50 protein-coding genes (2 of these 50 cut by a window edge) are annotated in these 57671 nt (G+C 64.0%); 24 read left to right on the forward strand and 26 right to left on the reverse strand.

Annotated elements, in window-relative coordinates; all coding sequences use genetic code 11:
- A protein-coding gene (gene gyrB / locus L0V05_RS17755) for a DNA topoisomerase (ATP-hydrolyzing) subunit B (RefSeq protein ID WP_234872822.1) crosses the window boundary here: on the forward strand, positions 1–2052 show its 3' portion. It extends 366 nt beyond the left edge of the window; only the last 2052 of its 2418 coding nucleotides appear in the window; its start codon lies beyond the left edge, outside the window; it ends in the stop codon at positions 2050–2052.
- Positions 2053–2317: 265 nt separating this feature from the next.
- Here gyrB and L0V05_RS17760 read toward each other — a convergent pair whose 3' ends face one another.
- From L0V05_RS17760 to L0V05_RS17775, 4 genes are all read right to left on the reverse strand, one after another.
- The gene (locus L0V05_RS17760; RefSeq protein ID WP_234872823.1) at positions 2318–3577 is read right to left on the reverse strand and encodes an HlyD family type I secretion periplasmic adaptor subunit; all 1260 of its coding nucleotides are present in this window, start codon (positions 3575–3577) and stop codon (positions 2318–2320) included.
- Positions 3578–3618: 41 nt separating this feature from the next.
- Positions 3619–5340, reverse strand: a complete 1722-nt coding sequence (locus tag L0V05_RS17765; RefSeq protein WP_234872824.1) for a type I secretion system permease/ATPase — start codon at positions 5338–5340, stop codon at positions 3619–3621.
- Between the two features lie 188 nt (positions 5341–5528).
- Entirely contained in the window at positions 5529–8795 is a 3267-nt protein-coding gene (locus L0V05_RS17770; RefSeq protein WP_234872825.1) for a beta strand repeat-containing protein, read from the reverse strand.
- A 772-nt stretch (positions 8796–9567) separates the two neighbouring features.
- Positions 9568–10107, reverse strand: coding sequence for a DUF2478 domain-containing protein (locus L0V05_RS17775; RefSeq protein WP_234872826.1), 540 nt, complete (start codon positions 10105–10107; stop codon positions 9568–9570).
- Between the two features lie 414 nt (positions 10108–10521).
- Here L0V05_RS17775 and L0V05_RS17780 point away from each other — a divergent pair, with 414 nt between their 5' ends.
- The gene (locus L0V05_RS17780) at positions 10522–11346 is read left to right on the forward strand and encodes a cobalamin B12-binding domain-containing protein (protein WP_234872827.1); all 825 of its coding nucleotides are present in this window, start codon (positions 10522–10524) and stop codon (positions 11344–11346) included.
- Positions 11347–11381: 35 nt separating this feature from the next.
- On the opposite strand, the gene L0V05_RS17785 is transcribed toward L0V05_RS17780, so the two are convergent.
- From L0V05_RS17785 to crtA, 5 genes are read right to left on the reverse strand one after another with little or no spacing between them, the layout of a single operon-like run.
- Positions 11382–12356, reverse strand: coding sequence for an NAD(P)H-binding protein (locus L0V05_RS17785; protein WP_234872828.1), 975 nt, complete (start codon positions 12354–12356; stop codon positions 11382–11384).
- Positions 12356–13294, reverse strand: a complete 939-nt coding sequence (gene bchO / locus L0V05_RS17790) for an alpha/beta fold hydrolase BchO (protein WP_319937962.1) — start codon at positions 13292–13294, stop codon at positions 12356–12358. The genes L0V05_RS17785 and bchO overlap by 1 nt, the downstream gene beginning before the upstream one ends.
- Positions 13227–14891, reverse strand: coding sequence for a magnesium chelatase subunit D (locus L0V05_RS17795; RefSeq protein ID WP_234872830.1), 1665 nt, complete (start codon positions 14889–14891; stop codon positions 13227–13229). Before L0V05_RS17795 ends, bchO begins: the two co-directional genes overlap by 68 nt.
- Entirely contained in the window at positions 14888–15892 is a 1005-nt protein-coding gene (gene bchI, locus L0V05_RS17800; RefSeq protein WP_234872831.1) for a magnesium chelatase ATPase subunit I, read from the reverse strand. Before bchI ends, L0V05_RS17795 begins: the two co-directional genes overlap by 4 nt.
- Positions 15889–16608 carry a spheroidene monooxygenase gene (crtA, locus tag L0V05_RS17805; RefSeq protein WP_255683830.1) on the reverse strand — a complete coding sequence of 240 codons (720 nt, stop codon included), beginning with the start codon at positions 16606–16608 and terminating at the stop codon, positions 15889–15891. The genes bchI and crtA overlap by 4 nt, the downstream gene beginning before the upstream one ends.
- A 115-nt stretch (positions 16609–16723) precedes the next feature.
- Here crtA and L0V05_RS17810 point away from each other — a divergent pair, with 115 nt between their 5' ends.
- From L0V05_RS17810 to tspO, 3 genes are read left to right on the forward strand one after another with little or no spacing between them, the layout of a single operon-like run.
- Complete coding sequence (locus L0V05_RS17810; protein WP_234872832.1) at positions 16724–18286, forward strand: phytoene desaturase; 1563 nt, start codon at positions 16724–16726, stop codon at positions 18284–18286.
- Entirely contained in the window at positions 18283–19308 is a 1026-nt protein-coding gene (gene crtB, locus L0V05_RS17815; protein WP_234872833.1) for a 15-cis-phytoene synthase, read from the forward strand. The genes L0V05_RS17810 and crtB overlap by 4 nt, the downstream gene beginning before the upstream one ends.
- A 33-nt stretch (positions 19309–19341) precedes the next feature.
- On the forward strand, positions 19342–19800 hold the full coding sequence (gene tspO / locus L0V05_RS17820) for a tryptophan-rich sensory protein TspO (protein WP_234872834.1): 459 nt from the start codon (positions 19342–19344) through the stop codon (positions 19798–19800).
- Here tspO and crtC read toward each other — a convergent pair.
- Positions 19797–20633 (reverse strand): carotenoid 1,2-hydratase, encoded by an 837-nt coding sequence (gene crtC / locus L0V05_RS17825; protein ID WP_234872835.1) that lies wholly within the window; start codon positions 20631–20633, stop codon positions 19797–19799. The genes tspO and crtC overlap by 4 nt on opposite strands.
- Entirely contained in the window at positions 20630–22189 is a 1560-nt protein-coding gene (gene crtD, locus L0V05_RS17830) for a 1-hydroxycarotenoid 3,4-desaturase CrtD (protein ID WP_234872935.1), read from the reverse strand. The genes crtC and crtD overlap by 4 nt, the downstream gene beginning before the upstream one ends.
- 112 nt (positions 22190–22301) lie before the next feature.
- Here crtD and L0V05_RS17835 point away from each other — a divergent pair, with 112 nt between their 5' ends.
- From L0V05_RS17835 to dxs, 13 genes are all read left to right on the forward strand, one after another.
- The gene (locus tag L0V05_RS17835) at positions 22302–23180 is read left to right on the forward strand and encodes a polyprenyl synthetase family protein (protein ID WP_406565990.1); all 879 of its coding nucleotides are present in this window, start codon (positions 22302–22304) and stop codon (positions 23178–23180) included.
- Positions 23181–23190: 10 nt separating this feature from the next.
- On the forward strand, positions 23191–24306 hold the full coding sequence (locus tag L0V05_RS17840) for an acetylserotonin O-methyltransferase (protein ID WP_234872936.1): 1116 nt from the start codon (positions 23191–23193) through the stop codon (positions 24304–24306).
- A gap of 126 nt (positions 24307–24432) precedes the next feature.
- A complete protein-coding gene (gene bchC, locus L0V05_RS17845; protein WP_234872837.1) occupies positions 24433–25389 on the forward strand; it encodes a chlorophyll synthesis pathway protein BchC in 957 nt (318 codons plus the stop codon).
- A complete protein-coding gene (locus tag L0V05_RS17850) occupies positions 25386–26390 on the forward strand; it encodes a chlorophyllide a reductase iron protein subunit X (RefSeq protein ID WP_234872838.1) in 1005 nt (334 codons plus the stop codon). The genes bchC and L0V05_RS17850 overlap by 4 nt, the downstream gene beginning before the upstream one ends.
- 63 nt (positions 26391–26453) lie before the next feature.
- On the forward strand, positions 26454–28022 hold the full coding sequence (gene bchY / locus L0V05_RS17855; RefSeq protein ID WP_234872839.1) for a chlorophyllide a reductase subunit Y: 1569 nt from the start codon (positions 26454–26456) through the stop codon (positions 28020–28022).
- Between the two features lie 43 nt (positions 28023–28065).
- The gene (gene bchZ, locus L0V05_RS17860) at positions 28066–29547 is read left to right on the forward strand and encodes a chlorophyllide a reductase subunit Z (RefSeq protein ID WP_234872840.1); all 1482 of its coding nucleotides are present in this window, start codon (positions 28066–28068) and stop codon (positions 29545–29547) included.
- The gene (pufQ, locus tag L0V05_RS17865) at positions 29540–29761 is read left to right on the forward strand and encodes a cytochrome PufQ (RefSeq protein ID WP_234872841.1); all 222 of its coding nucleotides are present in this window, start codon (positions 29540–29542) and stop codon (positions 29759–29761) included. Before bchZ ends, pufQ begins: the two co-directional genes overlap by 8 nt.
- Positions 29762–29877: 116 nt before the next feature.
- Positions 29878–30027 carry a light-harvesting antenna LH1, beta subunit gene (pufB, locus tag L0V05_RS17870; protein WP_234872842.1) on the forward strand — a complete coding sequence of 50 codons (150 nt, stop codon included), beginning with the start codon at positions 29878–29880 and terminating at the stop codon, positions 30025–30027.
- 13 nt (positions 30028–30040) lie between these two features.
- Positions 30041–30226, forward strand: coding sequence for a light-harvesting antenna LH1, alpha subunit (pufA, locus tag L0V05_RS17875; RefSeq protein WP_234872843.1), 186 nt, complete (start codon positions 30041–30043; stop codon positions 30224–30226).
- A gap of 136 nt (positions 30227–30362) precedes the next feature.
- Positions 30363–31211 (forward strand): photosynthetic reaction center subunit L, encoded by an 849-nt coding sequence (pufL, locus tag L0V05_RS17880; RefSeq protein WP_234872844.1) that lies wholly within the window; start codon positions 30363–30365, stop codon positions 31209–31211.
- Positions 31204–32127, forward strand: coding sequence for a photosynthetic reaction center subunit M (pufM, locus tag L0V05_RS17885; protein WP_234872845.1), 924 nt, complete (start codon positions 31204–31206; stop codon positions 32125–32127). The genes pufL and pufM overlap by 8 nt, the downstream gene beginning before the upstream one ends.
- Positions 32128–32156: 29 nt before the next feature.
- Positions 32157–32384, forward strand: coding sequence for an RC-LH1 core complex protein PufX (gene pufX / locus L0V05_RS17890; RefSeq protein ID WP_234872846.1), 228 nt, complete (start codon positions 32157–32159; stop codon positions 32382–32384).
- Between the two features lie 168 nt (positions 32385–32552).
- On the forward strand, positions 32553–34478 hold the full coding sequence (gene dxs / locus L0V05_RS17895; protein ID WP_234872937.1) for a 1-deoxy-D-xylulose-5-phosphate synthase: 1926 nt from the start codon (positions 32553–32555) through the stop codon (positions 34476–34478).
- Between the two features lie 88 nt (positions 34479–34566).
- On the opposite strand, the gene L0V05_RS17900 is transcribed toward dxs, so the two are convergent.
- The 15 genes from L0V05_RS17900 to bchF form a co-directional block, all read right to left on the reverse strand.
- Positions 34567–35040: a c-type cytochrome gene (locus tag L0V05_RS17900; protein ID WP_234872847.1), complete on the reverse strand. Its 474-nt coding sequence runs from the start codon at positions 35038–35040 to the stop codon at positions 34567–34569.
- 71 nt (positions 35041–35111) lie between these two features.
- Positions 35112–36323 carry a 5-aminolevulinate synthase gene (gene hemA, locus L0V05_RS17905; protein WP_234872848.1) on the reverse strand — a complete coding sequence of 404 codons (1212 nt, stop codon included), beginning with the start codon at positions 36321–36323 and terminating at the stop codon, positions 35112–35114.
- Positions 36313–37122, reverse strand: a complete 810-nt coding sequence (gene puhE / locus L0V05_RS17910; protein ID WP_234872849.1) for a putative photosynthetic complex assembly protein PuhE — start codon at positions 37120–37122, stop codon at positions 36313–36315. The genes hemA and puhE overlap by 11 nt, the downstream gene beginning before the upstream one ends.
- Positions 37123–37174: 52 nt before the next feature.
- Positions 37175–38272 (reverse strand): magnesium-protoporphyrin IX monomethyl ester (oxidative) cyclase, encoded by a 1098-nt coding sequence (acsF, locus tag L0V05_RS17915; protein WP_406565984.1) that lies wholly within the window; start codon positions 38270–38272, stop codon positions 37175–37177.
- The gene (locus tag L0V05_RS17920; protein WP_234872850.1) at positions 38269–38565 is read right to left on the reverse strand and encodes a hypothetical protein; all 297 of its coding nucleotides are present in this window, start codon (positions 38563–38565) and stop codon (positions 38269–38271) included. Before L0V05_RS17920 ends, acsF begins: the two co-directional genes overlap by 4 nt.
- Positions 38566–38600: 35 nt before the next feature.
- Entirely contained in the window at positions 38601–39059 is a 459-nt protein-coding gene (gene puhC, locus L0V05_RS17925; RefSeq protein WP_234872851.1) for a photosynthetic complex assembly protein PuhC, read from the reverse strand.
- A gap of 10 nt (positions 39060–39069) precedes the next feature.
- On the reverse strand, positions 39070–39702 hold the full coding sequence (puhB, locus tag L0V05_RS17930; RefSeq protein WP_234872852.1) for a photosynthetic complex putative assembly protein PuhB: 633 nt from the start codon (positions 39700–39702) through the stop codon (positions 39070–39072).
- On the reverse strand, positions 39699–40472 hold the full coding sequence (gene puhA / locus L0V05_RS17935) for a photosynthetic reaction center subunit H (protein ID WP_234872853.1): 774 nt from the start codon (positions 40470–40472) through the stop codon (positions 39699–39701). Before puhA ends, puhB begins: the two co-directional genes overlap by 4 nt.
- A 17-nt stretch (positions 40473–40489) precedes the next feature.
- A complete protein-coding gene (locus L0V05_RS17940; RefSeq protein WP_234872939.1) occupies positions 40490–41929 on the reverse strand; it encodes a PucC family protein in 1440 nt (479 codons plus the stop codon).
- Positions 41929–42594 (reverse strand): magnesium protoporphyrin IX methyltransferase, encoded by a 666-nt coding sequence (gene bchM, locus L0V05_RS17945; RefSeq protein WP_234872854.1) that lies wholly within the window; start codon positions 42592–42594, stop codon positions 41929–41931. Before bchM ends, L0V05_RS17940 begins: the two co-directional genes overlap by 1 nt.
- Positions 42594–43496 (reverse strand): ferredoxin:protochlorophyllide reductase (ATP-dependent) iron-sulfur ATP-binding protein, encoded by a 903-nt coding sequence (gene bchL / locus L0V05_RS17950; protein ID WP_234872855.1) that lies wholly within the window; start codon positions 43494–43496, stop codon positions 42594–42596. The genes bchM and bchL overlap by 1 nt, the downstream gene beginning before the upstream one ends.
- Positions 43497–43554: 58 nt before the next feature.
- Entirely contained in the window at positions 43555–47115 is a 3561-nt protein-coding gene (locus tag L0V05_RS17955; RefSeq protein ID WP_234872856.1) for a magnesium chelatase subunit H, read from the reverse strand.
- A complete protein-coding gene (bchB, locus tag L0V05_RS17960; RefSeq protein ID WP_234872857.1) occupies positions 47105–48673 on the reverse strand; it encodes a ferredoxin:protochlorophyllide reductase (ATP-dependent) subunit B in 1569 nt (522 codons plus the stop codon). The genes L0V05_RS17955 and bchB overlap by 11 nt, the downstream gene beginning before the upstream one ends.
- A gap of 16 nt (positions 48674–48689) precedes the next feature.
- Positions 48690–49982, reverse strand: a complete 1293-nt coding sequence (locus tag L0V05_RS17965; protein WP_234872858.1) for a ferredoxin:protochlorophyllide reductase (ATP-dependent) subunit N — start codon at positions 49980–49982, stop codon at positions 48690–48692.
- Positions 49979–50470, reverse strand: a complete 492-nt coding sequence (gene bchF, locus L0V05_RS17970) for a 2-vinyl bacteriochlorophyllide hydratase (protein WP_234872859.1) — start codon at positions 50468–50470, stop codon at positions 49979–49981. Before bchF ends, L0V05_RS17965 begins: the two co-directional genes overlap by 4 nt.
- A 320-nt stretch (positions 50471–50790) precedes the next feature.
- Between bchF and L0V05_RS17975 the strand changes: the two genes are divergently transcribed.
- The 6 genes from L0V05_RS17975 to L0V05_RS18000 form a co-directional block, all read left to right on the forward strand.
- Positions 50791–51582, forward strand: a complete 792-nt coding sequence (locus L0V05_RS17975) for a cobalamin B12-binding domain-containing protein (protein ID WP_234872860.1) — start codon at positions 50791–50793, stop codon at positions 51580–51582.
- 51 nt (positions 51583–51633) lie between these two features.
- Entirely contained in the window at positions 51634–53049 is a 1416-nt protein-coding gene (ppsR, locus tag L0V05_RS17980) for a transcriptional regulator PpsR (RefSeq protein WP_319937963.1), read from the forward strand.
- A 150-nt stretch (positions 53050–53199) separates the two neighbouring features.
- Positions 53200–54873, forward strand: coding sequence for a magnesium-protoporphyrin IX monomethyl ester anaerobic oxidative cyclase (gene bchE, locus L0V05_RS17985; protein WP_234872861.1), 1674 nt, complete (start codon positions 53200–53202; stop codon positions 54871–54873).
- Positions 54873–55472 (forward strand): bacteriochlorophyll 4-vinyl reductase, encoded by a 600-nt coding sequence (bchJ, locus tag L0V05_RS17990; RefSeq protein WP_234872862.1) that lies wholly within the window; start codon positions 54873–54875, stop codon positions 55470–55472. The genes bchE and bchJ overlap by 1 nt, the downstream gene beginning before the upstream one ends.
- 37 nt (positions 55473–55509) lie before the next feature.
- The gene (gene chlG / locus L0V05_RS17995) at positions 55510–56418 is read left to right on the forward strand and encodes a chlorophyll synthase ChlG (protein ID WP_234872863.1); all 909 of its coding nucleotides are present in this window, start codon (positions 55510–55512) and stop codon (positions 56416–56418) included.
- Positions 56415–57671: the 5' portion of a BCD family MFS transporter gene (locus L0V05_RS18000; RefSeq protein ID WP_234872864.1), read on the forward strand. 42 nt of this gene lie beyond the right edge of the window; the window shows 1257 of its 1299 coding nt (coding positions 1–1257); the start codon lies at positions 56415–56417; its stop codon lies off the right edge, out of view. The genes chlG and L0V05_RS18000 overlap by 4 nt, the downstream gene beginning before the upstream one ends.

Raw genomic sequence — 57671 nt, forward strand, 5'->3', positions numbered from 1 at the left:
GGCGTCGGCGTCTCGGTGGTCAACGCCCTGTCCGACTGGCTGGAACTGCGGGTCTGGCGGAACGGCAAGGAGCATTTCGCCAAGTTCGAACACGGCGACACGGTCGAGTCGCTGCGGGTCGTGGGCGATGCCCATGGGCAGAAAGGGACAGAGGTGCGGTTCCTGGCCTCGACCCAGACCTTCTCTAACCTCGACTATGTCTACAAGACGCTCGAGAACCGCCTGCGGGAACTCGCGTTCCTGAACTCGGGCGTGCGTATCGTCCTTGAGGATGAACGTCCGGCCGAACCCTTGCACACCGAACTGTTCTACGAGGGCGGCGTCCGGGAATTCGTCAAGTATCTCGACCGCTCGAAGACGCCGGTCATGCCGGAGCCGATCTATATTTCCGGCGAGCGCGGCGGCATCAACGTCGAGATCGCGATGTGGTGGAACGACAGCTACCACGAAACCGTCCTTCCGTTCACAAACAACATTCCGCAGCGCGACGGGGGCACGCACCTGGCCGGTTTCCGCGGCGCGTTGACCCGCACGATCAACGCCTATGCGCAATCCTCGGGGATTGCGAAGAAGGAAAAGATCGACTTCACCGGCGACGACGCCCGCGAAGGGCTGACCTGTGTGCTATCGGTCAAGGTGCCCGACCCTAAATTCTCCAGCCAGACCAAGGACAAGCTCGTGTCCTCCGAAGTCCGGCCGGCTGTCGAGAACCTGGTGAACGAAAAACTGGCCGAGTGGTTCGAGGAGAATCCCGGTCCGGCCAAGCAGATCGTCGGCAAGATCATTGAGGCGGCTCTGGCGCGCGAGGCTGCGCGCAAGGCGCGTGAACTGACCCGCCGCAAGACTGCGCTCGACGTGGCTTCGCTGCCAGGCAAGCTGGCCGACTGCCAGGAAAAGGATCCGTCCAAGTCGGAACTGTTCCTTGTCGAGGGCGACAGTGCAGGCGGCTCGGCCAAGCAGGGCCGCGCCCGCAGCAATCAGGCGGTGCTTCCCCTGCGTGGGAAGATTCTGAACGTCGAACGCGCCCGCTTTGATCGGATGCTGTCTTCCGAGACGGTCGGTACGCTCATTACCGCGCTTGGCACCGGGATCGGCCGCGATGAGTTCGACATCGGAAAGCTGCGCTACCACAAGATAGTCATCATGACCGATGCCGACGTGGACGGCGCGCATATCCGAACTCTTCTGCTGACGTTCTTCTTCCGGCAGATGCCCGAGATCATCGAAGGCGGCTTTCTCTACATCGCTCAGCCGCCACTTTACAAAGTCGCGCGCGGGAAATCCGAGGTCTATCTGAAGGATCAGGCCGCTCTGGATGACTACCTTGTCCAGCAAGGGATTGAAGGCACCGTCCTGAGGCTGGGCACGGGCGAAGAAATCTCGGGCGCCGACCTTGCCCGCGTCGTCGATGAGGCGCGCGTCGTCCGCCGAATTCTCGCAGCCTTCCCGACGCACTATCCGGCCCACATTCTGGAGCAGGCCGCCATCGCTGGTGCCTTGGTGCCCGGACGGATCGATGCCGACGCTCAGGGCGTCGCCGACAAGGTTGCCAGGCGGCTGGACCAGATCGCACTGGAATATGAACGCGGCTGGACCGGCCGTCCGACCCAGGATCATGGCCTGAGGTTCTCACGGTTCCTGAGGGGTGTCGAAGAGGTTCGTACGCTCGATGGAGCGGTGCTACGGTCTGGCGAAGCACGGCGGCTTGGTTCTCACACCGACAGCCTGGCAGAGACCTATGGCCTTCCAGCCCTGCTGCTTCGCAAGGATCGCGAACAGCAGATTCACGGCCCCCTTGACCTGCTGAAGGCGATCCTTTCCGAAGGCGAGAAGGGCCTGTCGCTCCAGCGTTACAAGGGGCTCGGCGAAATGAACCCGGAGCAGCTTTGGGAGACTACGCTCGACCCAGAAGCGCGGACACTCCTGCAGGTCAAGATCGACGACCTGGCAGAGGCCGATGACATCTTCACCAAGCTCATGGGTGACGTGGTAGAACCCCGCAGGGAGTTCATCCAGCAGAATGCGCTGAGCGTGGAGAACCTCGACGCCTGAGGCCCCTGTCGCGTAGCTCAAAGCGCGCTTTGCGTCCCGCCAAGCCTAGCGTGCGCGGGGCTATGCTTTTCGGATTGTCACGCAAGCCCGGATTGTTCCAAGGGACATTGCGCGTCAGTTCCTGGTCAGGTGTCTGCCGCCCCACGTTTCGGTCAGCGGGTTTAATTGGTCAGTCTCTGTCGTCTGAGATGCGACCTTATCCTGCGGCCGGTGCAAGGAGTTCGGCTTGAGGGCGGGCCCCCGAATACAGCGGCCTGCGAAGAGTTCAACTCTCGCGGAAAGCCCTGTCGAAGTATTCCCGGAACGGACCGATCAGGTAGGCAAAGGGCGTGCGGTCCTCCGTGCGGATAAAGGCCTCGACCGGCATTCCTGGAACCAGAGACTTGCCCGGCAGAAGATCCATTTGCCCGGGGTTAAGCGCGATTTCGACCCGATAGAAGGTTGCTCCCGTCTTCTCGTCGCGCATTGCGTCGGCCGAGACAACTGTGACCTTTCCCTCAAGGTCAGGCGTGGTGCGCGACGAAAAGGCAGAAAAACGCAAGCGAACGTCCTGCCCAACGCGAACTTCATCGATATGGATGGTCGGTATGTTCGCAGCAATAATCAGAGGACGATCCTGCGGGACGATGTAAAGAATGGGATCAGCCGCTCGGATCACTGATCGCGGCGTGGTCGTCCGAAGATCGAGTACGAGCCCGGAAACCGGCGCGCGGACATCAAGCCGATCGATCCGCTCGATGAGCGATCGCCGCTGCTCGGCCAGGTCCAGTTCGCGAAAAGCGACATCACGCAATTCGGTGTTTGCATCCTCCCGTCGCTGAGACTGGAGTTTCAGGCGCTCGATCTTGATTTCGGTGATGCGACCTTCGGCTTGGGCGCGATCGGCTGTCAATCCGCCGATCTCGCCTTTCAGCCGCGCGGCTTCGCGCTGGAGTTCCATCACCCGCGCAGCTTGGGTCAGGCCCTTGTCGAGTAGGCTCTTCTGGTTGGAAAGCTCTGCATCAAGGAAGCCGACCTGATCATCAAGCGCCGCGATCTGCGCTTCTATTCCCTGGATCTGGCTTTCGATCTGGAGAGCTTGCTTGTCGAGTTGGTCGACCTGCTGCGCCATCGTTTCGCGCCTTGCATCGAAGAGGCGGGTTTGGCCATCGATGATATCAGTGATGTCCGGATCCGTAGACGCTGCCTTCAAAAGATCGGGTGGGAACGTGATTGCGCTGTCATCATTACGCTCTGCTTCTAGCCGGGCGCGTCGTGCGTTGAGTTCAAAGAGCTGGTTTTCGATAATCGCCAGTTCGGATTTCAGCATGTTTCCGTCAAGCCGGAGAAGAAGATCACCAGCCTTGACCTTCGATCCTTCCTCAACAGCAATCAGTTCGACGACGCCGCCGTCCGGGTGCTGGACGACCTGGCGGTTCTGCTCGACCTCAAGCTGACCATTGGCCACGATTGCACCAGAGATGCGTGTGATCACGGCCCAACCGCCCAAACCTGCGACAACCAGCGCGAGTGTCGCAAAGCCCATGAACAGATGACGACGGGCCGACAGAAGATGTCTGGATCCGCTCACGAACTGCTCCCGGCTGATGGCTGCTTGAGCACTTCAGTGTGATTGCGAACCACCTCGCGCAGAACCTGGTCCCGAGGCCCGAAGGCGCGACGCGCGCCGTCCTCGATCACGAGCAGAAGATCGCACTCCTGAATGGCCGCAGGGCGATGGGCCATGATAAGCACGCATTTTCCGGTCGCCTTGAGGCTCCGGATTGCGGAATTGAGTGCCTGAGTTCCGTCATTGTCGAGGTTTGAGTTCGGCTCGTCGAGGATCAGCAGAACGGGATCGCCATAAAGAGCCCGAGCAAGTCCGATTCTCTGGATTTGCCCCCCGGACAGACGACCGCCCGCCGTCGACACACGGGTGTCATATCCCGCCGGAAGCTTGACGATCATGTCATGGGCGGCCGCCATTTTTGCGGCTTCGACAATCCGCGCGCTATCGGGGGCGGTGTCGAGGCGCGCAATGTTCTCGGCAATGGTCCCATCGAACAGGGTGACCCGCTGCGGCAGGTATCCGATCAGCCGACCAAGCACATCTGGATCATACTGATCAAGGGTTGCCCCATCGAGCCGGACGACCCCGCTGGCCGGCCGCCATACTCCGGTCAGCGCCCGAGCAAGGCAGGTCTTGCCCGCACCCGACGGGCCAATGACACCCAGAGCCTGCCCCGGTTCCATCTGGAAACTCACCGACTTGAGTGCGAGTGCCGTTTCGCCCGGAGGAGCGACGGACAGTCGATCGACCACCAAACGAGCCGCGGGCCGAGGAAGTGCCGTCCTGGGGGGCTCAACCGGCGTCTGTTCAAGCAGGCTTGCGAGGCGCGACCATGCCTCCGCCCCCCGCTGCACCACGGACCATTGCCCGATGGCCGTCTCGATCGGGGCAAGGGCGCGACCCATCAGGATTGACCCGGCGATCATTGCACCGCCCGTCATTTCGCCGCGCAGGACGAGCCAGGCGCCCACACCCAGGATGGCAGACTGCAGAAACATCCGGAACGTTCTGGAGAGGGTCCCGAAGGCGCCCCCGACACCTGCTGCCCGAATGCCCTCGAGAAGGGCCTGCTGGCGTGCATTCTGCCAGCGGTCGAAGCCCACCTGCGACATGCCAAGGGCGCGAAGAAGCTCTGCTTCAGCCTTGAGCTGGTCCGACATCCGCTCGGATGCCATGCCCGCAATCGATGCCGTTCGCAGCGGTTCCTTTGTGGTCCACTGGTTGATGAGCGTGATCGCGACCAGGATAGCGCCGCCGGCAAGCGCAACCCAACCAAGGACTGGGCTGAAAACGAAGATCGCTGCGACAAAGATCGGGGTCCAGGGGATGTCGAACAGGGCAATCAAGGCCTGGGACGCGAAGAGGCGCTGAATGGCCTCGAGATCTCGTTGGGCGGCCTGGGCGGAAAGATCCGACGGAGCAACCGCCGAACGCCCAATCGCCGCCGAAAAGACTCGTCGATCAAGCCGGTCGAGAAACCTTGCACCGACGATCGCGAGCACACGGGCCCGACTGTGGTCAAGGATGCCGTATGCAAGGAAAAGCCCAGCCACAAGAAGCGACAGCGCGACCAGCGTCTCCTCCGACCGGCTGCCCAGGACGCGGTCATAGACCTGAAGCATGTAAAGCGGGCCGGTAAGAAGCAGAAGGTTGAGTACGATGCTGAACAGGAACGCCGCCAGCAATAGCCCGCCGCTCTCACGGCGGGCTCTGCGCAACTCCTCGAGTCCCTTTTTCATGTCCCCATCTTCCCGGGGCGCCCTGCCCTCCATGGACCTTTGGCCGACATCAAGCGTCTCAGCAATCGGTTACCTTTGTCTGACAAATGCTCCCTGATCTGCCGCCCTGCAATGCCATCATGGCTGTCGACACGCGGTCGAGTATTCCGGGCGCCGAGGGTCTGGCTCCTTTGAGTGCTGCTCTCCAATCAAATGATGTCGAAGCTGTCCGCAGAAATCGTTCCGATGGGCGAAATCAGCGTCGCGAACTGGACTGGCCCAGTGCCCCCGACTCCGTCAGCATCATAGAGCACCGCCCCGGTGGTCGAGTCATACAGGATACGGTGATCCGCGGTCGTTGCGGCGGCTCCAACTGCAAAGGCGGCATCATCCAGTACGCCGGTCGACGTGATACCTGAAAAGACAGCGTTCTCAAGCTGGATGTGGTCATGACCGACATCGAAGGCTTGGATCTTGTCGATGTTTGTAGGCCCAAGCGCAGTATTGAACACGAAGGTATCGTCGTCATCGCCGCCGAACAGGAAATCGGTCCCTGCTCCACCTGAAAGGCTGTCGTTTCCAGCCCCGCCGTTCAGCGTGTCGTTGCCAGCCCCGCCGTTCAGCCGGTTTGCATCGGCATTGCCGGTCAGAGTATCGTTGTAGCTTGAGCCATTCAGGTTCTCGATGTTCAGGAGAGTATCCGAGCCGGAGGCCCCAGTCGCTTGAGCCGTGGTGATCGCGAGGTTCACCTTAACCGCGCCAGATGCCGTGGCGTAGGAGGCTGTATCCGAGCCGGAATCGCCGTTCAGCACGTTGTTTCCGACGCCAGCGAACAACGTATTGTCGAGCGCGTTGCCGGTGAGGTTCGCCGAACCCACCGACAGGATTCGCCCCTCTTCGACATTGGCACCAAGCGTGTACCCCGCCAGCAGCGAGTTCACCCGGTCAATCCCGCCGGTGACCGCATCGGCATTCGTCTCCGACACAACATCTCCCGCGCTGTCGACCGTGTAGAGGTCGTTGCCGTCCCCCCCTGTCATCGTGTCGTTGCCAGCACCGCCGTTCAGCGCATCATTGCCAGCCCCACCACTCAGCCGGTTTGCGCCGGCGTTGCCGGTCAACGTGTCGCTGAAGGATGACCCTGCGAGATGCTCGATGTTCAAGAGCGTGTCCGAACCGGAGGCCCCAGTCGCCTGCGCCGTGGTGATCGCGAGGTTTACCTTCACCGCGCCCGATGCGGTCTCGTAAGAGACGGTGTCAGACCCCGCCAAGCCGTTCAGCACGTTGTTGCCGGCGCCTGCGATCAGCGTGTTGGCCAGGCCGTTGCCGGTCAGGTTAGCCGCCCCGTTCGCCAGAATCTGCCCCTCTTCGACATTGGCCCCGAGCGTGTAGGCCGCCAGAAGCGAGTTCACCCGGTCAATCCCGCCGGTCACGGCCGCTGCGTTGCTCTCTGACACGACGTCACCAACGCTGTCGACGGTATAGAGATCGCTACCGTCACCTCCCACCATCGTGTCGTTGCCGCCGCCTCCAATCAGCGTGTCATTGCCAGCGCCACCACCAAGCCGGTTCGCACCGGTGTTTCCGGTCAGCACGTCATTGTAGGCCGAGCCCATCAGGTTCTCGATGTTCAACAGCGTGTCGGAGCCGGAGTTCCCGGTCGCCTGCGCCCCGACAGACGCCAGCGACACCGTCACCGCTCCGCCCGCAAAAGAGTAGGAAGCCGTATCTGCACCCACACCGCCGTCGAGCACGTTGTTGCCGGCCCCGGCGAACAGGGTGTTGGCCAGAGTGTTGCCAGTCACATTGGCTGCACCGGCAGAAAGGATCCGTCCCTCTTCGATATTGGCCCCGAGCGTGTAGGCCGCCAGAAGCGAGTTCACCCGGTCAATCCCGCCGGTCGCGGCCACTGCGTTGGTTTCGCTCACAACGTCGCCCGCACTGTCGACGGTGTAGACATCGTTGCCGTCGCCACCCGTCATCGTGTCATCGCCGGCGCCGCCATCAAGCGTGTCGTTTCCAGCATTACCGGTCAGCTTGTTGGCACCACCGTCACCGGTCAGTACGTCATTGTAGGCCGAGCCTGTCAGGTTCTCGATGCTGACCAACGTTTCCGAACCAGAGCCCCCGGTCGCCTGCGCGCCAGCCACCGCCAACGACACGGCTACTCCAGTGCCGGCATAGATATAGGAAGCGGTGTCCGAACCGCCGCCACCGTCCAGCACGTTGTTGCCGGCACCGGCGAAGAGCGTGTTGGCCAGCGTGTTGCCGGTCAGGTCAGCCCCCCCGGCGCTGAGAATCCGCCCGTCCTCGACATTGGAGGTCAGCGCATAGGTCGCCAGCAGCGAGTTCACGCGATCGGTCCCGCCCGTGGCGAGCGACGCGTTGGTCTCGCTTACCACGTCGCCAACGCTGTCGACGGTATAAAGATCACTGCCGTCGCCCCCGGTCAGTGTGTCATCGCCCGCACCGCCATCAAGCGTGTCGTTTCCAGCATTGCCGGTCAGCTTGTTGGCGCCACCGTTGCCTGTAAGAGTATCGTTGAAAGATGAGCCGGCCAGATTCTCGATACTGACCAGGCGATCCGAGCCGGAGGCCCCGGTCGCCTGGGCTGCGGCGATTGCGAGGCTCACCCTCACTGCGCCGGAGGCCGTGGAATAGGAGGCGGTATCAGAACCGGCGCCACCATTCAGCACGTTGTTGCCGGCCCCGGCGATAAGCGTGTTGTCGAGGGCATTGCCGGTGAGGTTCGCGACCGCACCAGACAGGATCCGCCCCTCTTCGATGTTTGCGCCAAGAGTGTACGCCGCAAGGGTGAAGTTCACGCGGTCAACCCCACCGGTAACAGCATCGGCATTCGTCTCCGAGACAACATCTCCGGTACTGTCGACCGTGTAGACATCGTTGCCGTCGCCGCCCGTCATGGAGTCATTGCCGGCCCCACCGTCGATCAGGTCTTTGCCCAGCCCGCCAAGCAAGACATCATTGCCAGCTGCGCCGTAGAGCGTGTCGTCGCCTTCGTATCCGTACAGAAAGTCGTTTCCGCCGAACCCGTTCCATCGGTCATCGTAGTTGGAAAGATAGACAGCGTCGTTTCCTGACAGCGCGGCTGCCATCATATTGTAGTCATCTGCACTACTTGCGGTCAGAAGAGCAGCATAGAGGGTGGGAGCGGGTATGGAGACGCCTTGCGCAAGCCAGATCGCATCCCCGCCCCAGAAATACTCTGTGACGACATTTACAGTGCCGCCCGTAACGGCGCCACTGGAGTTGAACGTAATATTGGAACCGCCAAAGGTCAGGCCCAGATCAACCGGATCATCATAACCATTTATGTCCACGATATCCTGGTAGGGGACATCAAAGATTGTCAGATATTGATTATCGTAAAAGAAATCATCATAGTAGTTTCTGATATAGAAATTCAGGTCAAGATTCTGGATATCTACCTTGTAGTATGCGTCGATAATCGCCATGACGGCCCTCTTAGAACTTCACGCGTTTTAAGAAGAAATCGAGCCCGACCGATCGCCGCAACCAAGGACGCTTGCGCTTACCTTGACTGGCCTACTGCGCAGGTCTCATTTTCCTCTCACTCCCCTGAACGCGATCTTACACTTTCAATGAACTTCCACAACTGCCACTCGATCTATGGCAGTTCACAATTTCAGTTTCTTGCTTCGTGACAGTTGTGAAGAACTTGGCGTACTGTCAAAGAGATTCAGACATGCGGCAAGCCAACATCGCCCATCACCGTTTCTCGAGCAAATACTGTTGGAGAATCACGGCGTCTTTGGATCAGGGATTTTAGTGCTTTCAACTGCCCTCAGATTTTCTCCGATTCCCACATGCCTGAGATCAGAAGACGGATTGCACTACGTGTAAGCGCGGGTCGAATGCTCCAAAGCGCCGAAAAAACCGAACTTCACCGACGCATCGAACGATATTGCGAAGCTGCAACTCACGACCCGCGCATCTGGCCCCGGATTCCGGCGCAAAATCCTGCATGAAATGCGCATAGGCCTGCATGTCGCGGGCGGGCCAAACTTCAGCCCTATCCAGGTTGTCTTGTTTCTCGCGACAGCACCGAGGCGCTTGCTCGAAACGCTCCTTATCTGACGCCCAGGTCGACTGACAGGGATCGAAAATCCGTCGGAAGCGCTCATCGGCATATATGTGAGCCTACCGACGCCAGACCAGGTGCATCTGTGGGCCGGCAGCGGTCAACACGCCGGGCACGATTCCGCATCAGTTCCTTGTAGTCGCGGTTGTTCGCTCTGCGACCGCGTCAGAGGCCCAGGCCATGACCGCATCCGGCTCGGCGGCAAGTTCTTCCAGCCAATCGCCGGCAAAATCGCGAAGCGACTGGAGGTTCGGCCCGTTCACACCGATCAGGACCGGCAGTCCGATTTCCAGTGCTTCGGCGATGATCGGCACCAGTCCCTTCCCTTCGCACTCGCGCTTGCCGAACTTGTTGACGACAAGCAGATCTGCGCCCCCGAGCCGGCGCCCGACTTCGAACACTGCCTCTTCCAGGACCCCGGCGTCCAGCCGGCACCCCCGGGCAAGATCGCCGCGATCCTCGCTGATCCGTAGCGTCGGTCCGTCGGGCAACACCCGGATGTCCATGTCGCACAAGCGTCTGCCGATCCGTTCCGGGTTCGACTGGATCGTCCCCGCCAGCCGCATCCCTGCAGCCTCGAGCGCAACGGCGACCTCGGAAAGCAAAGCGTCCGTCGCGCCCCTTCCTGCAACACTGACACAGGCGAGTTTCTTCTGGAACGGCATGGCGGATCACAGCTCTTGCTGGCGCGAATCCCGCCTTCTTGCCCGGCGAAGCCGTCATTGACAATGTCGCTGTAGGACACGGCCAGATTGCGCCATCGGAGGCCTTGTTCGCGGACATATCGGGCGATCGATGCTGTCTGCGGGTGTAAAGTTCGTGCTTCAGCCCGAGTCATAGCGAGAGTGGTTCTTGCGAGGGACGGCCATCGACACAGCAAATTGGGGAAGTGTCCCTACAGGCGCGCAACATTGGGTATGGTCCGAATGCGTCGGGTTTTCCTGACGGTCTGAGTGTCAACACAGCGCGTCGAGTCGGCTTGTCAGCTTCGGCGAGTCACATATACTTGATTGCAAAGGGCACCGGGATCGGAGTCACTCGGTAGCCACTCCTATAAGTTGACTCTGGGGGAGGCCAACATGTCCAGCGCCCAGTCCTTCGATAGGCATGCGCTGTATTTTGCGTTTTCCGAAGTCGAACGCGTTCGACAGACCCTCCCCGCCTCGGCGATCTCCGCACTGGCCGAAGAGGTCGTCCAGCGGGTCGCGACCCAGCTGTCACCTGTGCTTCCTGACGATATCCAGCCCGATGCGGGCGAGGTCGAGGCCCTGTGCGCTGCACTGCTGTCGGAAGATCCCAACGCAGCGGCTAATCTGATCGAGAGTTTCCGGACAAGGGGCGCGCGCTACGACGTTCTCTGCCTGTCCTACCTCGCCGCGGCGTCCCGCCGCCTTGGGGACTACTGGGACAACGACAAGGTTTCTTTCTATCGGGTTACGATCGCGGCCGGCCGCGTTTATGCGGCCCTTCGCGTGCTTCGCATGGGTCGGAAGAACCCGTCTACGGATCTGCACCGATCAGCGATCTTTGCGAGCGTTCCGGGCGAGCAGCATACTCTTGGCATCACCATGGCGACCGATCTGGCGCGGGACATGGGCTGGGACATCGAGTTGCTGCTTAGGCTCGATCATGACGAGCTGATCGCCACGGCGCAGCAAAGGAAGGCGAGTCTCATCGCCCTTTCTGCCAGTGGGAAACGGTCCCTTCCCGCGCTGATGAAGCTGATAGTCGCGCTGCGCATCAGCAACCCGGACGCCTATCTGCTGGTGTGCGGACAGATTGTGTCCAGCCCTGTTCCTCTGGTCGGAATGACCGGTGCGGACGGAGCGGCTACCGATTTTCCAGCCGCGATGGCCCTGATGGAAGACTGGACACGGCAGCACCCCGCCATGCCAACATCCTGATCGCTGCGCGAAGCCCAAGCATCCTGTGACGCGGCTCAAAAGACCGCGTGATCGCCTCGTTCGTTTGAAATATCGCCGCGGATCAGGCGCTTATAGTGGTCGGCAAGCAGGTCCTGGCCTGTCGACGGGGTCGCCTGCGCATCATAGCGACCCGTTCTGGCGTCAAGGACCAGCATCGATTCACTCGCATAATACCGCCCGATCCGCGCCATCTCTGCCTTGTCTCGCATCCGCCTCGAAACCCTGGACGCCAGGTCGAGGAAATGGATTATGCCGTCAAGCAAACCAAGTGGCACATGGCGGAACCGGGCCGGGCGATCAAGCAGTTGGAATAGCAGCTCTCCTTGTTCGCGCGGTGTTATCGCCGCGCCGGGGCCGCCGATCGGAAGGATGCGGTCCTGGCGGGCCGGATCGTCAAGGCAGCCCGCAAGATACTCGGCGACATCGCGGTCGCTGATCGGTTTGCAGGAGGTCAGTTCACCATCGCCGAAAAGGAGATAGGGCTTGCCCCGCCGCAAACGGTCCAGCTGCCCCGACAGCGACTTGAAGAAGGCAGTCGGTCGGACAATGGAGTATATCAGGCCAGAGGCGATCAACTCCCGCTCAAAGGCAAGCTTGGCCTGCTGAAAGGCAAGGAGCGGTTTCTGCACGCAGATCGCTGAAAGAAGGACCATCTGGCCGACGCCCGCCTGTTGCGCCTCCTTCAGCACATGCGAATGGACGCCATAGTCAACGGCCCAGGCGCTTGCGCTCGTGCCTGTTCGGGACGCAAGGCAGGAGACGATCGCATCAAGGCGCTCACGTTCGAAAAGCCCCGCGAGCGCAGCCCGGTCGGTTACATCGCAGTCACGCAAGTCGGCGGCTTCGGGCAAGCTGCGCCACCGGTCGCCGCCCTTCGCACGCACAGGGCAGACGACGTCATATCCATGCGCCAACAGAGCGTCGACCGTTGCGCGACCGATCGTACCTGTCGCACCAAGCATGAGGATGCGCTGCTGCACCCCCGACATCAGCCAGTGTCCTTCGTGTGCTGCGAAAGGAAGTCGAGGATCAATGCCGCAACTTTGTCTGCCGCCTCCTCATGCACAAGATGGCCGTATCGAGGCAGATCGACCCAGATCGCTTCCGGCATCGTCTTGGCGGCCTGCTCGGATGTAGAGGCGGGCACGGCCGTGTCGGCCGATCCGGTGATAAGCAGGCAAGGGACATGTATCTGTCCTAGCCGGTCGATCAGCTCATCGAGGTTCCACTGCGCCATCATCGCCAGTGTCGCAGCGACATGCGATGGTCGGCGCACGAGGGCGAGGTACTGTGCTTCGCCCTCAGCGTCGATGCGTGAACCTGTCGAGGCCAGCAGGCGATGCACCTGCTGCGGAGTGCCGGCAATCCGGCTGAAAATCTCGGGCACCAATGGCAGGACCGAGAGCAGCTGCGCCATGCGGGGGAAGAGCCAACCTGCAAGCCCCTCGAACTGACCGAGCGCGGCATTGATGCCGATGACGGCCTGAACCGGGCGCAGCTCTGCCAGCCGCAGGGCGACCGCCGCACCCGCAGAATGACCGATGAAGGCGAAGGGGGACCATCCCTCTTGCACGATCAGGTCGGCAAGGTCGCTTGCGATGTCGTCAAGCCCGCAGCGGTTGCGCGCGCCGAGAGAGGTGAACCCCTGCCCCGGCAGATCGACAGCGATCACGCGATAACTTCGCTGAAGCAGGGGCACCAGATGGCGAAAACTGTGTGTAGAGGCGCCTGCTCCGTGCAAAAGCAGCAGCTCTGGCCCCGCTCCAAGTTCCTGAACATGCCAGCGATGTGTACCGCATCTGACAAATCGGGACACATCCCGAAATGGCCAGTTGGCCGGGATCTCGTCCGGCGCCATGTCAGGTGTCCAGCGCGCTCTGAAGGACGGCGGTAAGACGCTGTGCGTCGGCCCTGGGCAGGGGCACATATCCAGCGCCAAGGCTGCGGGCGAGTTGCTGCAGCGCGGGCTGGGGTCTGTTGGCGATATCCAGCACGAGCGACGGGATCGAGGCGGCCGAGATCGTCCGGGCAACGCGAAGTGCATCTGTCTCCGCGGCCGCGCGATTGGCGCTGCCGTCCAGAGCCACATTGCCGCGACCGTCGGTCAAGAGGGCGATCGTCGGCGTCATGCCGCGCCGCCGGGTCTGGAGCCCAAGATCGAAGGCCATTCGCAAACCCGAGGCGAGGGGCGTGCCGCCGCCACCGGGCAAGCCGGCAAGTCGGCGTTTGGTCTGGACCAGCGACCGCGTCGGCGGCAGGAGCAGTTCCGCTCCGGTCCCGCGAAAGGCGATCAGGGCAACATGGTCGCGGCGCGCATAGGCCTGAGCCAGCAATAGCTCGACCGCCCCCTTGGCCTCCGCGAGCCGCGCGAACGCCGAGGAACCGGAGGCATCGACGGCGAAGACCAGCACGCGGTCCGAGCATTCTTCAAACCGCTTGAGCCGCAGGTCCGATGGCCTGATTTCCAGCCGCAGGGATGGTCCTGCGGGGGCGCGGCGCCTCAGGGGCTGCCAGGGCGCAGCCGCGCGGAGGGTGGCCACAAGGTCGATGCGTTTGCCCGATCCCGGCATGCCCGGACGGGATGGCAGCGGCCGGCCTCGGTGGTTGCCCTTGCGCGCTGCGCCTGTGCCACCCCCCCCCCTTGCCGCGCGCAGGGCCTTACCGGCAGCAAGCTGGGCGAGGACACCATCAGGCAATGCGGCCTGGACGGCCTCCAGCAGGACCTCTTCCGGAATTTTCTGTTCGGCCCCTAGCGACTGGTCACTGGGTGTTTCGTCAGGCTCTGGCGGGGGCGGTGGTTCTTCCGGCTCATCCGCCGCCGGCGAAAGGACACCGCGATGCGCGAGGGTCAGTTCTGCGGCATGGCGAAGCGTCTCTTCGCTGACGCTTGCCTCCCCGCGCCATGCGGCCAATGCCACGGCGGCCTTGAGTGCGAGGAGCGGCGCGCGCAGGCTTGCCACCCCAAGGGCGAGGCTCAGACGAGCGATGGCATCGGTCGCCTCGGACGGCAGCGCCGTTCCTGACAATCTCGCCCGCGCTTCGGCGATCTTCGCCGGGTCCGGTCGAAGCGGAGTTGTTTCGGAAAAGACCATCCCTTCAAGGTCGATGAACAGTCCCAGCCGGTCGCTGAGCGCAGATGGAAGCCCCTCGTCCTGCTCGGCACTTTCGTCGAGGGCGACGAGACAGGTACCGTCGCCGTCGAGCCAACGACCAAGCCGCACGGCAAGTCCCGGCGGGCAACGCTCGGCCATCGTCAGCGTGATCGGAACTGTCTCGGTGAGAAGGCCGGCCGACGTCTGCACATGCCCCGATGCCAGGGTTGCCGCAAGGTCGACTCCACCAAAAAGCGAAGTGTCGTCGATGCCCGGATGAATGCGACGGGTCGCAAGCAAAGCCTCGGCAATCCGGTCACGCAGCGGACCGGACCGGGCGCGCAGCCAGAGCCCCTTCACCCCGGCAGGGTCGACTGCCAGAACCGCCAGTGCCGCCTCGGCCCGGTCCAGCGGAGACAGGGGCGCGGTCACGGCAAGGTCTCTTCCACAAGCCGCGCGACGCGCGCCGACGATCCCGCCTCGTCCAAGGGATCGCGCCGCAGCCGATGGCCAAGGGCGCTGACCGCCACCGCCTTGAGCTGACGCCGTCCGACCGCATCCGCCCCTTCGAACGCCGCCTGCGCCCGTGCCGCGCGCAAAAGCGTCAGTTCGCCCCGCAGTCCGTCCGATCCCAAGGCGATGCACAAGGCGGCGCAGTCGTGCAGCACCGTATTGGGTGTCTTCAGGTTGGGCAGCGCAGCGCGGGCCGCAAGGATGGACTTGCGCAAGGCGCTGTCCTTTGCCCGCCACTTCTTCATGAAGGCGGCATAATCATTCTCATAGGCGTCCCGCCGGCGCATCACCTCGACGCGGGTGGCGACATCGCGCGGAGACGTGACTTCGACCGAAAGACCGAAGCGGTCGAGCAATTGCGGGCGCAGTTCGCCCTCCTCGGGGTTTCCGGAACCGACCAGCACGAAACGGGCGGGGTGGCGGATCGACAGCCCCTCCCGCTCGACCACGTTCTCGCCAGACTGCGCCACGTCGAGAAGTAGATCGACCAGATGGTCTTCGAGCAGGTTGACCTCATCGATATAGAGATACCCACGGTTGGCCCGGGCCAGCAGACCCGGCTCGAAGGCCTTCTCGCCGCGTGTCAGCGCACGCTCTATGTCAAGCGCGCCCACGACCCGGTCCTCGGTCGCTCCGAGCGGCAGGTCAACAACGGGCGTGGGCCGCTTGACCATGCGGCCGGATTTGGGTCCTGCCCAGGCCGGTACATCCTCGATCCGGGCAGAGTTCACCGGACAATCCTCTACGACCGTGATTTCCGGCAGCAACGCCGCAAGAGCGCGCACAGCGGTCGATTTGCCGGTGCCCCTGTCGCCGAACACCAGAACCCCACCGATGCCCGGATCGATGGCCGTCAGCACCATCGCCTGCTTCATCGCCTCCTGACCGACGATCGCGGAAAAAGGGAACGGCTGGGTCATGCGGCGGCCCTCGCCGCAAGCGGGCGGCGACCATCCCAGCTGCCCCAGTCATCGATGATGCGGAACCGCGCGTAAAGCTCCTCGGCAAACCAGTTTTCGGCCCGCACCGCCCGGATGGCCCGCCCATGCGGGCCGTCGCCACGCGCGAATTGTGCCATGCTGACAGCGTCGGGCCAGATCGAAAAGGTAACCTGATGCAGTAGCGGCACCTCGCCGATTCCGATCTTGAAGATCACGTTCGGGTCCTCACCGATCACCTGAGAGATATCCGGAACGCGCCGCCAGAACCGGAGGAAGGTCGACGCCCGCATGGTTGCGCGGGTCAGCGCAACGATGGGTCCGCCGTCATTGGCAACGCCACCTGGATGGAATGGATTCTTGCCAGACCACCTCCCGCGTGACGAGGTAGGCTCAAGCAGGATGGTCCAGCTTTCGGCCGCGTGGGATCGCCACCGGCCAAAGACGGAGGCCGAGCCGATCAGTCGTCGAGCTGTCTCGGGATCCGGCCAGGTGGCCAGGATAGCCCAGACAGCCGTGTTGGGTCGGGGTGTGAATCCCTCGCCAGTGCCCGAGCCGCACAGCTTCCAGAAGCCGATTTCGGGGATTCTGGCCAGCGACAGACGAGCTGCGCCCATCTGCCCAAAGACCCATAGGCGGGCGGAGAGCGAGGTGAAACGAAACAGGCTGAGACTCACGGTGTTTATGGCGAACCTCATCGGACTCTGTCAGATCAATCTGACAGTCTTTGCAGAGACTGAAAAGTGAAATGGCGCAATCTGTCGCGGATATGCGCACTATTGTAAATCAGACTGGACAGTATATCGTAATCCCATGCTGACAGGATCGGACTCGCATCATCAGGCGGGACCTCGGAGTACCGGGGCGGAAGCCGTTGTCATCGGGGCGGGCCTTGGGGGTCTTGCCGCGGCGATGCGACTGGGGGCTAAAGGCTACCGTGTCACCGTGATCGACCGGCTGGACATGCCGGGAGGGCGGGGCAGTTCGATCACGATGGGCGGGCATCGCTTCGATCTCGGGCCAACCATCGTCACCGTGCCGCAGGGCCTGCGCGAACTTTGGGCAGCCTGTGGCCGGGATTTTGACCGCGATGTCGACCTGCGCGTCCTTGATCCCTTCTACGAAATCCGCTGGCAGGACGGCTCCAATTTCACGGCACGTCAATCGACCGACGCCATGCGCGCCGAGGTGGTGCGGCTGTCGCCGGGCGATCTTGCGGGCTACGACCGCTTCGTTGCCGACAGCGAGCGGCGCTACTGGTTCGGGTTCGAGGACCTGGGCCGCCGGTCGATGCACCGCTTTGGCGACCTGCTCAAGGTGCTCCCGACCTTCGCATGGCTGCGCGCCGACAAGTCGGTCCATGCACATGCCGCCTCTCGGGTGAAGGATGACCGGTTGCGCTTCGCACTGTCATTCCACCCGCTGTTCATCGGCGGCGACCCCTTCCACGTGACCTCGATGTACATCCTTGTCAGTCACCTGGAAAAGGAGTTCGGCGTTCATTACGCCATGGGCGGTGTCGGGGCGATTGCGCTGGCCATGGCAAAGGTGATCGCGCTTCAGGGCGGCCGGCTGATGTTGGACAGCGAGGTGGATGAAATCCTGATCCAGAACGGTCAAGCCATGGGCGTACGTCTTGCCGATGGCACCTCGATCCCTTCGGATGTTGTCGTCTCGAATGCCGATGCCGGGCACACCTACGACCGCCTGCTGCGCAACCAGCCCCGCAAGCGCTGGACGACGCGAAAGCTTGGCCGCAAGCGGTGGTCCATGGGGTTGTTCGTCTGGTACTTCGGCACGAAGGGGACGCGCCTGAAATGGCCCGATGTCGGCCATCACACCATCGTCGTCGGACCCCGCTACAAAGAGCATATCCGCGACATCTTCATCCGCGGGCGGCTGGCCGAGGACATGAGCCTTTACGTCCACCGCCCCTCCGTGACCGATTCCACCTCTGCGCCGCCAGGCGATGACACCTTCTATGCCCTGTCCCCCGTCCCGCATCTTGGCATCGGCAAGACGGACTGGGCGGTGGAGGCTGAGCCTTACCGCCAGAAGATCCAGCGCATGCTCGAAGAGCGGCTCTTGCCCGGCCTTGGCGAGCATTTGTCAGAACAACTGGTCTTTACCCCGGACACGTTCCAAAGCCGGTATCTTGCACCCTATGGCAGCGGCTTTTCGATCGAGCCGCGCATCCTTCAGTCGGCCTGGTTCCGTCCGCACAATGTCTCGGAAGAGGCAAAGGGCCTTTACCTCGTCGGCGCCGGCACGCATCCCGGCGCGGGTCTGCCGGGCGTGATCGCCAGCGCCGAAGTTCTGGGAAAACTTGTGCCGGATGCCCCGCGCGACGGCTCGTTCCGGATGGCTGCGGAATGATTGCGCCGGAGGACATGGCGCGCTGCCGCGAGGCGATCCGGACGGGATCGCTTTCGTTCCATGCCGCGTCGCGCCTCTTGCCGGCGCGGGTGCGCGATCCGGCCCTGGCGCTCTATGCGTTTTGCCGCCTTGCCGACGATGCCGTGGATGACAGCCGCGACAAAGCCCCGGCCGTAGTCGAACTGCGCGACAGGCTGGACCTCGTCTATGCCGGTCGTCCGCGCAATGCGCCGGCCGACCGAGCCTTCGCCTCGGTCGTTGAAGAGTTCGAGATGCCACGGGCGCTGCCAGATGCACTGCTTGAAGGTCTCGCCTGGGATGCGGTCGGACGCAGCTACGAGACCTTGCCAGACCTCCTTCACTATTGCGCGCGGGTGGCAAGCGCCGTGGGCGCCATGATGTGCGTCCTGATGCGGGTCCGCGACGCAGATGCACTGGCTCGGGCCTGCGATCTTGGCCTGGCCATGCAGCTGACCAACATCGCCCGGGATGTCGGCGAGGATGCGCGAGCGGGCCGCCTTTACCTGCCACGCCAGTGGCTTGCCGAGGCCCGCATCGACCCGGCTACATTCCTGTCCCGGCCAGAGGCCACCCCGGCGCTGCGCGATCTGGTCCGGCGGTTGCTAGACGAGGCGGACGTCTACTACAGGCGCTCCGAAGCAGGGGTTCCGAGGCTGCCGCTCGACTGCCGTCCTGGCATCTTTGCAGCGCGCCATGTCTATGCCGGGATCGGCGGCGCGGTGGCTGGGCTGGGCCATGACAGCGTCACTGCGCGTGCGCGCACCACGCGCGGGCAGAAGATTGGCTGGCTTGCACTTTCTCTCGCAAGAGGGGCTGCAAGCACTGTCCTCCTCCTGTCCCCACAACTGCATGCGCCACCAGCGCCCGAAACAGCGTTCCTGGTCGAAGCGGCCGCACGGACCCGCACCCGCTTCAGTCGCTCGGAAACGTTGCTCGCGACGCTTGCCCAACTCGAAGCGCGGGATCATGCAAGACGGAGGATGGAACGGGCGCAGGTCTGAGTTAGTTTCATACCGTATTCCTTGGAGACTGACATGGACCTGGGCCTTTTTCTGACCTTTCTGGCCGCCTGCGGCGCGGCAGCGACGACCGGCGCGATGTTTCAACCCGGCGCATGGTATGAGGGGTTGAACAAGCCGGCCTGGGTCCCCCCCCGTTGGGCTTTCCCAGTCGTCTGGACCTCGCTCTACATTCTGATGTCCTATGCGGCGACGCGGGTTGCACTGACATCGTCTCATCCCCAGGCGCTTGCATTCTGGGCCCTGCAGATCGCGCTGAACACGCTTTGGACGCCAGTTTTCTTTGGCCTTCGCCGGATGCGCGCTGCGATGGTCGTGATGGTGTTCCTGTGGCTCGCCGTCGCCGCAACGACATGGGCCTTCTTCCAGGCGGACATTATGGCGGGCTGGCTTTTCGTCCCTTATCTCGTCTGGGCGACGATCGCCGGGGCGCTGAACCTGAGCGTGATCCGGCTCAATCCCGGCTCAGCCTAGGGCCAGCGGGCGCGGCGCGGCACCCGGACGGCCAACATTGCCTTGACGATCGGCGAGCGGAACCGGGCGAGGTCCAGGGCCTCGTGCACACCCTGCACAGTCTCGCCGTCGATCCGGGTCTGGACCACCGAACGGCTGTAGAAGGGCGCGTCTAGCAAAGCCATGGTCTGGCGCGGCGTGCGGCCCGGATCACAACGGGTTTCGCGGGATATGCCCCAAAGGGTGCGCCCGAGCGGCGCAAGCGGCGGCGGCTCGCAGACCTCTGCCGTTCCGTCTGCCGCAACATCGAGGCCGAGCGCCAACGTGGAGCCATCGCGCCGCAAAGCGTCGTAGAAGCAGGTCGCCCCGCCATGGGATCGCGGGAACCGGCCCCATGTCCAGCGGCGAAAGTCCGCCTCAAGCGCCGATGTCCCGAAATTCGCGTCGAAGTAACCGTGGCCGGTCCAGGAGCAACCCTGGGTCAGGTCGACCTCGATGCGGGCCGAAGGGGCGAAGGGCCGCCAGAGATGGCTGGCATCCGGCGTCAAAAGGGCTTCGACATCGGTGACTGCCGTCGGGATCAGGCGGATCTGCCCGTGGACGCGGCTGATGCGTGGCAAGGCAGAGATCTCGTCGACGTCGATCACAAGCGTGCCGTTGCGCCAGGCCATCCGGCTGGGGCCAACATGCAGGGCATCGCGGGTCTGGCGCAGGGCATCCCTGCCCCGGTCCGTCATCGTGAACCGTCCACCGGGTCCATAGGTCACGACATTGATGCAGCAATGGTTCGCCGGATCGCGCCGCCCTGACCAGGCATACCACGGCGAAAACACCGACCCGATGAAGCCGATCACCGAGACTGCGCGCGTCCCGTCGTCCGAGAGTCCGTCGACATACCACCAGGCATAGCCATTGGGCTGAACTTCGACGCGGAAGTCAGGTCCCTCGCTATCGCCTCGGCCGCGTGCAGACCGGACAGGGCCGCCATCGGAACGCCCGCTCCCGGATGCGCTCCACCGCCCGCCAGATACAGGCCCGGCAACCGTGTCCGCGCACCCGGGCGCCGAAAGCTCGCGAGCTGCCCCTCCGGGCTTCGCCCGTAGATCGCGCCCTGTGACCCCGGAAACAGCGCTGCGAACCCCTGAGGCGTCGTCAGCGCCGTGTCCGGAGGAAGCGGATCGAAGGTCAGGCCGAATCTGGCCAGCGTCGGGAAGGTCCGGTTGCGGCATAAGGATAACTCGCTTTGCGATAGAACCGTTTTCGGCGGCGCGTTCATGATGATCTCGAACCGCTCTACCCCGGTGCCCGGGCGGCGAGGGTCGCCGCGATCCTGCGCACAGACATAAAGCGTTGCGTCCTCCGGCAACTGACCGGCGGAGATCGGCCCGAATTCACGCGAAGGATCGGCTCCGAAGAAGACGTTGTGATGAATCAGGTCCACCGGTCCCGGCGTGGCAGCAAAGGACCAGACCGCTGCCGAGAGGCTGCGGGGCTGTGCCGCCGAAAGGGGCAACGCCTGCTGGGGCGCGTTGCCGAGCAGGCCAGCCACCAACGCCGCCGGATCGCCGTTGAACACCACTGCTTCGCATCTGATCGTGCGCGTGTCAGACAGGACGACCTCGGTAACCCGCCCAGCCTTCGACTGGATGCGAAGCGCAGAGACACCAAACCGAAGCGTAACGCCCAGACGTGCGGCCAGATCGCAAAGAGCCTGCGCCAGTCGGTGCATCCCGCCCTGAACCGCCCAGACCCCCTGCGCCTCGGCTTGCCAGATCAGCCCAAGCACAGCGGGCGAACGGGCGGGGGCGCCGCCCACATAGGTGGCATAGCGTCCGAAAAGCTGACGCAGACGCGGATCACTGAAGGCCTGGTCCAGATGCGTTGCCAAGGTCCGGCTTGGCCGGAGCGCCGACCATAAACCCGGCCGAAGAAGACTGTTACGCGCGATTGCTGCAAGTTTCGGGCCAGCAGCCTCGATCATTGGTCTGCGAAAGGCCGAGTAGAGTTGCACAGTCTGCCGATGAAAGCGCCGGAACTCTACCTCGGCCCGCAGCCCCGCAAAGGCTGCAACCGCAGATGCGCTCGCATCAGGATCGGCGAAAAGGTCAAGCCGGCTGCCATCCGGCCACCAATGCCGCGCAAGGATGGGCTGCGGCAGCAGTGTCAGGTGATCGTCCAGGGTTTCACCTGCAGCTGAGAAGAGATCGTCGAAGACGTGCCGCATCGTCAGCACAGTAGGACCGGCATCGACCGGCCCCGCCGCCGAAGGCAGGGCGCGCATCTTGCCGCCGGGATAGGACTGCGCTTCGACCAGTGTCACCGACAAGCCGGCCGCAGCAAGACGGATCGCGGCGCTCAGCCCACCGATCCCTGCGCCGATCACCACGATCCTGGGTGCTGCCGCGGTCATCATGCCGGATTGTTGACTCGGGGGGCGCGAATGTCCAGAATGATTTACACTGATGTGTCACTTCTGAGTGACACTTTGGGCGGAAGCGCGGCGCAGGAGGGTTCCGATGTCGATGAATGCCCGATTGGATGCAGCCACTGAAGCCGTCCTTCGTCGCGCAATGGGGGAGGGCGAGGCGCCCGCCTTGCTGGCCTCGGCGCTGCATTATGCCGTGATGCCTGGCGGGGCGAGGATTCGTCCTACGATCCTGCTCAGCGTTGCGATGGCCTGCGGCGATGACCGCCCCCATCTTTCCGACGCTGCTGCCGTGGCGCTGGAGCTGATCCACTGCGCTAGCCTTGTGCATGACGATCTGCCCTGCTTCGACGATGCGGATACTCGGCGGGGCAAGACCACGGTCCATCGCGCCTATTCCGAACCGCTTGCCGTTCTCACCGGCGACAGCTTGATCGTGCTGGCCTTCGACGTTCTCGCCGAAGCCGCAGGCAGGGATGCGGATCGGGCACTGAAGCTGATCCGAGTCCTGTCGCGTCGCACCGGCATGCCCGACGGCATCTGCGCCGGGCAAGGGTGGGAAAGCGAACCGCAGGTCAATCTTTCCGCCTACCACCGGTCCAAGACCGGGGCATTGTTCGTCGCGGCAACCCAAATGGGGGCGCTCGCAGCCGGACAGGACGCCGAACCGTGGGAGGATCTTGGCGCACGAATCGGCGAAGCGTTCCAGGTGGCCGACGATCTGCGCGACGCACTCTATGACGCCGAAACGCTCGGCAAGCCTGTGGGGCAGGACGAGGCGCATGGACGCCCCAACGCCGTTGCCGCACTGGGCGTGCAAGGCGCGATCCGCAAGCTTAAGGATATTCTTGGCGGAGCCATCGCCTCGATCCCCTCCTGCCCGGGCGAAGCAATGCTGGCCGACATGGTCCGACGCTATGCCGAGCGGATGACGCCGGTCGCGCCAGTCCTCCACCGGGCTGATGCGCGCCGCTGAAATGACGGCTATGCCCGCCGCCCGAACAGCACCGCGCGGCTGGATCCTGCGCCTCGCGGCATCACGTCGATTCCAGTCCCTGGCTGCCCGGATTCCCGGATTGCGCAACATGGCGCGATCCGAAGGGGCCGCGCTGTTCGACATCATGGCGGGCTTCGTCAATTCGCAGGTGCTGCTGGCTATCATCGAACTGCGAGTCCTGCATCTGCTACAAGACGGACCGCTTACGGTCGACCGCCTGGCGGAGCTTTGCGCATTATCGCCGGACCGGATGCAGGTGCTCTTGCGCGCTGGGGCGGCGCTGGGGCTACTCAAGGCTCGCCGCGATGGGCGGTTCGGTCTTGCGGTTCGGGGAGCGGCAATGATGGGGGTTCCGGGGCTGGAGCAGATGGTGCTGCACCACCGGGCACTCTACGCCGACCTTGCCGACCCCGTCGCGCTGCTCAGGGCCGAAAGGGTGACACAGCTTGCGCAGTTCTGGCCCTATGTCTTCGGCGCAGGCGGGGCAGCAGACCCGAAGGTTGCTGCGACCTATTCCGACCTGATGGCGGAAAGCCAGGTTCTTGTCGCCGAAGATACGCTGCGGATGGTCGACCTTTCCTCGGTACGTCGGCTGATGGACGTAGGCGGAGGGACTGGCGCCTTCCTGATCGAAGTGGCCCGGGCGCATCCGCATCTTGAGCTGGATCTGTTCGACCTGCCCGCAGTTCTGGAGGGCGCGGCGACACGACTGGCGAGGGCGGGCGTGTCCCGGCGGGTGTCTCTTCATCCTGGCAGTTTCCGGGACGATGCGCTGCCGCTCGGTGCAGATGCGATCAGCTTGGTCAGGGTGCTATACGACCACGACGATGCAACGGTTCGGCGGCTGGTCGCAGCAGTCTATGCAGCCCTGCCGCCCGGAGGACAAGTTATCGTCTCGGAACCGATGTCAGGCGGCGCAAGGCCGGATCGCGCTACCGATGTGTACTTCGCAATTTACACTCTTGCGATGCAAACCGGACGGACACGATCACCAGACGCGATCGCAGAGATCCTTACCGAGGCCGGGTTCATAAATATAAACAAGCGAACAGGTTTTCGCAGTTTCGTCACGTCAGTTGTGGCCGGGCAGAAGCCACAGACCTAGCCTGCGTCAATCTTTCTATGTCTATTTTGTTTGACACACTTGGCTGTAAGTTTAAGATGACAGTGATGGAGAGATCCATCGGGGAGTCTCCGCCTGAGACTCGCCCCGATTGCCGTGGGAGCGGTCGTGGAAACCAACGCCGTCATCTTGTCGGGACCAAGAAACCTGTCGCTCGGGCGGCTCAGGCTGACCGCCCCCAAAGGGACAGATGTGGTGGTTCGCGTCGATCACTCCGGAATTTCGACGGGCACGGAAAAGCTGTTCTGGTCAGGGACGATGCCGCCCTTCCCCGGCATGGGCTATCCCTTGGTGCCAGGGTACGAGGCCGCGGGCGAAGTGATCGAAGCCGGTGCCGAATCGGGCTTTCGTCCTGGTGATTTCGTCTTTGTGCCTGGCGCCAATTGCTACGAGGCGACAGAAGACGGTCCAGTGCGCGGCCTGTTCGGTGCGGCCTCGCGAACGCTGGTTTCCTCCGGCGCGCGGGTGACTCGAATCGACCGCGGCTTTGGCGCGCAGGGTGCCTTGCTGGCCCTTGCGGCGACCGCCCGACATGCCTTGGCCGGCTTCGACCGTGCTCTGCCTGATCTGATCGTCGGACATGGTGTTCTGGGCCGCCTGCTTGCGCGGCTCACCTTGGCAGCTGGGGCCCCTGCCCCGACGGTCTGGGAAACGGACCCTGCCCGGCACGCGGGCGCAGATGGCTATAAGGTCGTACAGCCCGAGGATGATCCCCGCCGCGACTATGCCGCGATCTACGACGCTTCCGGCGCACCGGACCTGCTCAACAGCCTGATCGGTCGCATCCGCAAGGGTGGCGAAGTGGTGCTGGCCGGATTCTACACGGCTCCGATCTCCTTCGCCTTTCCGCCCGCCTTCATGAAGGAGGCTCGGCTGCGCATCGCAGCGGAATGGGCCACAGAGGATCTAGTGGCGACTCGCCAGCTTGTCGAATGCGGCGCGCTGTCGCTGGACGGCCTCGTGACCCACACCCGGCCCGCCGGAGAGGCGCCCGAGGCCTATGAAACCGCGTTCACCGATCCCGACTGCCTGAAGATGATCCTCGACTGGAAGGCTTGCGCATGACGCTGGATGTCCCGAACCTGACCGGCTTCGACGAACGCCTTCGGCAGGAGGCGCACGAAGAACCGACGCTCGAAGTGCCACAGGCGCCGCCGACCAAGAAGACGCAGATCATCGCAATCTACGGCAAGGGCGGCATCGGCAAGTCGTTCACGCTCGCCAACCTCAGCCACATGATGGCTGAAAGCGGCAAGCGCGTGCTGCTGATCGGCTGCGACCCGAAATCCGACACGACGAGCCTGCTCTTCGGCGGCAAGGCGTGCCCCACGATCATCGAAACCTCGACCCGCAAGAAGCTCGCGGGCGAAGAGGTGAAGATCGGCGATGTCTGCTTCAAGCGAGGCGGCGTCTACGCGATGGAGCTCGGCGGCCCGGAAGTGGGCCGCGGCTGCGGCGGACGCGGGATCATCCACGGCTTCGAACTGCTGGAAAAGCTCGGCTTCCACGACTGGGATTTCGACTATGTCCTGCTCGACTTTCTGGGTGACGTGGTCTGCGGCGGCTTCGGCCTGCCGATCGCCCGCGACATGGCGCAGAAGGTGATCCTGGTTGCCTCGAACGACCTGCAAAGCCTCTACGTCGCCAACAACGTCTGCTCGGCTGTCGAATACTTCCGCAAGCTCGGTGGCAATGTCGGCATCGCGGGCCTTGTCATCAACAAGGATGACGGCACGGGCGAGGCGGCGGCCTTTGCCGCCGAAGTGAAGATCCCGGTCCTGGCCGCCATCCCGCAGGATGACGACCTTCGCAAGAAGAGCGCGAACTACCAGATCGTCGGCACGCGGCAAAGCCAGTGGGGCGACCTGTTCGGCCAGCTGGCCGAGGCGGTGGCAGAGGCCCCGCCCGTCCGTCCTGCGCCGCTGTCGCAAGATGGCCTTCTGAACCTCTTCTCGGCGGAAAGCACCGGCAAAGACTTCGTCCTGACCCCGGCCACCGATGAAGACATGCGGGGCAAGAATGCCGTCCTGAAGAAATCGCTCGAGGTGGTCTACGACAATGCGTGATCGCCTGCCCGTCGTTGTTTCGTCCATGAAAAGCGGTCGGTCTCCGGCCCTGAAAGGCGTGCGATGACGGAAATCGGCTACGACAACGCCAAGGACACGCCGCTGACGCCGATCGCGTCCGCCGAACTGCCCGGCCCGTCGCCCGCGACCCCTGCGGACGGTCTGGGTTGCCACGCCGGTGCCGCGACGATGGAGGCGGCGGCACGTGCGGCGGGACAGTCGGACCTGCTCGACCAGTATGCAGCCGACTATCCGCAGGGCCCGCATGACAAGCCACAGAGCATGTGTCCCGCTTTCGGTTCGCTCCGGGTCGGCTTGCGGATGCGGCGGGTGGCCACGGTCCTTTCGGGCTCGGCCTGCTGCGTCTACGGGCTGACCTTCGTGAGCCATTTCTACGGGGCGCGCCGCTCGGTCGGCTATGTGCCGTTCAACTCGGAAACGCTCGTCACCGGCAAGCTGTTCGAAGATATCCGCGACGCGGTGCACGAACTCGCTGACCCCGATCGCTACGACGCCGTAGTGGTCACGAACCTCTGCGTTCCGACGGCGAGCGGCGTGCCGCTCAAGCTGTTGCCGAACGAAATCAATGGGGTGCGGATCGTCGGTATCGACGTTCCCGGCTTTGGCGTGCCCACCCATGCCGAGGCGAAGGATGTGCTCGCCGGGGCAATGCTGAAATACGCCCGGGCCGAGATCGAGGCAGGCCCGGTGGCCGCCCCTGCCTCGGGCCGGTCCGACCGTCCGACGGTTGCGCTGCTGGGCGAGATGTTCCCGGCCGATCCGATGATGATCGGCGCGCTGCTCGCGCCGCTTGGCCTTGCCGCCGGTCCCGTGGTGCCCTGCCGCGAATGGCGCGAGCTTTATGCGGCGCTCGACAGCGGCGTGGTCGCGGCGATCCATCCCTTCTACACCTCTGCCATCCGCGAGTTTCAGGCGGCCGGACGAGCCGTTGTCGGTTCCGCGCCTGTAGGCCACGATGGCACCGCCGCCTGGCTGGCCGCAATCGGCGAGGCCCATGGTATCGACCCGGCCCGGGTCGCCGCCGCGCAAAATGCCTTCCTGCCCGCCATCCGTGGCGCGCTCGCCGCCCAACCGATCAAGGGCACGATTACGCTGTCGGGCTATGAGGGGTCGGAGCTTCTCGTGGCCCGCCTTCTGATCGAGTCCGGGGCGCATGTTCCTTACGTCGGCACCGCCTGCGCCAAGACACCGTGGAGCGCGCCCGATCTGGAGTGGCTCGAGGCGAAGGGGGTGAAGGTCCGCTTCCGCGCCTCGCTTGAGGATGACGCCTCGGCGATGGAGGCGATCCGGCCAGACCTCGCCATCGGCACGACGCCCCTGGTGCAGAAAGCCAAAGAGGCCGGAATTCCCGCGCTTTATTTCACCAACCTCATTTCCGCGCGCCCGCTGATGGGGCCTGCCGGGGCGGGCTCGCTTGGCCAGGTCGTGAACGCAGCCATCGCAGGCAGGGCACGGATGGAAGACATGAAGGCGTTCTTCGAGGGCGTGGGCCAGGGCGACACCGCCGGCATCTGGGAAGGATCGCCGAACCTGCGGCCCGACTTCCGTGAGATCCACCAGAAGAAACTCGACAAGGCCGCGCGCGCCGCCAAGGCGGAGGAGATGATATGACGCTCCGCCTAACGCTGGACACCACTGGATCGGAGGTTCTGCAATGCTAGTGCAGGATCATGACCGGGCCGGCGGCTACTGGGGGGCTGTCTACGCCTTTTGCGCAGCCAAGGGCCTGCAGGTCGTCATCGACGGCCCGGTCGGCTGCGAGAACCTGCCGGTCACCTCGGTTCTGCACTACACCGACGCGCTGCCGCCGCATGAACTGCCGATCGTCGTCACCGGGCTGGGTGAAGAGGAACTTGGCCGCGACGGTACCGAAGGCGCGATGCGCCGCGCCTGGAAAACCCTCGATCCGGCGCTGCCCGCCGTGGTCGTGACCGGCTCGATTGCCGAGATGATCGGCGGCGGCGTCACGCCCATGGGCACGAACATCCAGCGCTTCCTGCCGCGCACCATCGACGAGGACCAGTGGCAGGCCGCTGACAGGGCGATGACTTGGATCTTCACCGAATTCGGCATGACCAAGGGCCGGATGCCGCCCGAGGCCAAGCGGGCAGAAGGCGCGAAGCCGCGGGTCAACATCCTTGGCCCGATGTACGGCGTCTTCAACATGGCCTCGGACCTGCACGAGATCCGCCGCCTGGTCGAAGGGATCGGCGCCGAGGTCAACATGGTGATGCCGCTCGGCTCGCATATCGCCGAGATGCGCAGCCTCGTGAATGCCGACGTCAACGTCGTGATGTACCGCGAATTCGGGCGCGGCCTTGCCGAGGTGCTGGGCAAGCCGTACCTGCAGGCCCCGATCGGCGTGGCCAGCACGACAAAGTTCCTGCGCAAGCTGGGCGAGCTTCTGGGGCTCGACCCCGAGCCCTTCATCGAGCGCGAGAAGCATTCGACGCTGAAGCCGGTCTGGGACCTGTGGCGGTCAGTGACGCAGGACTTCTTCGCGACAGCCTCTTTCGCCATCGTCGCGAGCGAGACCTATGCCCGCGGCGTCCGACACTATCTCGAAGCCGATCTTGGCCTGCCCTGCGCCTTTGCCGTTGCGCGGGTGCCGGGGCAGAAGACCAATAACGAGGCGGTGCGGGGCCTTCTGAAACAGCACCGGCCGCTCGTGGTCATGGGCTCGATCAACGAGAAGATGTACTTGGCTGAACTCAAGGGCGGGTTTGGCCCGGCACCAAGCTTCATCCCTGCGTCTTTCCCCGGGGCGGCGATCCGTCGGGCGACCGGCACGCCGGTGATGGGCTATGGAGGCGCGGTCTGGCTGTTGCAGGAGGTGTGCAACAGCCTCTTCGACGCCCTGTTCCACATCCTGCCGCTTGGCTCCGAGATGGACTCGGCCGCCGCCACGCCGACCACGCTGCGCCGCGACTTCCCCTGGGATGCCGACGCACAAGCGGCGCTTGACCGTATCGTCAACACCCACCCGATCCTGACCCGGATCAGCGCCGCGCGAAGCCTGCGCGACGCCGCCGAGAAGGCCGCGCTCGATGCGGGCGCGGAGCGGGTGGTTCGTGAAACCGTAGAGAGTCTGCCCGGTGCGGGCCTCTTGCAGAAAGAGGGGGAAGAGCATGAGTGACTACTCCACCAACCGCGGCCTTCATCACGTCGAGCGCGTGAACAAGACCGAGTTCTTCGTCTACTTCGCGCTGATCTTCGCGCTGGCGATCCTGCCGCATGTCGTCGTGTGGCTCTACCAGCTGATCCGCCATGCCCGTCTGCCGCGGCTTGATCCGATCTCGCGCGCGCTCAAGGACGCCGAGGCGGTCACGCCCATGATCTTCCGCGGGTAACCGCGAAACAAGTTCGCCGCACCGGAAACGGGGCGGCGAGACATCGGAGGGGCATTCCGCCCACCGTGGCCCGGCCGCAGGGAGTGCGGCGTCAGTCTGAATATCCGGAGGATACTATGGCTGATAAGACCGACCTGTCCTTTACAGGTCTTACGGACCAGCAGGCGCAAGAGCTGCACTCGGTCTATATGAGCGGGCTTTGGTTGTTCGTAGCCATCGCACTCGTCGCTCATATCGCCGTGTACATCTGGCGTCCGTGGTTCTGAGGGGGATCGAGATATGAGCAAGTTCTACAAGATCTGGCTGATTTTCGATCCGCGCCGCGTGTTCGTGGCGCAGGGGGTTTTCCTCTTCCTTCTGGCAGTCATGATTCACCTCGTGCTGCTTTCAAATCCGGCCTTCAACTGGTTCGACATCGCAGCGGCCAAGCATGGCTATGTTGCGGCTGCTCCGGCCAGCCCCTGACAGGCTCCGACATCGGTGCGGGCGGACCGGTCCGCCCGCACCGGATCAGCAAAGATGACATCAACGGAACTAGAGACGGAGCTGCCGCGCGATACCGCGCCTTTCGGCTGACCCGTCCAGTGGCGGAGAGGGAAGCATGGCACTGCTCAGCTTCGAACGAAAATATCGCGTGCCGGGGGGCACGCTGGTCGGGGGGAACCTCTTCGACTTTTGGGTCGGGCCGTTCTACGTCGGCTTCTTTGGGGTCACGACGTTCTTCTTCGCGGCCCTTGGCACCGTTCTGATCCTGTACGGCGCGGCGATGGGTCCAACCTGGAACCCGTGGCTCGTCTCGATCAACCCACCCCCGGTCGAGAACGGTCTGGCCTTCGCGCCCTTGATGCAAGGGGGGCTGTGGCAGATCATCACCTTCTGCGCGATCGGTGCCTTCGTAAGCTGGGCGCTGCGCGAGGTCGAGATCTGCCGCAAGCTCGGGATCGGCCTGCATGTGCCGGTCGCGTTCAGTGTGGCTATCTTTGCCTATGTCACTCTCGAGGTGATCCGGCCTATCCTGATGGGATCGTGGGGTTACGCATTCCCCTACGGGATCTTCAGCCACCTCGATTGGGTGTCCAACACCGGCTACACCTACGGCAACTTCCACTACAACCCGGTCCACATGCTCGCGGTGAGCCTGTTCTTCACCACGACCTTCGCGCTGGCGTTGCATGGCGGCCTGATCCTGTCGGCGGCCAACCCGCCCAAGGGTCAGCTGATGAAGACGCCCGATCATGAGGACACCTTCTTCCGTGACCTGATCGGCTACTCGGTCGGCACGCTTGGTATCCACCGGCTTGGCCTGCTTCTGGCGCTGAACGCAGCCTTCTGGAGCGCGATCTGTATCGTGATTTCGGGCACCATCTGGTTCGACCAATGGGTCGACTGGTGGAACTGGTGGCTGCAACTGCCGTTCTGGGCGAATGTTCAAGGAGGCATAAATGGCTGAGTACCAGAACATCTTTACCCAGGTTCAGGTGCGCGCAGCGCCCGAGATGGGCCTCGTCGAGCATGTCGACGTGGGAAACCGGACCAAAAGCGCGGGCTTTTCCAGCCTGCTCGGCTGGTTCGGCAACGCACAGCTCGGGCCGATCTACCTGGGAACCTTCGGGGTCATCAGTCTAGCCTGCGGCCTGATCTGGTTCATGATTGTTGGCGTCTGGTTCTGGCACATTGCCGGGTACAACCCGGCGGTCTTTGTCCGGGACCTGTTCTGGATGGCGCTGGAGCCCCCGGCACCCGAATGGGGCCTCCGCTTCCCGCCGATGGGCGAGGGCGGCCTGTTCCTGGTTGCCGGCTTCTTCTTCCTGGTCTCGCTCTGGACCTGGTGGATCCGCACTTACCTTCGGGCCGAGGCGCTTGGCATGGGCAAGCACATCGCCTGGGCCTTCGCCGCCGCGCTTTGGCTTGTCATGGTGCTGGGCCTGATCCGTCCGGTCTTGATGGGACGCTGGTCGGAGGCGGTGCCCTACGGGATCTTCCCGCACCTGGACTGGACGAACCTCTTCAGCCTGACCTACGGCAACCTGTTCTATAACCCCTTCCACGCGCTCTCGATCGCCTTCCTCTATGGGTCGGCGCTGCTCTTCGCGATGCATGGGGCGACGATCCTCGCGGTGACCCGCCTTGGCGGCGACCGCGAGCTGGAACAGATCGTGGATCGCGGGACGGCGGCGGAACGCGCGGCCCTGTTCTGGCGCTGGACGATGGGCTTCAACGCCACGATGGAAGGTATCCACCGTTGGGCCTGGTGGTTCGCGGTTCTGGTGCCGATCACCGGCGGCATCGGCATCCTGCTGACCGGCACTGTCGTTGATAACTGGTACGTCTGGGCACAGGACCACGGCTATGCCCCGCTCAATTGAGCCGAACCGGCTTCGGGAAAGGACAGATCATGGCTGACGAACATCTCTACGAAGGCCAGAGCCACGTGATCCGGCTTCGGATCTGGGCCCTGGGGCAGATGGTCTGGGGAGCCTTCATGGCCGGCGTCTGGCTTGCGGTTGTCGCAGCCTTCCTGCTGGTCCTCTGGGTGGTGAGCCAGCTTCTGCCCGAGCAAAGCAAGCAGGCGCCGTCGCCCTATGGGGCACTGGAGATGGTTCAGACGACCGAAATCGCCTGATGAAACCCGGTCGGGGCGGCGAACGCCCCGACCGCAACGACGTTCGGGCCAGACGCCGGCCCGGACCTGGGCGCGTTCCACAGCCCGGTTCCCTTCCTGTGGCGACAGGAAACTGGTGCCGTGTGCGAGCCACCCGGCACCTCTTTTCCCCTCCGCGAGGGCTTCACGATGCAGCATGACACCCCGCTTCTAGACCAGGTGAAGATCCCCCAGGATCTTCGGCGGATGAGCGATCTCGACCTCGCCCGCCTGGCAGATGAGCTTCGGGCCGAGGTGATCTCGGTCGTATCGGAAACCGGCGGTCATCTTGGGTCGTCGCTCGGGGTGGTGGAACTGTCCGTGGCCATCCACGCAGTGTTCAACACGCCAGTGGACAAGCTGATCTGGGATGTCGGCCACCAGTGCTATCCCCACAAGATCCTGACCGGCCGCCGTGCGCGGATGCGTAGCCTGCGCCAAGGTGGCGGGCTCTCGGGCTTCACCAAGCGCTCGGAGTCCGAATATGACCCCTTCGGTGCCGCTCACAGTTCGACCAGCATTTCCGCAGCCCTCGGCTTCACGGTTGGCCGCGACATGGGCCAGTCCACGGGCGATGCGATCGCCGTCATCGGAGATGGCGCAATCACCGCCGGCATGGCCTACGAGGCGATGAACGCCGCCGGGCATCTGGGCAAACGGCTGTTCGTTATCCTGAACGACAACGACATGAGCATCGCGCCGCCGGTCGGGGCGCTGAACAAGTATCTCAACGGGTTGTCGGCCCATGCTCCGTTTGCGGCCCTGCGCAGCCTGGCCGAAGGTGTCGAGGCGTCCTTGCCGGGCCCGCTGCGCGACGGCGCGCGGCGCGCGCGGCAACTGGTCACCGGCATGCCCGGCGGAGGGACGCTCTTCGAGGAGCTGGGCTTCAGCTATATCGGTCCGATCGATGGCCACAACATGGCCGAGCTTCTGGCGACCCTGCGCGCGGCCCGCACCCGCGCGACAGGCCCGGTGCTGATCCATGCGATCACGGTAAAGGGCAAAGGCTACGCCCCGGCCGAGAACTCGGCCGACAAGTATCACGGCGTGGCGAAGTTCGATGTTGTCTCTGGCGCCCAGGCCAAGTCGAAGTCGAACGCGCCGGCCTATACCTCGGTCTTCGGCCATGCCCTGACGGATGAGGCGGCTCGTGACGGCAAGATCGTCGCGGTCACGGCCGCCATGCCATCCGGCACGGGGCTCGATGTAATGGCCGCCCGGTTCCCGCAGCGCGTTTTCGACGTGGGGATCGCCGAGCAGCACGGCGTGACCTTTGCCGCCGGAATGGCAGCGGTCGGCCTGAAGCCCTTCGTTGCGATCTACTCGACCTTCCTTCAGCGCGGCTATGACCAGATCGTGCACGACGTTGCCTTGCAGGGGCTGCCCGTCCGGTTTGCGATCGACCGCGCGGGTCTGGTCGGCGCCGATGGGGCCACCCATGCGGGGGCCTTCGACATCGGGTATCTTTCAAACCTGCCCGGCTTCGTGGTGATGGCGGCCGGTGACGAGGCGGAACTTGTCCATATGGTGGCGACAGCAGCGGCCTATGATGAAGGGCCGATCTCGTTCCGCTATCCGCGTGGAGAAGGGGCGGGCGTCGAGATACCATCGATCGGACAGGTGTTGGAGATCGGCAAGGGCCGCGTCCTGCGGGAAGGCACCCATGTAGCGTTGCTGTCTTTCGGTGCTCATCTCAACGAATGTCTGGCAGTGGCCGAGGAACTGGAGACCCAGGGCATCAGCGTGACTGTGGCCGATGCCCGATTTGCCAAGCCGCTGGACACGGCACTGATCGACCAGTTGGTCCGGCATCATGGCGTCGTGGTCACGATCGAACAGGGTTCACAGGGCGGGTTCGGCGCACATGTCCTGCATTATCTGGCAAACTCGGGTCAGCTGGACCGTGGCGTCAGTCTGCGGACCATGACACTGCCTGACCGCTTCATCGACCAGGCGAGCCCTGACGCGATGTATCGAGATGCTGGACTGACGCGGGCCGACATAGCCCAAACCGTCTGGAACGCGATCAGGAGCGATGCAGGTCAGATGGTACGGTTTAACCTGCGCGGGGCCTGACCTGACTGGCAACGGGCCGCCCGCAGCTGCCGTAGAAGTAAAGAGGCCGCCCAGTCGGGCGGCCTGCGCATTCGAAGGAATGCAGTTCTCAGGGGCTGGTTGTTGCCGCTCCCTCAGCCGGCGCCGCGGCATCCGCGGGCGCGGGCGACAACGAAGCCAGGAAAGCCGCGACGTTCACACCGTCATCAGGCTTGGCGAGCTTGAAGGCCATCTTGCTTTTCAGCTTCGGATCGCCGGTAAACTCATCCAGGAACTTGGTCGGGTTCATCACGTAGACCGAGATCTTCTCTTCATCCCAGACAAGACCCTTCTCCGCCGCTGCCTTGATGCCATCCCCGTACTTGAATCCTTCATAGGACGCGGCCGGACGGCCGATGATTCCATAAAGGTTGGGGCCGACCTTGGAGTTCTTGCCTGCGAGCACCGCTCCGGAAGGATCGGTGACCGTGTGGCAGGTCTGGCATTGGTTGAACACCTTCTTCCCGGCTTCGACATCGCCCGCAGCAAAGGCGGGCGCAGCAGCGGTGGCCAGCACCGCAATAGTGATTAGGCTGAGTTTCATTTGGAGCTCCCTCTCGTTCTCCAATTAACGTGTACGTACGAATTCGCTGTCTGGATCACTTGGCTCTGAAATTACGCCACGGCCCGCGCGATTGCGCAATGCTGCCATAGCGAATGCAGTGCATGGGCGAGATGATCGATGTCTGCATCGCTATGATAGGGTGAAGGCGTGATGCGCAGCCGCTCGGTGCCCTTGGCGACCGTCGGATAGTTGATCGGCTGGACGTAGATCCCCCAGTCCCGCATCAGGATATCCGAGATCATGCGGCATTTCACCGGATCGCCGATCATCACCGGGATGATATGGCTCTCATTGCGCATGTGCGGAATGCCAAGCTGATCCAGCCGGGCGCGGAGCCGCGCGACTTGGCGGCGCTGCCGGTCGCGCTCGATCTGCGAGGTCTTAAGGTGGCGGATCGAGGCGGTCGCCGCGGCCGCCACCGCCGGGGGAAGGGCAGTGGTGAAGATGAAGCCCGAGGCAAAGCTGCGGATGAAGTCGCAGAGGTTCGCCGAACCGGTGATGTATCCGCCGACGACGCCATAGGCCTTGCCAAGCGTCCCTTCTATCAGGTCGATCTGATCGGCTAGGCCCTCGCGTTCCGTCACACCGCCGCCGCGCGGGCCGTACATGCCGACCGCGTGGACTTCGTCGATATAGGTCATCGCGCCATGCGCCTTCGACACCTCGACGATCTCTCGGATCGGGGCGATATCGCCGTCCATCGAATAAACGGATTCGAAGGCCACGATCTTGGGCCGGTCGCCAATAGCGGCAAGCTTGCGGTCGAGGTCGCGCCAGTCGTTATGCGCCCAGATCACTTTGTCAGCGCGGGAATGGCGCACGCCCTCGATCATCGAAGCGTGGTTGCCGGCGTCCGAGAGGATCACGACATTCGGAATGCGGCTGCCAAGCGTCGACAGCGCTGCCCAGTTCGACACATAGCCCGAGGTGAAGAGAAGCGCCGCTTCCTTGCCGTGAAGATCGGCCAACTCGGCCTCGAGCAGGAGGTGCTTGTGGTTGTTGCCCGAAATGTTCCGGGTTCCGCCTGCACCGGTGCCGTTGGCCTGCACGCAATCGACCATCGCCTTGATGACCTCCGGATGCTGACCCATCCCGAGATAGTCGTTCGAGCACCAGACGGTGATTTCCGACACATCCCCGTCCTTGTGGTTGTCGGCCCGGGGGAAGGCACCACATTTGCGCTCCAACTCGGCGAAGGTGCGATAATTGCCCTCGGATTTGAGGGTGTCGAGCTGGCTGCGGAATAGCTGGTCAAAGTCCATTGGCGTCCTCGATCGTGTCTTTTTCCGGTTTCGCGGCGGGCATCATCCAGCGCCACAGTTTCTCGTCCGGCAGCGGAAGCACCATGAACCAGTGCTCCAGCAGGGCCAGTAGGCAGAGGCAGGTCAGCAGGGCATAGCCCACCGACATGCCGGGGTGTTCGACGTTGATGGCGCGCTCCAGAAGCAGGGCCGACAGCACGGTCAGGGCCGAGACGGAGAGCGGAAAGAAAGCGGTGATCCGCCCCACGCGGAAGTGGCTGGGCAGATGCGACAGGGCGCGCGGCAGGAACTGCGTATTGATCCTGGGCACCCCGAGAAAAAGGTTCAGCTTGGCCGATACGCGCGCCACGAAAAGAAGCGCGAAGGTCCCAAAGGCGAAGGGGTTCGCGGCGTGAAGAGACACGAGGCCAAGGGTCACCAGCGTTATGATCAGCGCCAGTTCGTGCCAGGCGACCGTGCCCACTGCCCGGCGAAACCGGTCGTGGCCGGAAACGAAGGGTGGACATGGTTCACGGTTCGGGCCGGTAATGATGCCGGAAAGGAAGGCAAGCTCGATCCAGCCCCAAAGCGCGAGCGCCGCCAGGAAAGCGGTGTAGATCCCCCCGGCCGACAGATCCGGCAACGACGCCTTGGCGGCCGCCACACCCACGGCCAGCAAGGGAAGGCCGATAATGACCGAGTTGAAGTGATCGAGCGGCGTGCCGTTGTCGGCCACCCGCACCCGCCACAGGATGACCCCGGTGGAGAACCACCAGAGAAACAGGGTCAGTCCTGCGGCAAGCCACGGGCTTTCGCTCATAAGCGGCCCCCTATCGGAGGCCGCCCGAGGGCGCGCTTATGCGGTATGGCGATCAATAGACCGGCTCCAGCCGCACGCTTTTCGGCGGTTCATGCTTCAGCACCGGGATGGTGTAGAGCGACACGAACGCCGCAAGTGCCTTGGTTGCGCTCAACTTGTGGCTGATCCAGCCGCCGATCCCGCCACGATGCTGTGCCGCGTCCATCGCGACGAAGGCGTCGCGCATCCGGCGGAGGCCGGGCAGCCAACGGGGGTGGTCGATGTCCAGCTCGATCGGGAAGACCTGGCGCGAGATCGTCGAGGTTTTGCGGAACACCTCCTGGTCGTACCACTCGATGTCCACGCCAAGCGCCTTGTGGAACTCGGGCCGGGCGTGGTCGCGGACGAACATCGTCGAATAGACGGCGGTCAGGAAGAAGCGGATCCACAGCTTGTTGACGAAGGAATTCGTCAGCTTCGGATCGGTCCGCATCAGCAGGGCAAAGGCCTCGCCGTGGCTGAACTCGTCGTTGCACCACTCCTTGAACCACTTGAAGATCGGGTGGAAGCGATGCTCGGGATGCGCCTCGAGATGGCGGAAGATCGTGATGTAGCGCGCGTAGCCGATCTTCTCGGACAGATAGGTGGCGTAGTAGATGAACTTCGGGCGGAAGTAGGTGTACTTCTTCGCCTTGGTCAGGAAACCGAGATTCACCGCCACGCCCGCCTCGCGCAGGGCGTCGTTGATGAAACCGGCGTGACGTGCCTCGTCCCGGCTCATGTAGCTGAAAAGCTCGCAGATGTCCGGGTTCGTACCGCGCCGCTTCATTTCCTTGTAGAGAACACAGCCCGAGAACTCTGCGGTGCAGGAGGAGACTAGGAAATCGATGAACTCGCGCCGCAGCGCCGGGTCCATGCCGGCCCAGTCGATCTGGTCCCATTCAGCGTTCTTCTTGAAGTGGCCCTTGTTGGGGTCCGACTTCATCTGCGCGAGCAGCTTGTCCCATTCTGGCCGTACCGAAGAGACGTCGATCTTGTCCATCTCATCGAAATCGGTCGTGTAGAAGCGCGGGTTGAGCAGCGTCGTCTCGGTCGCCATCGCCGTGGTGTCGGTGGCCGGCGTCGAGGTGTCGATGTCGTCCAGGTGCATGTCCTTGGCAGGGGCGTTCATAGCGTCACCTCTTCCGAGAAGGAGAACTCACACAGCTCCATGAATCCAAAATCGCCGGTGGCGCGGGTCCAAAGGCGCTCGACGAGGCTGGCGCGGGTGATGGTGGCCTTGCGGTCCTCGACAATCACCTCGCCATAGGCGGCAAGGATCGGGGCGCCGTGGACCAGCACTTCGTCGCCCGGATGGACGACGGCGCCATTGTTGAAGCGGACATGCGCATGAAGGCTTTCGAAGCGGTGACTCACCTCGACCGTGCAGGGCACGTCCTCGGCGTATTTGGTAAAGATTCCCATGATTTGGTTCCCATTTTGGTCTTTTTTGCTTCGTTTCAGTTCAGCGACATGAGCCGTTCGAACGCGGCCCTATTGTCCGAGCCGAAGGCGCCGAGTTCGGCGCTCCAGCCCGTCTTGTCGTCAATGACCGCAAGACGGCCATTGGCGTATTCAACGATGCGGACCGGCAGGGCGGGATCGACCCCCGCGGTCTGCCGGGCTCTCTCGAGTCCGTTCTGGACGACGGTGATGAAGCCGCCATGCGGCAGGTCCATGAGCGTCGTTCCGTCCGGTGCAAGCACCTTGACCGATTGCGCGCCGCCGCCCTGCAGGATCACACTGCGCTCTGCCGTGATCGTGGCCGATTTCGGCACGCCCACATGCTCGCGCCCGGTCACGACCGAGAAGGTCACGATTGCCAGGCTGACAAGCACGAGTGCCAGCATGGCCCGAAGCAGGGGCTTCGGGATCATGTCCTTGTCGCTGGAGGGGCGGGTCCGCACCTGGGTCGACATTGGTTCTCTCCTATTCCGCCGCCACTGCCATGCCGGGTTGGCCATGGCGGATCACGGGCAGGTTCAGTCGGGTTTCGGCAGCCTGGGCGAGCAGGCTCGCCACGCGCTCGGCGTCAGGGATGCAGCGCAGCGACGGCTGGGTCCGGGCGAAGTGCCAAGGGCGGACATGCGGCCAGCAGACCAGGTACGAAATCCGCGTATCGCCAAGCGTCTCAAGCGCGATCGTGCCAGTGCCATTGCGCTTGAGGTCAAGATGCGCGGCGCCGATCTGGGTGAAGGGCAGGTTGAGCGTGACGGTCAGCGCGGCCCCGATCCGCATCGCCACCCGCGACGTGGTGATGGTGTAAACCGTGGTCCGGGCAGCGACCCAGGCCATCCCGTAGAGGATTGCCGAGGCAATCAGCCCGAGCAAGAGGTAAGGCAGGATGACTGCGACGACCGACCCGGGCGAGCCATCCGAGATGACAGCAGCCCGCCAGGCCGCGAGCAGGACGAAATAGCCGGCGACCCAGGTGATTTTGTAGGCATCGCGAGCCAGCGCAAAGCTGTCCGGGCGCCCCTGCCAGAGCACGTCCTCGCCATGCGGCGGCCGTTCCGGAAGGCCCGGAACCGGCTCGACCGCAAAGTCGTCGTGGCTGGTCATGGCTTCCACCCAAGCGGTCCGCCCTGGCGCTTGTCGGCGGCATAAAGCGTGCCCCCGGCGTAGTAGCCGCTGATCTTGTCTTCCTCGAGCAGGGTCACCTCGGTCAGCGACTTGGTCCCCGGGATGCCGTCGAAGAGGTCCGATGACAGGGCGTTGATCCGCACCCGGTCCTTCCAGATCTGCACCATCGGCATCGGCGCCAGACGGCGCTGGCCGGAATTGAGATCGATCTCGAGATAGCGGACCAGTTGTTCCGGCACGTCGACCCAGAGATCCGACACACGGCCGACCACTTCGTTGTCGCCCGCCTGAACCGGCAGACCACGCGGATCGCGCCCGGCGGAAACGACAAAGCTTCCGGCCTGCGACATCGGCTTCAGCTTGTTATGGCCGTGGCCGTCCAACTCCGGCACGTCGCGGCGCGGCGCCCATGAGGCCGGACCGACACCATCGGCCATCGGGTTCCCAAGCGGCACATGGGGGTAACCTTCGGATGCCGCCGTACGCGCGAGCGCAACCTCGCGCGCCTCGCGCGCACCGTTCGGCACCGTCACGCTGCCCCGGCCATGCGGCAGAAGGAAGGTTTTCGGCTTTGGCACAGGGAAGGGACCCTGGTTCGGGGCGGGCGAACCGTCCTCGAGTTCCAGAGGATAGCCTTCGCGCATGTTCTCGGTCTGAAGGTAGTAAACCAGAAGGGCGAAGAAGCCCCAGAACGACCAGATCGCGAGCGAGGCGAGGTCGAAGTCACCAAAGAAGGTCGTACCCAGCATTTAAGCGTCCTCCCGGGTCAGTTGGGAAAGTCGACCAGACCCATGCGGGCCTGATCGGACTCGTTGCGTGGAGTGAAGACAGTGACCCGCACCAGCGGCGCCAGCGCGAGCAAGGTTACGAAAAGCATCACGATCTCGATCTGGTAGACGACCGAGTAGCCAAAGGCGGGTGTCGCAAAGACGGGGCCGAAACCACCCTTCACGGCATAGGCGCCGACCGTGTCGCGCAATCCGCCGCCAAGGGCGATGGACAGGCCGGCGGCGGTGGCCTGCGCCGCGCCAAGTGCGCCAAGGACAAGGCCGCGACCGGCCCGTCCCTGTTCCGGCAAAGACATTGCGGCGGTAAGGGTCGAGACGGCGAACAGGCCGGCGCCGAGCCCGATGCCGACAGCGCCGACATAGAACATGACGGTGGAATGAAGCGGCGCGGCAAAGATCACCATCAGGAATGCGACGACGCCGACCAGCAGCCCGCGCGCCGACATGCGGAACATGTCATGGCCGTTGGTCATCCAGCGCCCCGCCAGGACGAAGCCGACCAGCGCCCCTGCGGCGTTGCAGGCGGTCAGCCAGGTGGTCGAGCCGACGGACAGGCCAAGAATTTCGGCGCCGTAGGGTTCCAGCAGCACGTCCTGCATCTGGAAAGCCATGGTCCCCAGCATCACGACCAGCAACAGGCGCCCCGCCATGCCGCCCGCCATCAGGTCGCGCCAGCCTTCGTGGAAGATCGGCCGCACTTCCGCCATTTCGTCGGCGCTCATCGGCTTGACCTTTTCCTGCTTCCAAAGCGCGATCAGGTTGAGAAGCATGGTGGCCACGCCGCAGCCCTGGACCACACGCACCAGCCGCAACTCGCTGAAATCGCGCAGCAGGAGCCCAAGGACCACCGCCGACACCGCCATCCCGAGCAGGAACATCACGTACAGAAGCGCAACCACACGGGGGCGAGTTTCCTCGGTCGCACGGTCAGACGCCAGGGCGAGGCCTGCGGTCTGTGTCATGTGCATCCCGATGCCGGTCATCAGGAAGGCAAGCGCAGCCAGCACTTCGCCCGCCCATTCGGGGCCATGCACCTGGTCGCCCGACAGCACGATCAGCGCGAAGGGCATGATCGCAAGACCGCCCATCTGCCAAAGCGATCCGAACCAGAGATAAGGAATGCGCTTCCAGCCGATCCAGCTTTTGTGGTTGTCGCTCTTGTGGCCAAGGAAGGCGCGAAACGGAGCCGATACCACAGGCAGCGCGATCATCAGGGCTACGACCGAGGCCGGAACCGACAGTTCGACGATCATCACGCGGTTCAATGTGCCCAACAACAGAACCGTCGCCATCCCGACCGAGACCTGAAACAGGCCAAGGCGAAGAAGCGCCGGCAGGGTCAGGCTGTCCGATGCAGCATCGGCAAAGGGCATCCACCGCGTGCCGAGTTGCTGGATGTGCTTCGACTTCAGGAAGATCACGGCCGGTACTCCAGGCATTCCGAGATGTAAAAACCCCGCGACACACGGTCGATCTTGGCGACCTTGCCGCTGGCAGCGCGGTGCAGGGTGGAGAAGGCATGCGGCACCATGACCGGGCTACGGTCGCGGCGCGGGAAAGCCTTGCCGAGCGTCCAGAAGGTCATGAGGAAAGGCGTGCGCGGCGCTACGGTGAAAACCACGCTCCGATCGGTGCGTTCGCCGAGGCGCGTCAGGGCAGCCGTGATATCCGTGGTCCCATAATAGATCAGGCTGTCCATCGCGATCACGTAGTCGACGCGCCCATGATCGGCGGTCATGTCGCCGCTCGCAAAGGTGACCTGCGCCCTGTGACGCTCGGGCAAGCGGGCGCGGGCGATCTCGACCAGTGCGGGCGAGATGTCGACGGCGACCACATCCGCACCGCGGGCGGCGAGTTCGGCCGTCATCTGGCCCGCGCCGCAGCCCGCGTCCAGAACCCGGGCGCCCCGCAGATCGGCGGGCAGGCGCGAGAGCATCAGCGCGCGCATCCGGTCACGACCTTCACGCACGGTCTGGCGAATGCGCGACACTGGCGCATCCGAGGTCAGCCGCTCCCACACCTTGGTGGCGGAACGGTCGAAGTATTCCTCGACCCGGTCGCGTGTGGCGGCGTAGTCGCTCATCAGTCGAACCCAAGCAATTCAAAGATCTCACGGTCGGGCAGGGGCGAGGGCGTGGAGCCTTCGCCGCCGACGCTGCGCCACAGCGTGTCGGCCAGCCGCATGTATTCGGCGCGGGCCAGAACGATGTCCTCGCTGTCGTCCATCTCGAACAGCGTCTTCTTTTTCAGCCGAGAACGGCGGATCGCATCGATGTCGGGCATGTGCGCAAGCCGGTTGAAGCCGACGCGGGCGCAGTAGCGGTCGACCTCGTCGGTCTCGCGCGAGCGGTTGGCGACGCAGCCTGCCAGCCGCACCTTATAGTTGCCCGACTTGGCCTGCACCGCCGCGATGATCCGGTTCATCGCGTAGATGCTGTCGAAGTCGTTGGCGGTCACGATCACCGCCCGGTCGGCATGCTGAAGGGGGGCTGCGAAGCCGCCGCAGACCACATCACCCAGCACGTCGAAGATCACCACGTCGGTATCTTCCAGAAGGTGATGCTGCTTCAGAAGCTTCACCGTCTGACCCACGACATAGCCGCCGCAGCCGGTTCCGGCGGGCGGACCGCCGGCCTCGACGCAGCGCACGCCGTTGAAGCCGGTGGCGACGTAGTCCTCGGGGCGGAGTTCCTCGGAGTGGAAATCGACTTCCTTCAGGATGTCGATCACCGTGGGTTGTAGCCGGCCGGTCAGGGTGAAGGTGCTGTCATGCTTCGGGTCACAGCCGATCTGCAGGACGCGCTTGCCCATCATCGAGAAGGCGGCCGAGAGGTTGGACGATGTGGTCGACTTGCCGATCCCGCCCTTGCCATAGACCGAGAACACCTTGGCACCTTCGATGCGAAGGCCCGCATCCTGGTGCACCTGAACCGAGCCCTCGCCATCGAGGCCTCGGAGGTTCGGGATTTCGTCACGCGGGCTCATTTGCTGCCCCTTTCTGTTTGAGGGGACATGGCCGATCGGGAGAGGGTGGAATGTCTGGTCATTCCGCCGCGATCCCTTCAAGCCGGTCTTCCAGTTCATCCGCCGCGCCCTGCAGGGCGGCGAGCGTTGCAGCGTCGGGCGTCCAGTAGGCGCGCTCCGAAGCCTCCAACAGGCGGTTCGCCATCCGGGCCGAGGCAGCGGGGTTCAGGCTGGCCATGCGCCGCCGCATGTCTTCGTCCAGCACGAAGGTTTCCGACAGGCGCTGATAGACCCAGGGCTCCACCGCCTCGGCCGTTGCCGACCAGCCCATGGTGTTGGTGACATGCGCCTCGATCTGGCGGACGCCTTCGGCCCCGTGTTTCAGCAGGCTTTCGTAGAATTTCGGGTTCAGCGTGCGCGAGCGGCTTTCCAGCGCGATCTGGTCGCGCAGGCTGCGGATCTTGCCGGTGCCACGGGTCTGGTCACTGATGTAGACCGGCGTCTCGGCGCCGCGCTGGCGCTTCACCGCGCGGGCGATCCCGCCGAGCGTGTCAAAGTAATGGTCGACCGAAGTCACGCCAAGTTCGATCGACTCGAGGTTCTGGTACGCCAGATCGACGCTTTTCAGCGCGACCTTCAACATCGCCGCGTTCTTGACCGCCTTGCCGTTCAGGCCGTAGGCGAAAGACTTCCGCGCCTCGTAGGCATCGGCAAGTTCGTCCTCTTGCCCGAAGGCCGAGCTGTCAACCAGCGTGTTGACGTTCGACCCGTAGGCTCCCTCGGCATTCGAGAAGACGCGGAGCGCGGCCGTCTCCATGTCCACACCCATCTCATCGGCATAGGCAAGCGCATGCGCGCGGATGAAGTTCTGGGACAGGGGCTCATCCGCCATCGCGCATTTGTAGGCGGCTTCGGCCAGCATCTTGGTCTGGAGCGGCAGCAGATCGCGGAAGATGCCAGACAGCGTCATCAGGACGTCGATGCGCGGGCGGCCCAACTCGGCGAGCGGGATCAGTTCGGCGCCGCAGAGCCGCCCGTAGCTGTCGAAGCGCGGGCGGGCCCCCATCAGCGCCAGCGCCTGACCGACAGGGCCGCCGTCGGACTTGATGTTGTCCGATCCCCAAAGGACCAGCGCGACGGTGCGCGGCAGGGTCGGGTGGGCGGCGAGCAGGCGGTCGGCCTGCGCCGCGCCGTCCCGCAGGGCGAATTCGGTCGGCATCCGGAAGGGGTCGAAGGCGTGAATGTTGCGCCCCGTCGGCAGGATCTGCGGGCTGCGGATCAGGTCGCCCCCCGGCACCGGCGCGATAAACCGGCCCGACAGGGCGCGCAGAAGGCCCGGAATCTCGGTATCCTGTGCCAGAAGCGCCTCGATCCGCGCGCGTTCGGTAGCCTCCATCGGCGGCAGGACCGACATGTATTCGGCACGCGCCGCCTCGGTCATCGGGCGTCCGACGACATGCAGGCCATCGGGGATGAGGGCATCTTCTGCTTCAAGCAGTTTCAGCCAGAGCGCCGCAGGGGGCTGGCCGCCCATATCGACGGCCGCGGCCTGCTCGGCGATCAGGAGTTCGAGTTCCGCGACTTCCGGCGAATCCGGATCGAGCTTGCGCCAGCGGATCAGGCTGTCCTTCAGTTCGTTCAACCCCTTGTAGAGCCCGGCCCTTGCCAGCGGAGGGGTCAGATGGGTCACGGTGACCGCATTGCTGCGCCGTTTCGCCAGCGTCGCCTCGGAGGGGTTGTTCGCGGCGTAGAGATAGACGTTCGGCATCTCGCCGATCAGGATGTCCGGCCAGTCGCCCGCGCCCATGCCAGACTGACGGCCCGGCATGAACTCGAGCGCGCCATGCATGCCGAAATGCAGGACCACATCGGCGCAGAAGCTGTTGCGCAGCCAGAGATAGAACTGGATGAAGGCATGGGTCGGGGCGAAGCCACGCTCGAACAGAAGGCGCATCGGGTCGCCTTCGTAGCCGAAAGTCGGCTGCAGCCCGACGAAGACATTCCCGAACTGTCGGCCGAGCACGAAGACGTTGCGGCCATCCGACTGGACCTTGCCGGGGGCCGGGCCCCATACCGCCTCGATCGCTTTCAGCGGTGGCGTGTTCCTGACGATGGTATCGGCATCGACGAAGGCCGCGACATGGGCGGGCTGGCCATACTGCGCTGAATTCCCGCCAAGGACGGCTGCGCGCAGGTCGTCGACCGTGGCCGGAACCTCGACCGTGTAGCCGCTGGCGGCCATCGCGCGCAGCGTGTTGTGCAGGCTTTCGAAGACGCTGAGATAGGCGGCTGTTCCCGCGGCGCCCGCGTTCGGCGGGAAGCCGAACAGCACGATCCCCACCTTCTTGTCGGCGTTCCGAAGCTGGCGCAGCCGGGCCAGGCGCAGGGTCTTCTCGGCCAGAACGCCGACGCGCTCCATGCAGGGCGCCATGGCGCGGTGGTCCTGTGCGCGCGGGTCGAAACCGTCGTTGCCATCCAGACCATGACGACCGGCAAAGACCGTCGGATTGGTCGCGCCGTCGATCTCGGGCAGGGCGATCAGCATGGTCGTCTCGATCGGGCCGAGGCCTTGCGGGGATTCCGCCCATTGGCTGAGGGTCTGGAACTCCAGCGGGTGGGCGGCGATGTAGGGGACATCAAGCGCCGACAGAGCTTCGACCGCGGCCGGGCTGTCATTGTAGGCCGGGCCGCCGACAAGGCTGAACCCGGTCAGCGACACCAGCGCGTCGACGGTCGTGCCCTGCGGCCCCTTGAAGAAGGCGTTCATTGCCGGCCTTCCGTCGAGGCCCCCGGCAAAGGCCGGAATGCAGGCGATGCCCTTGGCCTCGAAGGCCGCGATCACCGCGTCGTAATGGGCGGTATCCGACGCCAGCACGTAGGAGCGCAGCATCAGCAAGCCGACGGTCGCGGTCGCACCGGGCGGGCGGGGCAGGTCGGCGAGGTTCGTTGTCAGGCGGTTCTTCAGCCGCGGATGGTAGAGCCCAACCTCGGGGTAATCGACCGGCGCCTTCGCCTCGGCGCCGCGCCAGTCTTTCCGGGTCGAATAGCGCCCGATCAGGAAGCGGACCATCTGCTCGATATTGTCGTCCGAGCCGCCCAGCCAGTACTGCATCGACAGGAACCAGGCCCGCAGGTCCTGTGCCCGGCCCGGGATCCAGCGGAGGATCTTCGGCAGGCGGCGCAGCATCGACATCTGCTTTTCGCCGGAATTGGCCGAGGTCTTGGCCGAGGGCTTCAGCTTCTTCAAGAGCGCCATCGCGCCCGAGGCCGGGCGGGACATGTCGAGATCGCCCATCTTGGTCAGACGGACGATGCTGCTGTCGGCGATCAGCCCGACGAAGGCATCGCAGCGCGCACGAGCCGCGGTCAGCTCGGGCAGGATCGCCGAGATGTGCTCCTCGAGGAAGATCAGGTTGGCGATCACGATATCGGCGGTCGCCAGCGCCTCCTTGCAGCGGCAGAGCGAGGCCGGTGTCTCGGCCCATTCCGCGGCGGCGTGGATCGAGACGGTCAGGCCGGGGAAGTCCTTGGCAAGCCGTGGGGTGATGCGTGCGGCAGGGCCGGCGGCATGCTGATCCAGCGTGACCACCACGACATTGTAGCCGACCCGCGTTCCGGTCATGGGGGCATCAGCGCGCATAATGGGCCTTTGCCTCGTAGAGGGTTTCGACCGAAATCGCCGTAACGCCCTTGCCTTCGGCGTATTTCTCGGTGTTGCGGCGGGCCTTGCCGCGCACGAAGAAGGGGATCTTCTTCAGCTCGTTCTCGGCATCGGACAGCCAGACGATCTGGGCGCCCTCCGCCATCACGGAAGCGGCCTCGGGGGGCATCGAGCCCCCCTCGTCCGCAGCCGCAGGAGCGGCTTCAGCGCGCTCGGCTCTGGGTTTGTGCGGGCCGCCATGATGCGAGGCGCCGGCCTCGTCGTGGAATTCGAAATCGTCGCGGAACATGTGGAGCAGATGCTCTTCAAGACCCATCACCAGGGGATGCACCCAGGTGTCGAAGATGACATTCGCGCCTTCCCAGCCCATTTGCGGCGAGTAGCGTGCGGGGAAATCCTGGACATGGACGGGTGCCGAGATCACGGCACAAGGGATGCCCAGCCGCTTGCCGATATGCCGCTCCATCTGGGTGCCGAGGATCAGCTCGGGCTGGAGCGCGGCAATGGCGGCCTCGACCTCGAGATAGTCGTCGGTGATCAGCGCCTCGACACCGTAGTCGCGGGCCAGCGCCCGGATCGGGCGGGCCATCTCGCGATTGTAGCAGCCGAGGCCCGCCACCTCGAACCCCATCTCGTCACGGGCGATGCGAGCGGCGGCGGCAACATGGGTGCCATCGCCAAAGACGAAGACGCGTTTGCCGGTCAGGTAGGTCGAGTCGACCGACCGGGTCCACCATGGCAGGCGCAGGCGGCTTTCGTCTGTCAGGGCGGACTTGGCGGTGAGGCTCGCGACCTCGGCGAGGAAATCACGGGTGGCGCCGACGCCGATCGGCACGGTCTTGGTCCAGGGCTGCTTGAACTCGCGCTCCAGCCAGCGGGCCGCGGATTCGGCATGCTCGGGATACATCAGCACGTTGAAATGGGCCGCGCCAAGGCGCCCGATGTCCGAGGGCCGGGCCCCCATGGGCGCGACCACATTCACGCCGATCCCCATATCGGCCAGTAGCCGCGTCACTTCGGTGATGTCGTCACGGTGACGGAAGCCGAGCGCGGTCGGCCCGATCAGGTTCGCCGTGACCTCGGCGGTCCGCTCCATCGGGCGGGCGAGATGGCGGACGATCTGCAGAAAGGTCTCGTCGGTGCCGAAGGCCTCTTTCCGCTGGTAGCTCGGCAGTTCCAGCGGGATCACCGGGATGCCAAGAGCCATGGACTCGGCCAGACCCGCCGGATCGTCCTGGATCAGCTCGGCTGTGCAGGAGGCGCCGACGATCAGCGCCTCGGGGCGGAACCGCGCGACCGCCTCTTCGCAGGCGGTCTTGAAAAGGGTCGCCGTGTCGGCGCCCAGATCGCGCGCCTGGAAGGTCGTGTAGGTGACCGGCGGGCGATGATCGCGCCGTTCGATCATGGTGAACAGGAGGTCGGCGTAGGTGTCGCCCTGCGGCGCATGCAGGACATAGTGCAGACCCTTCATGCCGGTCGCGACCCTCATCGCGCCGACATGGGGTGGCCCCTCATATGTCCAGAGCGTCAGCTTCATGGCGTAAGGGTCCCGGTCATTCGGCCGCCTCCATCGCGGGGGCCATCGGGGCCAGAAGGTCGCGGCGCCGGATCGGGCGGGCAAAGAGGGCAGCAAGGTCGCCGGCCTGTTCATAGAAATGGACGGGCGTGAACACGAGTTCGATCGCCCATTTGGTCGTAAGCCCCTCGGCCTCGAGCGGGTTGGCGAGGCCCAGACCGCAGACCGTCAGGTCTGCACGGGCCGCACGGGCGCGGGTCAGCTGAAGGTCGACATCCTGCCCCTCGGACAGCACCGGCCCCTCGGCCAGGAGCGCGAGTTCCGGCTCCATCAGGTCGCGGTGCAGGAAGGGCGTGCCCACCTCGATCGCCGTCATCCCACATTCGCGGGTCAGGAAGCGGGCCAGCGGGATCTCAAGCTGACTGTCGGGGAAGAAGAAGACCGACTTGCCCTTCAGCGTCTCCGCCACGGTGGCCACGGCCTTTTCGGCGCGGGCGCGCGGGGCGGCGGTGACCGCCTCAAACACAGAAGGCGGTACGCCGAATTCGTCGGCGATGGCCTTGAGCCAAAGAGTGGTCCCCTCGGCTCCGAAGGGGAAGGGGGCCGGGATATGCCGCGCGCCCCGGCGGATCAGCGCGGCCTGCGTGTCGCCCAGGAACGGTTGGACCAATGCGAAGACCGTGTTGGCGCCGACAGCGGGCATCGCAGAGGCGCGGCGCGCCGGCAGGCAGCGCACCTGATCTATCCCCATGGCCGAGAGAAGCGCCAGCGCCTGGTCCTCGACGACATCGGGCAGCGCGCCGACGATCAGGAGTTCGCGGTCGGCCGTCGTGGTCAGCGCCGGAACCATCGCGGCCAGGCAGGCGTCCTCGCCCTGGGTGAAGGTCGTCTCGATACCAGAACCCGAAAAGTTCAGAACGCGCACGTGCGGGGCATGGATGGCACTCATCCGTTCTGCCGCGCGATGCAGATCCAGCTTGATCACTTCGGAGGGGCAGGAACCGACGAGGAACAGTTGCCGAATGTCAGGGCGCCGTGACAGGAGCCTCGAAACCTCTCGGTCAAGCTCGTCCTGGGCGTCGGCCAGACCTGCGAGATCCTTTTCCTCGAGAATCGCGGTTCCGAACCGAGGTTCGGCAAATATCATCACGCCGGCGGCGGATTGCAGAAGGTGGGCACAGGTCCGGCTGCCGACCACGAGGAAGAAGGCATCCTGCATCTTCCGATGCAGCCAGATGATTCCGGTCAGCCCGCAGAAGACCTCCCGCTGGCCACGCTCCTTGAGGATCGGGGTGTCGGTGCAACCGCGCTCTTTCAGGAGCATCGTCATGTTTGCACCGCCAGATCGAGCCGGGCGAGGCGCAACTTCCGGATGAATTGGCCAGCGTTGAACAGGTAGGCGGCATAGGCCGCAAGGGCCAGCGCCATCAGCGCCATCGGCGGCAGCGCATCGGTCCAAAGTGCGAGAATGTAAGCAGAATGCAGCGCGATGACCGCAAAGCTGAACATGTCTTCCCAGAAGAAAGCAGGGGCGAGAAGGTACTGTCCGAAGACGGCCTTCTCCCAGATCGCGCCCGTGATCATGATGAGATACAGGAACCCCGTCTTGATGACGACCGAGGCAGTCGCGGCGGCGTAGCCGTGGCCGGTGAAGACGTACCGCAAGACCAGGACCAATGAGATGGCGAAGGCCAAGAACTGCAGCGGGGCAAGAAGTCCCTGCACGAGAGTCCACTTCGTTCTGTCCCGGCGCGCACGCTGCTCGGGCGTGTAGAGCGGGGATCGAGCGGGCGGCGGCGGGGTGCGTTTGGTCGGCATCGCGTGGCTTTCACTCGACGTGTCCTGAGGCAGACCCTAGTCCGTCGAGTCGCGAAGTGTCAATCAGAACTTACATTATTTCGGTTGACACTTACTGCAGAAACAGGTCTCAAAAGGCGCCTCACTTAGCCATCTTTTTGAAGGATTATTGTTACTATACAGACCCTTGCAAGTGGGCGACCGCAGGGCTATCTTTGCCGGTGTCAATTTGCTTTGACAACATTGCGGACTTGTCGGAAAGTTGCGTGCAGGGATGGCCCCGATCGTACTGGCATACTCAGGTTACGGTTTCGCGGGCGCCCGATCGCGGAGCGAGTCCGATGCAGGAGTGGCAGCCCCCAAGTCAGGTTCGCGGTGCGGGTGGCGATCCGTCGGGCGTGGCGTACTTTGCGGCCCAGGTGGTTTCCCTGCTGGCCGACCGGACATCGAACTCGGTCGCCGAGCCCCGCGAAGAGCTTGTATCACGTCTTGTCTCGGCGTCGCTGTCCGGCACCAGGGCGGCCTTTGCCGACTTGCTGACCGAGATGAAACGGTCGCGGATCAGCATGTCGGCTTTGGCCGATGTCTATATCCCGATTGCGGCACGGCAGTTGGGAGAAGCGTGGCACGACGACCGGATGTCGTGGATCGATGTGACGATCGGCGTCGCCAGGTTGCAAAGCATGCTGCGCGAGATCGGGATTGCCTGGTCTGCCGACCAGTCGGAAGAAGTCGGACAAAGCACCGTGATGATGATCGTTCCGGAACAGGAACAGCACACGCTCGGGCCAATGGTGGCAACGAGCCAGCTGCGTCGTTACGGTGTATCGGTCTGCCTCAGAATTGCACCGAGCTTCAACGAGTTGCGCACCCTTCTTGCAGCGCGACAATTCGACGGTGTGTTGATATCGACGGCAACGAAGGAGAAGCTGGAGTCGGTTGCCAAGACCGTGCAATTCTTGAGGACTGCAAGCAGCGGGCCCCTTCCGATCGTGGTTGGCGGGGCAATCATGTCGAAGGTGGAGGATCCCGCGTCATGCACGGGAGCTGATTTTTCATCCGCTGACGTCGGCAAGGCACTTGAGGCCATGGGCCTCAAGTCCGAAGTCCTTTACATGCGGAAGCGTGCTTAACATACCGCTGTCCCGAACGGACGGGTGCGCGGCAAGAATGGCGAAAACCCAGTGAATACGGACACCAAGCACTTACTGACCGGCGCCTCGATGCCTCTGGTGGATCCAGAGCTTCTGTCCGAGATCGTCACCACAGCGGGCGACATCTCGTTGCTGCTGACGCCGGAAGGACGTGTTGCGGCCGTAACAGTGAACCCTGACCATCCGTCCTTCGGCCAACTCGAAGGCTGGATAGGGCGGCCGGTGTCCGAAGTCATTACCGAGGAAAGCAACGAGAAGCTCGTCAAGCGGATTGCAAGCCTGGACAAGCCGGGCTCGCGGACCCGCGCAATCGAATTGAACCATGTCGATCAGGCGATGCTGGAGTTTCCAGTCAGGTATTCGCTGCACAGGATCGGCAACGACCACAGTATCCTGATGGTGGGACGTGACATGCGCCCGGTTGCCGAAATGCAGCAGCAACTCGTTCTGGCGCAGTTCGCGCTGGAGCGGGACTATGAGTCTCAGCGCGAGATGGACACCCGCTATCGGGTGCTGATGGAGGCGACGCGCGACGCGGTCGTGCTTGTTGCCATGAGCACAGGGCGGATCATCGACCTGAACGCGGCGGCCGCCCTGATCCTGGGCGGCGCGCGACAGGATCTGATCGGTGCCGCGATTGCGCAGGAATTCGAAGGGCGCAGGCGCGGGGAATTCCTGGAGAATCTTTCGACCATCGCAGCGGCAGATTCAGTCAATCCCGTCGAACTGGTCGTGCGCCGGTCGCAGAGAAAGGTCGGTGTCGTCCCAAAGCTGTTCCGCGCGGCAGGTGAGCGCCTCATGCTTTGTCGCATCGAGGTATCCGACCAGCATGGCGCGCCGAGTCCAGGGATTACGGAAAGCGTCGAGCATCTGTTCCACGAGGGGGTGGATGCCATCGTCTTCCTGGATCAGGACGGCAACATCGTCGCTGGCAACGAAGCTTTCCTGAAGCTGACCGACAGTACGCATATGGCGAATGTGCGAGGCCGGTCTCTGGCAGACTTCCTTGCGCGTGGCGGGGCCGATCTGAGGGTTATGCTCGACAGTACGCGGCGGGCGCGACAGGTGAGGCTGTACCTCACCCGGATCCGCAGCGAGTTCAGTGTCGAGGTCCCGGTCGAGATATCCGCGACGTTTCTGACCGACCGGCCGAAACCCGGTTTTGGCCTTATCATCCGCGATGCGAGCCGCTCCGACTTGTTGCGCAAGTCCGGGTTTGGAACGGGCGAAGACGGGATGCGCAGCGTCATTGAATTGGTTGGCTCCTCCACGCTCAAGGACATTGTCGCCGAAACCACGGATGTCGTTGAAAAGATGTGTATTCAGACGGCCGTTGACCTTACGCGGAACAACCGCGTCGCGGCTGCCGAGATGCTTGGCCTGTCGCGCCAGTCGCTTTACGTCAAGCTGCGCAAGTTCGGGCTCCTGAGCCGCGAGGACGACTGATCTAGCCTCCCCGTGCTGTATGTCCCAAGCGCCCCCAAAGCGGGGCGCATCTTTTCTGGTTTGCGCCCTGACAGTCGGCCAAATGATTTGATCCATGTCAACTAAACTGGACATAAATAGTGTCAGAGTTTCGCAAGGACGGAGGGCGCCATGCGGATTCTATTCATCCACCCGAACTACCATTCCGGCGGAGCCGAGATCGCCGGAACCTGGCCGCCCTCCTGGGTCGCGTATCTCGCCGGATCACTGAAGGCAGCCGGCTTCGACGACATTCACTTCATCGACGCGATGACGATGAATGTCTCGCCAGACGAGTTGCGGCAGAGAATGATCGAACTGGCGCCCGACGTGGTGGGCACTACCGCGATCACGCCCGCGATCTACGCGGCGGAAGAGGTTCTGCGGATCGCGTCGGAGGCCGTTCCGGGTGCGCTGCGGGTTCTTGGCGGCATCCACGCGACATTCATGTACCGGCAAGTCCTGTCCGAGGCCCCTTGGGTCGAGGTCATCGTGCGCGGCGAGGGGGAGGAGATCCTGACCGCATTGATGCAGGCAAGGCAGGAGGGGCGCTGGCCCGCGGACCGCCATCGCATCAAGGGCCTGGCCTTCAAGGATGGCGAAGAGATCGTGGCGACTCCGGCGGCGGCGACAGTGAAGAACCTCGATGGGATCGATCCGGACTGGTCGATCCTCGACTGGTCGAAATACCTTTACACCCCTCTTGGGGTGCGCGTTGCCATCCCGAACATGGCGCGCGGCTGTCCCTTCACCTGCTCCTTCTGCAGCCAATGGAAGTTCTGGCGCGACTACCGCGTGCGCGATCCCAAGAAGGTCGCTGACGAGATCGAGCGGCTGGTCGAGGATCACCAGGTCGGCTTCTTCATCCTCGCCGACGAAGAGCCGACGATCAATCGCCGGAAGTTCATCGAATTCTGTCAGGAACTCATCGACCGCGGCCTGAACCACAAGGTGAAGTGGGGCATCAATACGCGTGTTACCGACATTTACCGCGACCGAGAGCTGCTCAAGTTCTTCCGCGAGGCTGGCCTTGTGCATGTCTCGCTCGGGACCGAGGCCGCGGCGCAGCTCAAGCTCGACCAGTTCAACAAGGAAACCACCGTCGCCCAGAACAAGGAGGCGATCCGGCTTCTGCGCGAGGCGGACATCTTCGTCGAGGCGCAGTTCATCGTGGGCCTCGACAATGAAACCGCCGAGACGCTGGAAGAGACCTACAGGATGGCCTGGGACTGGCAGCCCGATCTTGCCAACTGGGCGATGTATACCCCCTGGCCTTTCACGCCGCTGTTCCAGGAACTGCGCGACCAGGTCGAGGTCTTTGACTTCTCCAAGTACAACTTCGTCACCCCGATCATGAAGCCCGCCGCGATGACGCGGGGCGAGCTTCTGGACGGCGTGATGAAGAACTACCGCCGGTTCTACATGCGCAAGGCGCTGTTCCACTACCCGTGGCGCGGCACGGGCTTCCGCCGCCGCTACCTGCTGGGCTGCCTGAAGGCCTTCCTCAAGGCCGGAGTGGGCCGGACCTTCTACGATCTGGGCAAGGCGGGCTATTGGGGGCCGCAGACCAAGGGCAAGGTCGATTTCCACTTCGACGAGACCCGCACGATCGCCGAGGCGCAGATGGCGGATTGGGACGCCGCAGCCGACCGCGCCGCCCGGGCGCGAGAGCGCCAGCAGGCGGTGCGCGCCCAGGGCAAGGCGCGCGCAGCCGAGCGTAACGCTGCCGCGTTCCGGATGCCCGGCGAGGGCGCCCCGATGGCCTGCGGCGGCGGCACCGGACAATACATCGAACCGGCCGAATGATGGACGGCAGTTCGGTCTCGGGCACGGCCCGGATAGGGCCGAACGCCATCTGGCAGATTGTACCGGCACTCGACCGCCAGATCGGTATCGAGGCGCGGCAGCGGCTCATGCAGTCCGTGGCGGTCGATGTGCCGCTGCCAGAGTCAGGCATGGTACCGGAAGGCGAGGTGATCCGGCTGCACCGGGCGGTCACCGAAGCGCTGGCCGATCTTGCGCCCGACGTGATGCGCGAGGCCGGCCTGGCAACAGCCGACTACATCCTTGCGAACCGCATTCCGGCATTTGCCCAGGTCGCAATACGCGCGCTTCCAAGTGCCTTGGGCGCGCGCGTGCTGGCTGCGGCTATTGCGAAGCACTCCTGGACCTTTGCCGGATCTGGAGTTTTCCGCATCGAGGGTCATCGACCCCTGATGGTCTCGATCACCCACAATCCGCTCGCGACGGGTCCGGAAGGCACATGCGGATGCGACTGGCACGCGGCCGTCTTTGAGCGACTGTTTGCTCGCCTCGTCTGGCCGCGCGTCAAGGTCACCGAAACCGCCTGCTGCACGGCCGGCGCATCGGCCTGCCGTTTCACGATCGCGGCCGCGCAAGTCTAAGCTTGTCAGACTCAACGTTGTAATGTTTAGTTTACACATGAGTGTATCTTCAGAATTACACCTGTCCCGTCGCCCACAGCCGAAAGCCATGTTGGAGCTGATCAAGCCCATCACATGGTTTCCGCCCATGTGGGCCTATATGTGCGGGATCGTCTCGTCCGGGGTTTCGCCCTGGTCGTCCTGGCCACTGGTGGTTCTGGGCGTCATTCTTGCCGGTCCCATCGTCTGCGGGATGAGCCAGGCGGCGAATGATTGGTGTGATCGCCATGTGGACGCGGTGAACGAGCCGCATCGCCCGATCCCCTCTGGCCGGATCCCCGGCCGTTGGGGTCTCTGGATCGCTCTGGCGATGTCGGTCCTGGCGCTTGGCATCGGCTCGATGCTCGGACCCTGGGGCTTTGCCGCGACCGTCGTGGGCGTCCTGGCCGCATGGGCCTATTCCGCCGAGCCGGTCCGGCTGAAGCGGTCGGGCTGGTGGGGGCCGGGTCTGGTCGGACTTTGCTATGAAGGGCTGCCTTGGTTCACCGGCGCGGCGGTGCTGTCGGACGGGATGCCGTCCTTCCGGGTGGTCACCATGGCGCTGCTTTACGCCTTCGGCGCGCATGGCATCATGACACTCAACGATTTCAAGGCTTTGGAAGGGGATCGCCAGCATGGCGTGAACTCGCTTCCGGTGACGCTTGGCCCGGATGTGGCCGCGCGGCTTGCCTGTACGGTGATGGGGCTGGCGCAGGCGCTAGTTGTAGCGCTGCTGGTCGTCTGGGGCCGCCCGTGGCACGCGCTCGCGGTCACTGCGCTGCTGATGGGGCAAGTCCTGGCGATGCGGACCTTGCTCGCCGATCCGAAGGGCAAGGCGCCGTGGTACAACGCGACGGGCATCCTGATGTATGTCAGCGGCATGATGGTCACGGCCTTTGCGATCCGAAGCCTTGGGGGAATGCCATGACCCATCTGTCCTGGACTTCTATCGTCCGGCTTGGCCTTGTGCAGCTTTGCCTGGGCGCGATCGTCGTGCTGACGACCTCGACGCTGAACCGGCTGATGGTGGTTGAACTCGCCCTGCCCGCCGTTCTGCCGGGGCTGCTGGTCGGGCTGCACTATGCGATCCAGATCACCCGGCCAAATTGGGGATACCGGTCAGATACCGGAGGGAACCGCACCCGGTTCATCATCCTCGGCATGGCGGCGCTTGCGTCGGGGGGGTTCTTGGCCGCCGCCGGTTTTGTGGTGATGGCTGTATCCTTCTGGGCGGGTCTGGCCCTGTCGGTCCTTGCCTATGTGCTCATTGGTCTGGGGGTCGGTGCGTCGGGCACGTCGCTTCTGGCGCTGCTGGCCAGCGCGACCCACCCGCGCCGCCGCGCCGCCGCAGCCACCATCACCTGGCTGATGATGATCTTCGGCATTGCGGTGACGGCGACCGTGGTCGGCAAGGCGCTGGACCCCTACTCGCCCTCGCTCCTTCTGAAGCTTGTGGCGCTTGTCTGCGGATCTGCGGTGGTCCTGACCATTCTCGCCGTCCGGGGGATCGAGCGGCGGGCAGGCGTGATCGAGGCGCCCGAACGCCAGCCGCTCCCGTTCCGCCGGGGAATCGCCGAGATCTGGGCCGAGCCACGGGCGCGGCACTTTACACTGTTCATCTTCCTGTCGATGGTCGCCTACTTCATGCAGGAGTTGATCCTCGAGCCCTATGCAGGTCTCGTCTTCGGCTTCACACCGGGCCAGTCCACCCAGCTTTCCGGCGTGCAGAATGGTGGCGTCTTCGTCGGCATGCTGACTGTCGGCATCGCGGCGACGGGGCTGCGGATCGGCTCGCTCCGCACCTGGGTCATGGCGGGCTGCGGCGGGTCTGCGCTGGCACTTCTGCTTCTGACGACGGCGGGGCAGATCGGGATGGGCGTTGCGCTTGTCCGGCCCGCGACCATGGCGCTTGGCTTCTTCAACGGGATGTTCGCCGTCGCCGCGATCGCGGCCATGATGGCGCTGGCTGGCGAAGGTCGGGAAGAGCGCGAAGGAACACGCATGGGCCTTTGGGGGGCCTCGCAGGCAATCGCTGCCGGGGCGGGCGGATTGCTGGGCGCTGCGTCTGTCGATGTCGCGCGGCGCTGGATCGATGCGCCTTCAGCGTTCGGACTGGTGTTCGCCGTCGAGGCCACGCTGTTCCTCGTTTCAATGGTGATCGCCGAACATGTGATCGATGCA

It is taken from the genome of Alitabrizicola rongguiensis (assembly GCF_021491355.1).
Lineage (GTDB): Bacteria > Pseudomonadota > Alphaproteobacteria > Rhodobacterales > Rhodobacteraceae > Aliitabrizicola > Aliitabrizicola rongguiensis.

Bases quoted from the DNA above. Each gene is read 5' to 3' on its own strand.
- L0V05_RS17760 (WP_234872823.1), bottom strand. From the start codon at position 3,577: ATGGGCTTTGCGACACTCGCGCTGGTTGTCGCAGGTTTGGGCGGTTGG.
- L0V05_RS17765 (WP_234872824.1), bottom strand. From the start codon at position 5,340: ATGAAAAAGGGACTCGAGGAGTTGCGCAGAGCCCGCCGTGAGAGCGGC.
- L0V05_RS17770 (WP_234872825.1), bottom strand. From the start codon at position 8,795: ATGGCGATTATCGACGCATACTACAAGGTAGATATCCAGAATCTTGAC.
- L0V05_RS17775 (WP_234872826.1), bottom strand. From the start codon at position 10,107: ATGCCGTTCCAGAAGAAACTCGCCTGTGTCAGTGTTGCAGGAAGGGGC.
- L0V05_RS17780 (WP_234872827.1), top strand. From the start codon at position 10,522: ATGTCCAGCGCCCAGTCCTTCGATAGGCATGCGCTGTATTTTGCGTTT.
- L0V05_RS17785 (WP_234872828.1), bottom strand. From the start codon at position 12,356: ATGTCGGGGGTGCAGCAGCGCATCCTCATGCTTGGTGCGACAGGTACG.
- bchO (WP_319937962.1), bottom strand. From the start codon at position 13,294: ATGTGCCCCTGCCCAGGGCCGACGCACAGCGTCTTACCGCCGTCCTTC.
- bchI (WP_234872831.1), bottom strand. From the start codon at position 15,892: ATGACCCAGCCGTTCCCTTTTTCCGCGATCGTCGGTCAGGAGGCGATG.
- crtA (WP_255683830.1), bottom strand. From the start codon at position 16,608: ATGAGGTTCGCCATAAACACCGTGAGTCTCAGCCTGTTTCGTTTCACC.
- L0V05_RS17810 (WP_234872832.1), top strand. From the start codon at position 16,724: ATGCTGACAGGATCGGACTCGCATCATCAGGCGGGACCTCGGAGTACC.
- crtB (WP_234872833.1), top strand. From the start codon at position 18,283: ATGATTGCGCCGGAGGACATGGCGCGCTGCCGCGAGGCGATCCGGACG.
- tspO (WP_234872834.1), top strand. From the start codon at position 19,342: ATGGACCTGGGCCTTTTTCTGACCTTTCTGGCCGCCTGCGGCGCGGCA.
- crtD (WP_234872935.1), bottom strand. From the start codon at position 22,189: ATGACCGCGGCAGCACCCAGGATCGTGGTGATCGGCGCAGGGATCGGT.
- L0V05_RS17835 (WP_406565990.1), top strand. From the start codon at position 22,302: ATGAATGCCCGATTGGATGCAGCCACTGAAGCCGTCCTTCGTCGCGCA.
- L0V05_RS17840 (WP_234872936.1), top strand. From the start codon at position 23,191: ATGCCCGCCGCCCGAACAGCACCGCGCGGCTGGATCCTGCGCCTCGCG.
- L0V05_RS17850 (WP_234872838.1), top strand. From the start codon at position 25,386: ATGACGCTGGATGTCCCGAACCTGACCGGCTTCGACGAACGCCTTCGG.
- bchY (WP_234872839.1), top strand. From the start codon at position 26,454: ATGACGGAAATCGGCTACGACAACGCCAAGGACACGCCGCTGACGCCG.
- bchZ (WP_234872840.1), top strand. From the start codon at position 28,066: ATGCTAGTGCAGGATCATGACCGGGCCGGCGGCTACTGGGGGGCTGTC.
- pufQ (WP_234872841.1), top strand. From the start codon at position 29,540: ATGAGTGACTACTCCACCAACCGCGGCCTTCATCACGTCGAGCGCGTG.
- pufB (WP_234872842.1), top strand. From the start codon at position 29,878: ATGGCTGATAAGACCGACCTGTCCTTTACAGGTCTTACGGACCAGCAG.
- pufA (WP_234872843.1), top strand. From the start codon at position 30,041: ATGAGCAAGTTCTACAAGATCTGGCTGATTTTCGATCCGCGCCGCGTG.
- pufL (WP_234872844.1), top strand. From the start codon at position 30,363: ATGGCACTGCTCAGCTTCGAACGAAAATATCGCGTGCCGGGGGGCACG.
- pufM (WP_234872845.1), top strand. From the start codon at position 31,204: ATGGCTGAGTACCAGAACATCTTTACCCAGGTTCAGGTGCGCGCAGCG.
- pufX (WP_234872846.1), top strand. From the start codon at position 32,157: ATGGCTGACGAACATCTCTACGAAGGCCAGAGCCACGTGATCCGGCTT.
- dxs (WP_234872937.1), top strand. From the start codon at position 32,553: ATGCAGCATGACACCCCGCTTCTAGACCAGGTGAAGATCCCCCAGGAT.
- L0V05_RS17900 (WP_234872847.1), bottom strand. From the start codon at position 35,040: ATGAAACTCAGCCTAATCACTATTGCGGTGCTGGCCACCGCTGCTGCG.
- hemA (WP_234872848.1), bottom strand. From the start codon at position 36,323: ATGGACTTTGACCAGCTATTCCGCAGCCAGCTCGACACCCTCAAATCC.
- puhE (WP_234872849.1), bottom strand. From the start codon at position 37,122: ATGAGCGAAAGCCCGTGGCTTGCCGCAGGACTGACCCTGTTTCTCTGG.
- acsF (WP_406565984.1), bottom strand. From the start codon at position 38,272: ATGAACGCCCCTGCCAAGGACATGCACCTGGACGACATCGACACCTCG.
- L0V05_RS17920 (WP_234872850.1), bottom strand. From the start codon at position 38,565: ATGGGAATCTTTACCAAATACGCCGAGGACGTGCCCTGCACGGTCGAG.
- puhC (WP_234872851.1), bottom strand. From the start codon at position 39,059: ATGTCGACCCAGGTGCGGACCCGCCCCTCCAGCGACAAGGACATGATC.
- puhB (WP_234872852.1), bottom strand. From the start codon at position 39,702: ATGACCAGCCACGACGACTTTGCGGTCGAGCCGGTTCCGGGCCTTCCG.
- puhA (WP_234872853.1), bottom strand. From the start codon at position 40,472: ATGCTGGGTACGACCTTCTTTGGTGACTTCGACCTCGCCTCGCTCGCG.
- bchM (WP_234872854.1), bottom strand. From the start codon at position 42,594: ATGAGCGACTACGCCGCCACACGCGACCGGGTCGAGGAATACTTCGAC.
- bchL (WP_234872855.1), bottom strand. From the start codon at position 43,496: ATGAGCCCGCGTGACGAAATCCCGAACCTCCGAGGCCTCGATGGCGAG.
- L0V05_RS17955 (WP_234872856.1), bottom strand. From the start codon at position 47,115: ATGCGCGCTGATGCCCCCATGACCGGAACGCGGGTCGGCTACAATGTC.
- bchB (WP_234872857.1), bottom strand. From the start codon at position 48,673: ATGAAGCTGACGCTCTGGACATATGAGGGGCCACCCCATGTCGGCGCG.
- L0V05_RS17965 (WP_234872858.1), bottom strand. From the start codon at position 49,982: ATGACGATGCTCCTGAAAGAGCGCGGTTGCACCGACACCCCGATCCTC.
- bchF (WP_234872859.1), bottom strand. From the start codon at position 50,470: ATGCCGACCAAACGCACCCCGCCGCCGCCCGCTCGATCCCCGCTCTAC.
- L0V05_RS17975 (WP_234872860.1), top strand. From the start codon at position 50,791: ATGCAGGAGTGGCAGCCCCCAAGTCAGGTTCGCGGTGCGGGTGGCGAT.
- bchE (WP_234872861.1), top strand. From the start codon at position 53,200: ATGCGGATTCTATTCATCCACCCGAACTACCATTCCGGCGGAGCCGAG.
- bchJ (WP_234872862.1), top strand. From the start codon at position 54,873: ATGGACGGCAGTTCGGTCTCGGGCACGGCCCGGATAGGGCCGAACGCC.
- chlG (WP_234872863.1), top strand. From the start codon at position 55,510: ATGAGTGTATCTTCAGAATTACACCTGTCCCGTCGCCCACAGCCGAAA.